This window comes from Saliphagus sp. GCM10025317, from assembly GCF_042663665.1.
Taxonomy (GTDB): domain Archaea; phylum Halobacteriota; class Halobacteria; order Halobacteriales; family Natrialbaceae; genus Natronosalvus.
Genome location: NZ_JBHTAQ010000005.1, coordinates 2,090,234 through 2,144,603 on the forward strand (window position 1 = coordinate 2,090,234; position 54,370 = coordinate 2,144,603).

The following is a 54,370-nucleotide window of genomic DNA, read 5'->3' on the forward strand; positions in this document are numbered from 1 at the left end:
ACGACGCGTGCTCCAAGGGCAAGGTCGTTACTCGCCACGACAATCACCTCCAGAATCCCGATCATTGCTGTCGGTGTTCGACTCGAAGACCCACGACACCGTCCCTTCGTATCGTGGGAGGGGGATCGCCGTCCCTGTAGGGAAGTCATCGATTCCCATTCTCAGATCGACCTCCCGACGGACGCCAGGACAATACCCGGGGGTAACCGTTTGGGGTTCGCAATCTTTCATGGCGACCTCTCGAAGTGGTCGTCGTTCGCCACATCTTCGATGATTCGACGTAGCTCGTCTTCTCGTCCTCGTCGTTTCGCCAGCCGTACGGCGGCTAAAGCACGTTCGATTGGACCGCTCCCGTGCCGAGCAACGAGCAGTAGTGCCTCGTCGTCGAGGTTACATCGAGCCATCGCTGGCAGACACCTCCTGAGCGTCGATTGTACGGATTTCCAGTTCGATCAGATCGCCGTCTTCGATTTCGAGTTCCGACCGAATCTGCGCCGGAATCGTAACTTTGCCTCGGGCGTATACCCGCTGAGTTGTTCTCATAACCGCTACGTATGGCTACGCACTGATGGATAGAGCTAAGTATCTATGAGAATAATTTAGAACTGCTTTAAATATGGTTTCCAGCGACGACTCCAATGGCGACCGAGATCCTCGAGGCCCCAAGGATGTGCATAGGTTAACGGATTACGAGCGTGAGTTCGCATTGGAAGGTTCATCCACCAGCAAGTACCACCCGGGGACGCTCCGTCGCAATATTCACACAAAGGCCGGCCTCCTCCCTACCCGAATCGAGGCGCTCTACACAGACATTAACATCCTGGCGAAAGGTGATTATCTTCGCGAGGAGTTTGGACTTGACTATTGGAAGAAACTCCTCGAAAACGTCGAGACAGTCGATTTTACGGACGAGCCGACCGGAACATCCATCGAACAGCAGCGAGCTGCGCGCGTGGCGTTGGGCCGACGGATCGGAACGATGCTCAAGCATCTGGTCCCATCTGAGCTGACGGCCGATGACGAGGTCTACCACGACGTTCTCTGGGGAATTACCGATGCCTTCTACCTGAGGGGGCCATCTGGTAGCAGCCTTTACGGCGGCCGAGCCAACCGCATGGATGACCTAATCGAACGACTTGAATATCAGAATCAGCAGGCCATCCATGAAGATCACCAAGCTGAACAGGGCATAGAGGCGACGATGAAATCACTCGACTGGGACATCACACCTCAGACGCTCCGCGTCCGAATCGAAAGAATGGTAGAGGCGGACGAACTCCAGGAGTGGACACACGATCCTCTTGCAGATCACCTACAGGCCGACAGCAGCGTTGATCCCGCTGTAATCATGGAACGAGCGGGTTGGTATCTCGTTGATTCAGTAGTTGACTCGGGCACACCTGGCTCGTTCGGACAATGGCGAGCATTTATACGAGAGTGTAACGCCGGACTCGATTTCGACGCGTACGTAACGAAGGAACGAGTCATCGAGGTCATCAAGGAGCATCGCCTCGTTGAACGGGAACAACTCCGGCAACTATTGGATCACGACGGCACCCGTCTCGAGAACCAGCGTTGGCACGACGCGCATGCAGTCGAGGTGGTCCGAGCCGTCTTCGAACACGATGGCGCTCTATCTTCACGAAAAGCAGCTGATAAGATCGGCGTACCCGACGATTCGAGTGCCGTCACGGCGCTGGCAAGGGATTTGGCTGGTGCCCGAGATCGAGAGTTCGGCGACGTGTGGGAGGATCGCCCCCTCTTCGAGGGCGATCGAAATGGATGGGAGTTGACCGCGTATGGGAAGGCGCTGAGTTATTACTTATTCGATTACGCACCGGAACATCACCCGTTCAGTACGTTCCCCGACGACCTGATTGAGGCAGCACTCAAGACACTCTGATTTTCACGTGACGGAAGAAAATGGTCGGCTACAGCTTTCACCCCACTCGTCGCTATTTTGCTTCAATGGCATCGAGGACACCCTCAATTTCCTCGTGCTGCCCCTCCAACGCCTGTACGAGACGGAGCGCCAGGGCCGTGTCCTCGTTCGTGGCTGTTTCAGCGAGATCGGTCTCCGTTTGGTCAATCTCTTTAGCCACGTCTCGGTCAAGTGCGAATCCACACCGCATACAGAACGCAGCGCTGGGTACGTTCAGCTCCTCGCACCGAGGACATTCGACGACATTGGTTTCCTCCTCGTCTTCGTCGGGTTCGTAGAGCCCGTGTAACGCGTCGTACGTGTTGTCGATGTCACGGCCACTCAGATGGACGTATCGGGCCGGTACGTCAGAGCCCTGAACCCAGCCGAACCATTCACAGAGCTGGGCTTCTGTCATCTCGTTGGCAAGATACGAAGCCCGCGAGTGACGGTAGTGGTGGGGGTTCGAGGGTTTGTCGATGCCCGCCCGCTCCATGTTCTTCCCGAGCACCTTCTGCCGAAGGTAGTTGTAGCCAAGCTGATCGTCCGGGTCGCCCTGCTGAATCTTGCACCACAGTGGGGCGTTCTTCTGCGGGTTCGGGTGCGCGTTCAGCCACTTGTTGAGATACGGGACTGACTCTACGAGTGGGAGTCGGCGGGCACCGGTTTTTCCGTTGATGGTGATTTTCTTCCCGTGCTTACGGTCCTCGATGTCTCCGATCGTCAGATCGATGAGTTCGCCAATGCGCGCCCCGGTCTCGTACAGTATCGCGATGAACGCCTTGTCGCGGGGGTTTTTCGCGGCGGCGATCTGGTCCTCGATGTCGTGCTTGGTTAAGAGATCCTGCGGCAAGGTCCCGCTGGAGGCGTCGGACGAGATAGTGAGCCAGGCGACTTCCTCGGGCGCGTCGCCATCATTCATCCATGTCCAAAACTGTCGTATGACCTTCTTGTAGGTCTCGACGGTCGCATCAGCCAGGTCCCGGTCGTGAATCCACTCAATTAGCGTTTTCACGTCCTCGGTGTCCATATCCTCGAACCGAGTTTCTCCGACGTGTTCGGCGACGATTTTCAGGTATGAGAGATTCCGCTGTTGTGTGGCCGCGCTCATCCCGTTGAGTTCCTTGTCGCGGCGGTACGCTCGGAGTAAGGCGGCGTTCTCGGGATGGATGGCGTCGGATTCGGCGACCATCTCGAACACGCTTTCGACCTTCGCTTCGTAGTCGACCGTCGGCATGGTAGTCATTCGGTTGCAGAGGCAATAAGGGTTCTGAACCCTTGGGTTAGAAAGCCCTCCCCGGGCATATTACCATTTGTACGGTGCCCACTATTAACGCCCCCGAGCTGTGCGTCTCCTCACTGGTGTACAGGGTGGTTAGCCTGATCCGACTTTCCCGGCTACTGTCGCTCTGGCAGGCGTACTGCGACGACTCTCCGCACACCGTTTAATCGTGGAAGGACGCTGATTTCACCGTTCTCGAGTCCGACAGCTACCTCGCCGAACACCTCGCATTCGAAGGTGGACGAGCCACAGGCCCCGGTGGGAACCTCGATCGGTGCGAGCGAGTATTCTCGAAGCAGTAGGAAACCCGCGACTACAACTGTCATCGAATGCAATCTTTCCGGGGAGCCCGAGTTTCGGTCAGTCCGTACGTTCTCGAAGTCGAAAAGTCGGCTCCTGCCAGGTCAGTCCTTTTTTGGCTCGAGGCCGGAGTCGAGGCATGACGACCCACGTGAGCGTCGAGCAGGTTAGGTGGTGGCTCGACGAGAACGCCATCCAGGACGTTACGCCTCACTCTCAGGAGGAAACGGAGTTCAACCTGCAGGTGACCCTCTCGCGCCTGCCGATACACCTCATCCAGGAGGATAAGCGGGGTCCGATTCGGGTCGTCGGGCGTAGCGCGTTCGACACCGAACGGGCAAAGCGACTCATCCGCGAGGAGGAGTCGCGTACGGACCTACTGACCCAGATCGGGCCGGTGCTTGCTGCGACGCCCGGGTTCTACACGTTCCTCGACGAGGAGGACCGTGCGTGTGAGCTTCGGAACGCCGAGGTGCTCCAGTTAGAGCACCGGATCTATCCTGGTGAGGCGACTCAGCAATCGTTGATGGACAGCGTGATGGGAATCGCCACCGGGATGCGCTACGTTCAGAACGTGCTGGCGGCGACGCATCCCGGGTCATCGGTGGAATCCGATGAATCCACCGACGAAAGTACCTCAGAATCGGCTACTCTCTCCACCGACGAAACGGACGCGGTCTGATTCCCTTCGTTTTGCCAGAAATGCCATCGGTCTATGAACCTCTTTCGTACCGCGGCCGGCAAAGATAACGGCTCGAGCAGGCACTCCGTCGCCCGATACTCACGCGTCGCCGCCCGCTGCCGGAAGCGTAACCGAAAACGTCGAGCCCTCCCCAGGCTCGGAATCGACCCGGATGTCGCCGTCGTGGCGCTCCGCGATTCGCTTACAGACCGCGAGGCCGATCCCGGTTCCCGAGACCTCGTCTTCGCTGTGAAGCCGCTGGAAAATTTCGAAGATACGTTCCGTCTCGTCCGGATCGATCCCGACCCCCTCGTCACGAACCGAGACGAGCCAGCGGTCGCCGTTCCGTTTGGCCGTCACGTCGACGACCGGCGGTTCGTCGCCGCTGTATTCGATCGCGTTCGAGACGAGGTTCTGGAAGAGCTGACGAAGCTGGCTCGGATCGCCCTCGACGCGGGGGAGGTCGTCTACCTCGAGATCGGCGTCGCGCTCTCGAAGCTTGAGCTCGAGGTTTTTGCGAACGTCAGCGAAGACGTCGTCCAGGTCGACCGGTTCGAACGGTTCCCGCTGCGTCTCGACGCGCGAGTACTCGAGGAGGCCGTCGATCATCGCTCGCATTCGCTCGGCGCCGTCGACGGCGTACTCGATGAACTCCTCGCCATCCTCGTCGAGTTCGTCGGCGTAGCGACGCTCGATCAACTGAAGGTAACTGGTGACCATTCGAAGCGGTTCCTGGAGGTCGTGTGAGGCGACGTACGCGAACTGCTCGAGTCGCTCGTTCGATCGCTCGAGCTGTTCGTTCGTCTCTTCGAGTTGGTCCTGGACTCGCTCGAGGGCCCGATTCCGTCGCTCGAGTTCGAGGGCGCTGGTTTTGGCCCGGGCGGCGTAGGTTCCGACGCCGAACCCGGCGACGCAACTCAACGCGGTGAGAACGGCGAGCGACCGCTGAGGGTCTTCGAGCGCCATGTCTGGTTGTGCGTGATAGACCCCCAGAATACCGATCATTCCACCGATTCCGAGAAGCGACCAGCGCGCGACGGACGAGTAGAATCGACGGTCGACGGACGACGTCGGGAGGCGATACCCGCCGACGAAGACGACGAGGCCCGACCCGGCGATAAACGAGAAGACGACGAACGCGGACCCGAGCGACATTCCTTCGGACACCACCGTGACGAAGTACGCGGCGCCGACCAGGACGTACAGAAGACCGAGTCCCATCACCGTGTATCGTCCGATTACTTCTCCACGTAGACGAGATGAAGTCGACATCGTAATGCGCTGGCGTTGGGCACGGTATCAGTTAACGATGTATGTTGTACGTTCGACCGGTCCGTCGTGAACGCCCGGCGCGGAGGCGGTAAAACGGAGTAACTTATCTTCGAACGGGATAGTCCCCGAACGATGGTAGCGGGAACACCTACCGCTAACAGAAGCCGTCTATATGCGGTTGTGGTGAATGTCGATGATGACGACAGTCGCCGAACTCGAGGTCCCCGCCGGCTACTTCGCTGCAGCGACCGCGTTCGAGCGTATCCCGTCGCTCGAGTTCCAGTTCGCAGGGGTGGTCGGGGAGGGCCCGCCACTCGTGTGGGTGTCGGGGGCGAGTCGCAACGAGATTCAGGAGGCGCTCGAGGCGGATCCGACGCTGTCGGTACTCGCCAGCCTGACCGACGCCAGCCGCGAACGCTGGCTCTTTCGCCTCGAGTTCGACGCGCCGATCACGCAGTTCCAGGAAGTGATCGCCGACCACGGCGGAGCCATCCTCGAAACGACCGGCGAGGACCACCACTGGACGATCGAACTGCTCTTTTACGATCGACAGTCGCTATCGGCCGCGCACGACGAACTGTTGGACCAGGAGTTCTCCGTCTCGGTGCGTCGCATGACGGAACTGGACGGCGACCTCAGCGAGGAGACGCCGCTCACGGAGACCCAGTACGAGACGATCGTCACGGCCCACGAACTGGGCTACTTTGACGTACCGCGAAAGGTGACCCTGAAAGAGCTCGCAGACGAACTCGGTATCTCTCACCAGGCGCTGTCGGAACGATTGCGGCGAAGCCACGCGGCGCTCGTGAGTGCCAAACTAGCCGATGGAGACCAGCAGAAAGTCGATCTCTGACTGATTACTACTCGACTATCTTCGTGTGGGTCGCGCACTTCACTCGAGTGACGCGACACTCGAGATGCATGCGGTGAGTGACTACCATCGAACATCGTCGACCAATGCGGGGTTTGATCGACGGGTCGCGGATGTGAGGGTTCAGTTGTAGGTATCCTGCTTCGAGTACCGTCAGTCGTACCCTGTCTCGAGCATCGCCAATGGAACCTGTCTCGAGTACCGCCAGTGATCAACCGAATAGTTCTGCACCGACGCACCCATATTATTCTGACGTTCGTTTATTCTTTTTAGGTATTATGCATTATTCGTACCTAAAAATGCGATTATATCGCCAAATTTGCTCATTGAGACGCATTTATGATGAGATCTTCCCAATAGTAGATCGTCGACGGGATCCCCCGCCGACTGAGGAATCGACACATCAACGACCCCTGTGAGTGCAAATGGCTCACGAACGTCCCAGTTCGGGTGCCAAGTGACACTATACTGTGTCATGGTGGATCACTCATGCTCGAGTCGGCCACGCCTCGCGGCCATTCGTGGCTGTGTGGTCGCCGACGTGGCCGATTTCTGGAAAGAGTCCGCATCGGTAGCTGTCTCGAGCGTCGTTCAATGGCTGATCCAAACGAGGGACGCATTTCTAAGGAATTAACTGCTCGAAGCTCATAGATGGTGGTATGCACGATCCTGGCCCGTACAGTGGTCGCTTCATTCGCGACTCGAGCACCCGGCCCGATGCGGGAACGTCATGGAGTCGTCGATGGTAGACGTCGCCCTCTCCGTCGGTCGACTCCTCGTCGCGTTCGTCCTGGTCTTCCTGAACGGCTTTTTCGTTGCCGCGGAGTTCGCGTACGTTCGGATTCGAGCGACAGCCGTCGACGCGCTCGTCGAGGAAGGTCGGTCGGGGGCAGTCCTCTTACAGGACGCGATGGACAACCTGGACGATTACCTCGCCGTGACACAGCTCGGCATCACCATCTCCTCGCTTGGACTGGGCTGGATCGGCGAACCCGCCGTGGCGGCCCTGCTCGAGCCCGTACTGTCGCCGATCTTACCCGAGGGACTGATCCACCTCGTCGCCTTCGCCGTCGGGTTCAGTATCATCACCTTCCTGCACGTGGTCTTCGGCGAGTTGGCCCCGAAGACGATCGCGATCGCCCAGGCTGAGCGTGTGGCGCTGATCGTCGCGCGACCGATGAAGTTCTTCTACTACGTGTTTATCCCCGGACTCGTCGTCTTCAACGGGACGGCGAATTTCTTCACGCGACTCATCGGCATCCCACCGGCTTCCGAGAACGAAGAGGTACTGACGGAAGAGGAGATTCTCGCCGTGCTGTCGACGGCCGGTCGGAAAGGGAACATCGAGATGGAGGAAGTCGAACTAATCGAACGCGTGTTCGACTTCGACGATCTCTCGGTCCAGGCGGTCATGGTTCCCCGACCGGACGTGGTCACCATCTCCGCGGACGAGCCGCTTCCGGCCGTTCGGTCCAGGATCGTCGAGAAAGGCCACACCCGGTACCCGGTCATCGATCCCGACACCGACGATCAGATCGAGGGCTTCCTCGACGCCAAAGACGTCCTCCGGGCCACACACGAAAATCCCGACGCCGATGCGCTGACGGCTGGCGACATCGCCCGGGAGATGCTCATCTATCCGGAAACCGGTTCGGTCATCGACCTCCTCGAGCAGATCCAACGCGAACGAAAACAGATGGTCGCCATCGTCGACGAGTGGGGCGCGTTCGAGGGCATCGTGACCGTCGAGGACGTCGTCGAGGAACTCGTCGGCGACATTCGCGACGACTTCGACGTGGTCACGGACGAACCGTCGGTCGATCGGCGAGCCGACGGCACCTACGTCGTCGACGGCGGATTCACGGTCTCGAGGCTCAACGAGACGCTCGAGACCGCGTTCGAGGCCGACGGTGTCGAGACCGTCGGTGGGCTGATCCTGTCTCGAGCGGGCCGCGTCCCGGACGTCGGTGACGAGTTCGAGATCGACGGCTACGAGTTCATCGTTGCGGCGGTCGATGGAGCACGCATCTCACAGGTTGAGGTTCGGAACGCGGAAGATGGACCCGCCGACCCCGCAGAAGATTCGAGCCTCGAGTGACTGGGGCATGCGGTTTTGAACGAATGAGAATTCGCCCGAATCAGTCGACCGCGCGTCGATACCAGTTTCGATCGGGCGGGGCCGTCTCGAGTCGGTAGTGAGGGCGCTTATCGGGTCGCAAGGTCTCGAGTCGATATCGAACCCGTTACCGATTCGCCTCGAGCCAGTCCACGGCGAAGTCGACCATCGCTCGCTGGGGAATCAGCCGCGCGTCGGCGGCGCCGACCGATCCGCGTCGGACGCTCGAGTCGCGTTCGTCCTCGAACGCATCGCCGAGGGTCGCGAAGTCGCTGGCGTCGGTTTCGATGTCCTGGTAGGTGATTGACGCTGGCTCGTCGTCCTCGAGGACGGTGGCGACGTTGTCGGTCCTCGGCGGGTCGATGTCCGCCCGGTACTCGGCGAGGTGGAGGGAGGTGTTGGCACCGTGGTCGACTCCCAGCAGGAGGATCGAGCCGGCGCGTTCGTAGACGCTGGCCAGCGGCGAACCCTCCCCCAGACCGTTGTCAAACGCGTGGTCGGCGACGACGGAATCGGCGTCGGCGCCCCAGGCAGCGAACGAGACGGTTGGGTGCTGGCTCCGATAGACGCCGGTATACGATCGAAAACACTCTGGAACGGCGCCGACGCCGCGTGTCGGCGTAGTCGCCGGTCGGTAGGGCGGTCGCTCCCCCCGGATCGTGTCGATCCAGTCGTCGGGAACGGGTGGATTCGACCAGGCGGCCGGATCGCTGTACTGACCCGAGTGGGTTGGCATGACGAGCGTCCCCGCCTCGGTTACGGCAGCCATGAGCGCGTCGACGACGGTCTGGGCGTCCACGCAGACCCATCCGAGGGAACTGAGCGAAGAGTGGACGAGCACCGTCTCACCCGGCGTCAGCCCGAGCGCCCGGAGGTCGTCGACGAGCGACGACACTGTCACGGGTTCGTCCACAGCTTCGATCGCCTCTCGTTCAGACATAATTCGTCTCACACACAGGAATCATTTGAGTGTTCGGACACGATCCAGAGCCGAAACCACGACCCAGCAGGACTCGATAGTTCGCTATACATCCAGGAGTTTAATACTACAGATTGCGTAGCGGCTGTATGGCCGATTCAGACACCATCACGGACGCGCTCGAAACAATCCTCGACGTTCCAGCGACCGAGGCGCTCGAGTCGGCGACCGACGTGAGAGAAGTTCCCGACGGGGTAGAAACGGCAGGCGGGAAAGAAGCGATCGACGAGACGACGACGGACGATTCGCCGGCTAAACGAGACGTTCTCGCGCTCCTGGAGCGCCGACACGCGCTCTCGATTCTGCGGGCAATAACGACTGCGGGTGGGCCGAGTCGTTTCTCCGAACTCGAGGACGTGGTCCCGGCTTCCCCGAACACGCTCTCTGCACGACTCTCCGAGTTCGTCGAGGCCGGGCTGCTCGAGCGAACCGCCTATGACGAGGTTCCTCCGCGCGTGGAGTACGAACCGACCGACGCCGGGGCGACGCTCGCCCCGCTGTTCGTCTACCTCCGCCTGTGGGAGAGTCGATACGGCGACGAACTCGAGGCCTGAAGGAATCCTCGGAAACTCGAGGATTGAACGAGACCCCGGGACCGTGAAGACTGAAACCGCCGCGGGGAAAGGAACTTCTTTGAGGCGCCCGCCGGTACGGTCCCGTATGGAAGGCACGGCCGTTACCGTCGAGTCCGTCACCGAAGTGGGACCGTCGACCGTCGCACTCGAACTCGCGACGCCCGAAGATTTCGAGGCGCTCCCCGGACAGTTCGTCCTCCTTCGAGCGGCGCCCGAGGGCGAGGAGGTCGCACGCCACTACACCCTATCGTCGCCGACGGTCGAGGAGACGTTCGAGATCACCGTCGGCGTCGATCCCGACGGCGAACTCGCGCCGTGGCTCGCCTCCCTCGAGGGCGGCGAAACGGTTCACGTGGAGGGCCCGTTCGGAACGATCGCCTACGAGGGCGACGGTGACGTCGTGGCGGTCGCCGGCGGACCCGGCATCGGCCCCGCAGTCGCCATCGCCGAGGCTGCCCAGGGGGCCAGCCACGACGCGGCCGTCATCTACCAGGACGACGAACCGGCCCACACCGAGCGACTCGAGGTACTTTCTGAAGCGGGGGCGACCGTCACGGTACTCGAGGCGGACGACGACGAGGGTCTCGAAATGGCCGTCGACGCCCATCTCGAGGACGGGCAGTGCTACGTCTTCGGATTCGCGGACTTCGTCGACCGGGTCGCCGAGGCGATCGAGGCGGCAGGCGGGGACCCGGACGAGGCACGTATCGAAAACTTCGGCTAAGGTCATTTCCCGTGGCTCTCGCAGGTTTACGTGAATTCTCGACTCGAGTTACGCAGACTCGCTGATCGTCGCATTCTCCTCGAACGCGGACCGGCAGGACGGACAGCAGAAGTGATAGCGATCGTCGTCCGTGGTGATCGAGACGCCGTCGTCCGTCACCCGATTCGAACACTCGTCGCACGTGAAGGCGAGATCGGACGAGGCGATCGACGGGGACCAGTGGCGATCCTCGAGCAGGTGAACCCGGTAGCTGTCGAGGGACTCGAGGTCTATTGCATCGGCGAGCACCGCTCGTATCCGTGCCTGGGAGACGGTGGCGGTCGCGAGCACTCGGCCGTCGGCCGTCACGAAGACGTGTTCGATCGCCTCGAGCGAGGCCAGGCGGTCGGCGATTCCGTCGTCTGCGTCCGGCGAGAGCGTGCAGTCGATCAGTACCTCGGTTCCGGCAGAGACGGTCGATCGGTCGACGTCGACGGTAAAACCATCGATCACGCCCATATCGACGAGCCGGTCGACCCGGTTGGACACAGTCGGTGCGGAGACGTCGATCCGCTCGGCAATCTCGCTGTAGGGCTGGCGGGCATCCGCGACGAGGTGGTGGAGGATCTCGATGTCGATTTTATCCAGGGTTCGCATACCCATAAATTGCAGATGGCGGTATTACAATTTTTGGATTCTGCAGAAGCATCATAGATATCTATGCAAAAATGATACACCAGACTCAGGCAAAGACGGCGTCCTCTCGCGACTCGAGGACGCTCTTTCGACCGGTCGAGGAGAGGTCGTCGACGATAGAAGTGATCGCGAAGATGCGATAGACGGCGTATCTCTCCCGATCGTCAGCAGTATCGAGGAATCGGTGCAGTTCGTTAGTGTCGAGTCCGACGTCCACTCCTTCGATTCGGTCGACTTGTTGTCGAATACAGTCGATAGTGTCGGCGTCGATGTTCGACTCGGTCTCAAGGTCGTTGACGGTTTTGATGATCGGCTTGAGGACCTCCAGGACGGCGGGATGTCGCGAGAGTACGTCGTCGAGGAGGGCCGCTGCGGCGTGGCGTCTCGAACTGACCGGAGCACCGTAGACGGCGTGGGTTCGACTCGCCGCTTTCGGCGACAGCGCCTCGAGGAACGAGCGGTAGAGGTTGTACCGTCGTTTCTGTTCTGGCGGACAGTTCATCGCATAGCGGAAGAACGGAAGGGAGTAAAATGGGGTATCGCTCCAGAAAAACAGCCGGTTTCGGTCTTCGCCCTCGAAGAGGAAGTTCGCGGCTCGTTCGTAGAGCAAAAAGTGGGTGTAGAGGCCGTCGACAGTCGTTTCGGGGTAGGTGCGGACGTGGTCGCGAATGCTCTGTCTGATCGCGTCCTCAGAGATACGGGTGATTCGGGACACCTGATCTATGTCCAGGATGGAGTTTTCCTCGACGATATAATCTACGAGGGCGTCTCTGCGAACCGAACCCGTGGGAGTCAGGTCCGGGAGCACCTTGTCGCCGCCGTCGCCCGTGATGTAGGCCATCGACGCCCCGTAGTCAGCTTCGAGATGGCGCAAGAAGGTGAGGACAAAGGACGTCATGAGACCGATGTGGCCGTTTTTCGTCTTCACGAGCGTGTCGAGGTCGGCCCCTCGAGGCTGGCCGACGTCGTACGTTCGCCAGTCGACTTCGAAGTCCGCGGCTAGCTCCTGAGCGATGTCGACATCAGAGACGGGGACGTACTCGGGAGACTCCATCGTCGCCGCCTCGACCGGACAACCCGCGGCGTGGTAGCCAGCGAGTACCGACCGCGAGTCGAGGCCGCCGCTCAACGAGATGAGATCTGTGTCGAAGTTGCCTGCACGACGCTCACATGCCTGAACGAACCGGGTCGCCAGTTGAGTAGCGTTCTGTTCTCGGCTCCGGTGGGCGTGCGCCGGGTCGTCGAAGGAGAACGTGTACACTGACTGCGTGCTCGTCTCGACGGTGTCGGTTCGAACGCGAACGAGCGACCCCGGCCGGAGTCGACGCACGTTCTCGACGAGCGTTCGGTCCCCCAGGGAGTAGCCGAAGAGGAGACACTGCGCGGCCCCCAGGCGGTCGAACTCCACGTCGACGGACTCGAGGACGTATCGCAGTTCTCTCGAGAAGACCATGGACTCCTCGTCGGCATAGAAGTACGTGGGTAGTCGACCGAGAACGTCGTTGCAGAGGGCCAGTTCGCCAGTTGTGGTGTCGAGGACGGACAGCACGAACGCGCCGTCGACCGACAGCAGCCAGTCGCGAAGCGCTTTGAACCCGTCGTCAGTATCGGCGTTGGCGCTCTCGTCTTCGAACAACAACGGCGCAACCCGTTCGAGTTCCTCGCGACGTTTCTCATCGGGCACGTCGTACAGTTTCCCCTCGAATCGAATTCGATATCGTCCGCGTTCGAAGCTGTCGATGGGGTACTCGGGATACGCCGTGTGTCCCAACTGGACGACGCCCTCGTCGTAGGTAACGGTCGCCTCGAGCCGATCGGTGTGGCGGAGCGACTCGAGCGACGCCGCGAACGGTTCCTCGTCTGAGCGCCCAATTCGGCCGGTGAGCCCTACCATAGGTCAGAAATCCAGACAACCACATATGGTTATTCGTTGGATGGAGACTGGTAGGCGTTCGTTACTGTCCTCCAGCCTGTCGCGTCCCCGGCCGTCGAGCGTCGAACGCATACCGTTAAGCGCCTCCTGGCGAATGCTCGAGACATGCAGGTAGACGATGCAGGCGACGTCGTTCGGATCACGTTCGATCGACCCGACGTGCTCAACGCCTTCTCGACGGAGACGGCCGTGACGCTCGCCGAGGCAATAGCCGACGTGTCGCCAGCCGACCACCACGCCGTCGTCCTGACGGGCGAGGGAACGGCGTTTAGCGCCGGTGGTGACATTCAGGCGATGGCCGAACGGCGAGAGGGCCCACAGGAGGCGTTTGACCGGATCACCGAGACGTTCGGCCGCGTCGTCGAGGAGATGCTCGAGTGTCCGGTGCCGATCATCGCGAAGGTCAACGGCGACGCTGTCGGCGCCGGTCTGGCGATCGTCGCCCTCTCGGACTTCGCGTACGCCGTCGAGGACGCGACGTTCTCGTGTGCGTTCGTGCGGGTCGGGCTGATTCCCGACACCGGTGGAACGTTCCTCCTGCCGAAACTCGTCGGATTGCGAACGGCGAAGGAACTCGCTTTTACTGGAAAATTCTTCGACGCCGACGAGGCCGCCGACCTCGACCTGATAAACGAATCCGTCGACCCCGACGACCTCGAGGAGCGCGTCGAGGAAACGGTCGACCGACTCGGCCGCCGACCGACCGAAACCATCGCGCTGATGAAGCGGGCGATGCACGAAAACCTCGGTCGTCACTGGGGTGAGGCCCTCGAGTACGAGAACCTGTTACAGGTGCAGGCGTACACCTCCGATTCCCACGAAGAGGGCGTATCGGCGTTTCTCGAGGGGAGAGAGCCGGATTTCGACTGACTTTCTCGAGTGCCTGCAGCGGCAGGCAGCAGACCCTTTATCAATTTCGTGGACTGTTCGAATGCAATGGCACGAAACCTGACAGAGGACGACATCGGCAAGACAGTGGTCAACGCGAACGGCGAAACGATCGGCATGGTTTCCGCCATGCAACACGGCACGGCCCACGTCGAACCGGACCCGGGAATGACGGATACGATCAAGGCGAAACTCGGGTGGGGCGACACTAACGAAGACACCTACCCCCTCCAGGAGAGCGCCATCGAGCGGGTCACCGACGACAAGATCCACCTCCGATCCGACCTCGGAACCACGACCGGAACAGGAACGGACCGAACGACCGACATCTGAACCGGTTCGAGCCGGTTTTCCGTTCGTTTTTCTCGTCGCCTCTAGCGTGTCAAGAGATAGCACGCGCATGCAAGGTCCACTTGCATCCGTCTGCCGCCCGTTGATTCGAGCGCTATGTCCGCACGATTTACGCCAGAGGACGTCGGCAAGCGCGTCATCAACGAGCACGGCGACGACGTCGGTATGGTCACGGACGTCGAGGGATCCACCGCCTACGTCGAACCCGATCCGGGGATCACCGACAGCATCAAGGCTGCTCTCGGCTGGGGGTCGCCAAGCGACGAGGCGATCACGCTCGAGGAGTCCGACGTCTCCGACGTGACCCGCACGGAGGTTCACCTCCGAAGTCCGGGCGCGATGGGAGCCGGCGACGTCGATGGCTCGAGGGAGCACGAGACGGAGGTGAGGTCGGGGATGGAGGCGGAGCCGAAGACTGAGACCAGAACCGGTGCCGACGAACGAGAGCCGATCGAGGAGGGACCGGGGAGTCGAGAGACGGAACCGAACCGGTCGGAACCGGATCGAACCCGCGGTATCGACGAAGGTCACGGCAGAGTCGATGACGAGGACACGACGAAGGTATTCGAGGAGGACGAAGATCTGTTCGACGAGGGCGAAGGAGTCTTCGACGACGAGGAATCCACGGTCGAGCCCGACTCGAGGTCGAAGACGGCCGACCAGCACCACGGCGGCCTCGCGCGGGACCGCGACGACGAACCGGATCGTGAGCGAGGGGCAGACGGGCGAAGCATGAACAACGCGGACGGTGACAGCGCCAGAAAACGGAAGGCTGAGGAGATGGATGCGGTTTCAGATTCTGAGGGCGACCGCAGTGAGGAAGAGGACGAGCGGCGACGCCGTGGGAAGCGACGGAGCACCGAGGACGAGGACGACGAGCGGACCATCTGAGACCCGAGATTCGAGACCTAGACGTGAAATCAGCGGCCTGGGGCCTGGATCAGCGGCCTGAGGCTCGAGATTCAATCCCTGAAGCCAACAATGACCGAATGGGCCAGAACCGGCGCATTCCCCGGGTTACTCTCGCCCGGAAAACGCCGCCAGACTCGACTGCACGCCGGCCGCGAGTTCCGACTTGCGCCGTAGCCGGTCGAGGGAGACCGGCAACTGCTGAGCGACCGTTGCGACGGCGTCGTGGAACGTCTCGGCAGTCCCGTACTCCCCGGCGAGGCCCGCGCGGTTACCGTCCTCGAGACCGTTTGCGGCCCCCGGTGCGCTCTCGAACGCGTTCCGGACGCTCTCTCTGACTTGCCAGACCCCCACTGGCGCCCAGTAATCGTCGCTCACCTCCCGAAGCACGAGGCACTTGGCCTGACGACCGATCGACTCGAGGTGCTCGAGGACGCCGAGTCGGGCGGCGTAGTAGGCCCCTGCCGTCTCCTCGACGTAACTCGAGCGGCCCTGGTAGCCCTCCGAGGCGCTGGCCATCCAGATTCCGGCGCCCGGATCAGGGTTCCAGATGCTGCCCGGTGCCTTCATTTCGACGAGTTCGTACTCCCAGGTGCCGGGGGCGAGGATCACCCAGTAGCGGTTGCCGACGTACTCGTTGGCCCAGACCTGCACCTCGTCGATGCTCGGGGCGTTCCGGATACGGCCACGGAGGTACTGGCCGACGGTGTCGTCGACGGCGGTGATCGACCACCGGGTCGGGACGAGTCGGCGCTGGGCAGCCTCCCCGAGGGCCCCCGCCGAGAGGATCGAGTTGATCTCGTAGACGTCGAACCCGCGCCGGTAGAGGTAGGTCATCGCCCCCTGGGCCTGCCAGTCGTCGTCCTCGAGAGTCTTCTTGACGGGTCGGGGAACGTGCGGGTTCTCGGTCAGGTCTGCGGAGCGGGCCGCCGCCCTGGGACCCCGGGGGGTCGCCACGTCGGTGCCCGCGTCGAGGCCCAGGTCGGGCTTGCCCTCGAGACCGATCTCGAGGTCCACGGGACGGTCGGCGATTGCCACCTCACGCTGGACGCCGACGAAGCCGTCCCAGACGTCCTGGACGGAAGGGGCGAGTCGGCTGGCAATGCCTGGAGCGTCGACGTTGGCGCGCTTGTTCGAGTTCAGGAGGCCGGTCCGGCGCTGGAGGACATCGTCGATTCCGTATCCCTGCTGGTACCAGTTCCCGTCCGTGACGTAGGATTCGGCGTCGTCCTCGTCGCCGACCGGCGAGAGCACGCCGACGGGGATGTCCGGGTAGTTAGACCGCCCGACGAAGATTGAGGGGGCCGTCGAGCCGACGAGGGTGTCACCCGAGAGCGCCCGCTCGAAGTTGCGCTCGAAGTCCTGGAGGTGGTCCGTGATGGCGTAGGACTTCTTCTTCGCGAGGCGCCGGCGCTCGGCCTCCTCGTCGGGCTCTAATTCCTCGATGTAGTCGTCGAGGCGCATTCACTCGAGGTAGGGGCGGCGAGGGTTTGAATGTTCGTCTCGAGGTCCCGAATGGCGTGGTCTCTCGACGAACGGTCGTCGAACTCCCACGCGGGATTGATTTATCAGGTGGAATCACATACGTCGTCGTAGTGTCGTCGATCCTCCCCGTCATCGTTGGCATCCTCGTCCTCGGGCTGGCCGCACAGTTGCTGGCCAATCGACTGCGCATTCCGAGCGTCCTCTTTCTCATCCTCCTCGGCTTGCTGGTCGGTCCCGAAGGGCTCGGGTTCGTCTCGATCGATACCTTTGGCGCCGGCCTCTCGACCGTCGTCGGCCTGAGCGTCGCCATCATCATCTTCGACGGGGCCTTTCACCTCCGCCGGGAAAAGCTCGAGTTGGCCCCTCGAGCGATCATCCGGTTGACGACGCTCGGTGCAGCCGTCGCCCTCGGCGGGACCGCCCTCGCCGTCCGGTACTTCCTCCACACCGACTGGGGAATCGCCTTCCTCATCAGCGCACTGCTGGTGGCGACCGGCCCAACTGTGGTGACGCCCATCCTCGAAGTGATCACCGTCCGCGAGCACGTCGAGGCCGCGCTCGAGGCCGAGGGCATCGTCAACGACGTGACGGCCGCGCTCCTGGCCATCGTCATCTTCGAGACGGTCGTCGTCGGGGACGAGCGCTCGCACGTGCCGGTGTACTTCCTCCAGCGCTACGCGGTCGGCATCGGCGTGGGAATCGTCGTCGCCATCGTCGTCTACGCCCTGCTGACGCGGGTCAGACAGCCCGCGGGCGACGCCCCACAGACCGCTCGTCTCGTCGTGTTGACCGGCGCGCTGGCCGCCTATGGCCTCGCGGATTCGATCTTCCCCGAGACGGGCGTAGCTGCGGCCGGGACGGCGGGGTTTGTCCTGGGCAACTTGGACCTACCCCACCGCGAGGAAATCGAGGGATTCAACCGCGACCTGACGTTGCTCGTGCTCTCGTTCGTGTTCATCTCGCTGGCCGCGCTCATCGACGTGCAGGCGCTCCTCGGCCTCGGGTTCGGCGGCATCGCGGTCGTCGTCGCCGTCACGCTGATCGTTCGACCGCTGATCGTCGCCGCGGCGACCACCCACTGGCGATTTAGCGCGGGCGAACGGTACTTCCTGAGCCTCGTCGGCCCGCGAGGAATCATCCCCGCCTCCATCGCCACGCTGTTCGCCATCGAACTCGAGACGGCCGGCAACTCCGTGGCCGCACAGACCCTCGCGGGCACCGTCTTTCTCGTCATCTTCATCACGGTCGTGCTGCAGGCGGGGCTCGCCCGCCAGCTCGCGGAATACTTCGAAATCGAACCAATGCGCACCATCATCGTCGGCGGCGGTCGGGTCGGCCGGACGCTCGCCACGCGACTGGAGAACCGTGGAGAGAACGTCATCCTCGTCGACAACGACTCGGCGACCGTCGAACGACTCCGTCAGGAAGGGTTCTCGGCCCACCACGGCGACGGAACCTCAACCGAGACGCTCCAGGAGGTCGGCATCGACAACGCGAAACTGGTCGTTGCCACGACCGCCGACGACGACACCAACCTGCTGGTCTCTCAACTCGCCTCCACGCGCTTCGACGTCGACCGCGTCCTCGCCCGGGTGAACACGCCGGAGAACGTCGACGCCTTTGAGACGCTCGACGTCGACGCCATCGACGTCTCGAGCGCGACGGCCTGGACTATCGACAACGAGATCGAACGCCCGGCGCTCGCCCACTGGATGAACGAACTCGGTGAGGGCCACGACGCCCAGGAGATCGTCGTCACTGCGGCCGAACTGGTCGGGGCGACCATTCGCGACCTCGATTCGGAGATTCCCGACGGCTGTATCGTCGCCGTGATCGCCAGTAACGGAGAGACGCACGTCCCCGAGGCCGACACCGTCCTCGAAGAGGGCGATCGGGTCACGTTCATCGGTCGCGAAGACGCCGTTCGAACGGCCGTCAAGCGGTTTCACCCGCGCGACTGACGGTTCGATGGCACGCTCGAGCGGCTGGTCCGAGTCAGAACGCTCTCGAGCGGATGTTCTGAGCCAGAAAAACCGGGGCGCTTTTGATAGCTGTGTGGGAACGACGTATCAAACGTGAGTGAGGACGCCGATCCCCCCGAACTACTGGCTCTCCTCGACGACGAGTACGCCCGCGCGATCCTCACCGAAACGAGCGCCGAACCCATGTCCGCCAGCACCCTGAGCGACCGCTGTGACGCGTCGCTCCCGACGATCTACCGTCGCCTCGAGCGACTTCGGGAGTGTGACCTGATCAGCGAACAGACCGAACTCGCACCGGACGGCAACCACTACAGCGTCTACGCGGCCCGCCTCGAGCGACTCGAGGTGACCCTCGAGGACGGCGAACTGTCCCTCGAAATCACCCGGAAAGACGAAGACGTCGCCGACAAGTTCACCCGAATGTGGGAGGGATTGCGATGACCGGGAGCGTCGTCCGCCTCGACCAGGCGTCGATGTTCGAGTTGTTGACGGTCGCAAGTCTGCTCCTCGTCGCGCTCGTTGGGACGATTCTGGCCGTCCAGGCCTACCGCGGCTATCGGCGAAACGACAGCCGGGCGATGAAGTATCTCGCCATCGGCTTACTGTTGCTGACGCTCGGCCCGTTCGTGATCAACGTCTCGGTGACGACGCTCACCGCCGCCGACCAGGCGACGACGGTCTTCCTCGAGAACGTGAGTCGACTGCTCGGGCTGTTGGCGATCACGTACTCGCTGTACGGCACGAAGTAGGGATAGGGGTAGGGGTATGGGGCCGCGGGGGAGGGTGACGTAGATAGTAACGAGAGAGTCCATAGAACGACGTTCGGGCGGCGCTAGTGACCGATTCGACCTATACGACATCTCGAGGGTACAGAACCGATTTTGCGAAAACCTGGGATATATTCCCCGAATATATTACTCAGTGGTGGCCAAACCGTACATCAAGGACGCGATGGTTCTTAAAGAGTCCACGGTCTTTTCTCTGCGTGAAGTTGCTCGTCCGAATTGATATTACATCGGTCTCAACGGATAGTTGCAGGCCGTAACCGGCGTGCTGGGCGGAGTCGGCCCTCCACTGCATCCATCAAGCCGAGCGTGCCTCTGACACCACGTTCGTCACGTCGATCCGACCCATCCACGCCCGAGGTGTACGCACACACTCGACGGCTCAACTGCATCCACCCCCATTGATATTTTCCCCGACATGGAAATGCTTAGATAAGAGTGTAAGCGTACGAATGCGTATGGGGTGGACTCACGACGGACTGGTTCTCGTAGCGATCACACTCGTGGTCGTCTGTGCCGGGTGCACGGTAGCAATTTCCGGAGAGGCGCAACCGGATGGGGAAACGCTTCTCGAGGAGGCGGTGACGGCGGACGACGTACCGCCGCTGACCGGGGAACGAACGGTCACGTTCGCGGACAGTGCAGGAACGTACGAGACGACAGAACGCGTCTGGGAACGCCCGCCGTCGAAGATGCGATCGGAAGTGATCGACTCGAGCGGTTTCGAGGAGAGGCACGAAGGCGGGATCGCCGTTCGAAACGGCTCGACGCTCTGGATGACCGACGGTGAGACTGACAACGTGACTACGTACGATCTCGAAACCGAGTCCGAGAGCGAGAGCGAAGCCGATGACGAGGCACGATTGCTGGAGGAACGCCTCGATCGGTACGACGTGACCTACGAGGGGACCGAGACGGTCGCGAATCGGACGACCCACGTCGTCTCGGTCGAGCCGAAGGAGACAACAGTCGACCGTGGCGTTGGCGTGCTCGTCGGCGACACCCGCTACGTCTATCCGCTCGAGACGAGTGCGTATGAGGAGACTGACTTCGAGGGCGGGACGTTCTGGATCGACGAGGAATACGGGTATCCACTCGCAATGCAGGGAACGTACACGGACGTCGACGGTACCGAACTCGAGGTCACCACCACGTTCGAGACCGTCACGTTCGAAGCGGACCTCAAGGCCGAGTTGTTCGACCCGCCAGTGGAGAACGACACTGACGACGAACAGTCGGTCGAGGAGGCGGAGTTCGAACAACACGAGTTCGAGGACCGCTCGGAGGCGAACGAGTACCTGCGATTCGAGGTTCCGAACGCGACGTTCCCCGCCGAGTACGAACGACAGTCCGTGTCCGCCGACCAGTGGAACGGCATCCAGACCTACCACGAGGAGTATCGCGTTGGCGAGGACCTCCTCTGGTTTAGCGTCTCGGAGGGCGGCCTCCGCGGCGACGACCCCGACCGCGAGAACGTCGGCGAACTCGAGGCGACCGTCTCGACCTACAACGGGACGACCCTCGTCACGTGGGACTGTGGCGAGTTGACCTACCAGTTGAGCAGTCCGATCGGCGAAGCGGCGTTGCTCGAGCGAGCCGAGGAAATCGGCTGTCAGTGACGCGACTCGGGACTAGTTTTCTGGGCGGCTCGAGTGCTCCGAATGGTCCGGGTGATACGGTTGGCCCGGGCGCTCCGGACGGTCCAGGGACTCTCGAGCCTTCTTTCTGCTGAAAACGAACGGCTAACCGACGTTAGCCGTGGATGCCCATCGCTTCGATCTGCTCTTGGTACCGGTTCCGGATGGTCACTTCGGTCACCTGCGCGACGTCGGCGACCTCTCGCTGGGTCTTCTTTTCGTTACAGAGCAGCGAGGCCGCGTAGATCGCCGCGGCGGCGTACCCGGTCGGTGATTTGCCGGAGAGGAGCCCTTCTTCGGCCGTTTTCTCGATAATTTCGTTGGCCTTGGTCTGGACCTCTTCGGAGAGTTCGAGTTCGGAGCAGAAACGAGGGACGTACTTTTTCGGGTCGACCGGTTTCATCTCGAGGCCGAGTTCCTGCGAGATGTACCGGTACGTGCGACCGATTTCTTTGCGTTCGACGCGGGATACCTCGGAGATTTCTTCGAGGCTGCGCGGAATGCCTTCCTTTCGGCAGGCGGCGTACAGTGCGGACGTGGCGACGCCCTCGATCGATCGTCCGCGGATCAGGTCCTCCTTGAGCGCGCGTCGGTAGATGACCGACGCGACCTCGCGAACCGATCGCGGAACGCCGAGTGCCGAGGCCATGCGATCGATCTCGGAGAGGGCGAACTGCAAGTTGCGTTCGCCGGCGTCTTTCGTCCGGATGCGTTCTTGCCACTTGCGCAGTCGGTGCATCTGACTGCGCTTTTTCGAGGAGATGGATCGACCGTAGGCGTCTTTGTCCTTCCAGTCGATCGTCGTCGTGAGCCCCTTGTCGTGCATCGTCTGCGTGGTCGGCGCGCCGACGCGGGACTTGTTCTGTCGTTCCTGGTGGTTGAACGCCCGCCATTCCGGGCCGGGGTCGATCTGTTCTTCCTCCACGACGAGCCCACAGTCTTCACAGATGAGCTCACCCCGGTCGGAGTCCTTGACGAGATTGTCCGAGTTGCACTCGGGGCACGCACGTACCCCCTCTTGATCCTCGGTCTCGTCCGTCTCGCGCATTCGCTCCCGCTGGCGGGTGGACCGTGTCATCGCACTTTTATAGTAGTAGCACGGTATTATATAAATCTTTGGTCCCAATATTCGTTGCAGGGATCGGATCAGCCGAATTCGATGGACTCGGACCGGTTTACGCCCCATTTTCGGATCGAAACCACAACAGTTTTAGCCGGAGTACGCCGACAATTCGGCGAATGCCGGTCATCGAGTGCGACGTCGAAGACGCCCGCGAACGTCTCCAGGATGCGGGAGTGATGGTCGAGTCGGGAAACACCGATCACGAGCGCTGGCGGGTGTCTCACGGGGGTGCGACGGCCGTCGCCTACGAGAACAAGGTGGTCATACAGGGAGGTAGGCCCCGTGACCTCGAGGCTCTCCTGCGCGAGGGCGGCGGTCGCGCGCACGTCTACTTCGACGGCGGTGCGCGCGGCAACCCCGGGCCCGCCGGAATCGGCTGGGTGATCGTCACGAGCGAGGGCATCGTCGCGGAAGGGAGCGAGACCATCGGTCGCGCGACGAACAACCAGGCCGAGTACGAGGCCCTGATCGCAGCGCTCGAGGCGGCCCGTGACTACGGCTACGACGAGCTCCACGTACGCGGTGATTCGGAGTTGATCGTCAAGCAGGTCCGCGGCGAGTACAACACCAACAATCCCGAACTGCGCGAAAAGCGGGTGACCGTCCACGAACTCCTTCGTGAGTTCGACGAGTGGACGCTCGAGCACGTTCCCCGGGAAGTGAACGACCGAGCGGACGCGCTGGCGAACGAGGCGATGGACCAGTCTCAGTGAGAGGGCCGCGAAATCTGTTCGGCTTCCGGCTCTCGCCGGCCGGGAACGTCGACCGTCTCTCGTCACAGGATGTCGACGTTCACCCCGTTCTCACCCGTACCGACGTCGATGGCGCCGTTTCGGTAGATGACGATGCGACGTCCCAGAAGATCGAGTGAGAAAATGGCGTCGTCTGCTCCACCGTCTGTCCTGACCGAAGCGTCGACGGCGAACACGATCGACTCGAGCGACGGGGAGCCGTCGGTGATGGGGTCGAACGACTCCGTCGGCACGTCTACTATCGCTCCTTCGACGGAGAACGCGATCGCTCCAGGCGACGCGTCGGTCGACCCGGTGCCGTCGCCTGACGAAGCGGAGACCGTGTCCATCCCTGGCGAGAGATCGTCAGTATCAGGCGTTTCGACGCCGACGTCCACCGTTTCGAGCCGAAGCGAGGCCTCCTCCTCGAGATCGGTCCTGATGGTGCGTGACTCGTCGACCGAAATATCGACGCGTACCGGTTTCAGGGAGGCGCCTTCGAATTCGCCCAGCAACTCACTGGTCACCGTAATCACCCCCTCGGCCGCGAACGCGATCCGATTCGGCGGTCGGCACTCGATGCGTTCGTCGGTCAATCGAACGTTTCGGTTTTCGCCGATGTCAACGTGAACACTCATTGTCGTACCCGTTCATTCGTACATTCGCTGAGCGCATGTGAAACGGTGTCGTATAGATTCGAGACAGGTTCACTACCGAGTAATACGCACCGAAAAGACCGTCCACAGATAGCGACTGATCCGGGTACTCGAACGCACGTCGGCAGGGAACAGCTCCCGCCAGTGCGGTGTTGGTGCGCCATCCGTTCCTCATCCGTGCCCAACTCGAGCCGAACACGTATCGACTCCAGACGATCGTAGCGCCGACGCGAGCAGAAACAGCACGCACAATAGCCTCGAGCCCCTCAATTCGGGACGAATGACCGGCCACGACGCATTCGAGTCCGAACCGCGCGAGAACGACGCCGACGGTGCGTCCGACGCAGCACACGACCTGCCCGCCGAGGTCGTCGACGAGGCCGAACGCCTCCGATGTCTCGAGCGAAACGCCATCGACGAGGGGGAACGCGAGGCCTACGCCGACCGCCGGGAACGCTTGCTCGAAGAACACGACTACACGGACCACGTCCGCTCGGACGACGGCGACGAGGTACTCGTCTTACATCCCGAGGAGTGGCACGACGAGGAAGCCGGGGTCATCAGAACTGACCGGATCGAGGACCTCACGCGCGCGGTCGAAATTCCGCTCGACGGGCCGGGCGACCCCGAGGACTGGGACACTGTCGACGAGCAAAACCGGGCGCTCGCGGCCGAGGTTCGCACCGTCCACGGCGACGTCCACGGCGACACCGCCGAAGCACTCGCGGATTTTATGGGGAACCACTACGCGAAACCGATCACATCCGCCTCGAGCGACGAACTCGCGGAGTTTCGGTCGGAGTACTTCGTTCGCAATGCCTGGCCCTCCGAGGAACAGCGCGACGCTATAGACGACTCTCTCGAGCGTATCTACGAGACGGCCGAAAAACCGGTGCCCGAGTTCCGGTCGGAACCGTCTCAGTGATGTCAGAACGGGTTTTCAGTAGCTGTTCTCGATGATCTCGCCGATCTCGTCGGCGCGGTCGTCGCCCGTGACGACCTTCGAAAGCGACCACTCGAGACCGTCGAGGACGGCCTCGTAGCCGTCGTCGGTCAGTTCGTACTGGTTCGTCCGCTTGTCGAGTTCGCTCTTTTCGACCAGACCGAGGTCGACGAGTTCGTCGAGGTTGGGGTAGAGTCGACCGTGGTTGACTTCCGTCCCGTAGTAGTCCTCAAGCTCGCGCTTGATGGCCAGGCCGTACATTGGCTCCTTCGCCAGGATGACCAGAATGTTGCGCTGAAACGCGGTAAGTTCACGTGCGATACTCTGCTCGCCGGTGATTGCTTGTGCCTCTGACATGGATGTGCAAATGTCACCAAGATATTTAAGAGTTACCAACTATTCAATTTGCGCCAGTGCGCAATAACAGGTGCTACGCGGGGCAGAAGGCCCGTATGCGGGCGAATTTCGGTTCGTTCGGCTGCCACGTGAAACACCAGCACGTCGTGGCTCCACGGGATTACGAAAGTACTTTTTGATCGACCGCGGACCTGCCTGTATGGTCAATCTCTGGGAAGACCTCGAGACCGGACCGAACGCACCGGAAACGATCTACGCTGTCGTCGAGTGTCTCAAGGGCGAGCGAAACAAGTACGAGTACGACAAGGACGTGCCGGGTGTCGTCCTGGACCGAGTACTCCACTCGAACGTCCACTACCCCTCGGACTACGGGTTCATCCCGCAGAGTTACTACGACGACGAGGACCCCTTCGACGTGCTCGTGCTCGTCGAGGACCAGACGTTCCCCGGCTGTATCATCGAGGCCCGCCCCGTCGCGCTCATGAAGATGGACGACGACGGCGAACAGGACGACAAAGTCGTCGCCGTCCCCGAGGAGGACCCCCGGTACGATCACATCCAGGACCTCGAGGACATCCCGCAACAGCAGCGCGACGAGATCGACGAGTTCTTCTCGACGTACAAGAACCTCGAGGAGGGTAAGGAAGTCGAGACGCAGGGCTGGGAGGACAAGCAGGCTGCCTACGACGCAATCGAGCACGCCCAGGACCTCTACGAGGAGCACTTCGGGTAGCCCACCCCCGTTTTGCGGCCGTTCGTCGAGTGATACTCGAGAGTTATCTCCACCGTCCGAACGATGCATTATGAGCATGGGTAATTTTATGGGTGTCGTTGGCGTAGCTAGAGTCGAGATGGCGACCAACCAGCACCCGACTCACGACGCGGCGTCGGCGGACGACTCGACGGATGGAGCCGGAATGGCCCACCTGACGGTCGTGCCAACGAACTTCGACCCCGACGCGCCGAATCAGCGTCGAGATTGAATCGGCTGCAGTGGCGTCGATCGCTTTCGGCGGGATGCGAGGGCTCTATCGTTCTCGAAAACAGTGTCTCGAGAAGAACCTTCTTGTAGCCGGTCGAACTACGGACCCCCATGGGTCTGTTCGACCGATTGCGCGGCGATGAGAACCCGCGCGTCGCGTTTATCGGTATCGACGGTGTGCCGTACAGTCTGTTGACGAACAACCGCGATCGATTCCCCAACTTCGCCGCGCTCGCGGACGAGGGGACCGCGAGCGAGATCTCGAGCATCGTCCCTCCCGAATCGAGCGCCTGCTGGCCGGCACTCACGACCGGCGTCAACCCCGGCGAGACCGGCGTCTACGGCTTCCAGGACCGCGAGGTCGGCACCTACGAGACGTACGTGCCGATGGGACGGGAGGTACAGGCGACTCGCCTCTGGGACCGCGTAACGGAGGCGGGGCGCAAGGCAACCGTGTTCAACGTTCCCGTCACATTCCCGCCACAGCGGGATGTCCAGCGGATGGTTTCGGGCTTTCTCTCCCCCGACCTCGAGAAGGCGGCCTTTCCCGACGACGTACGCGAGTACCTCGAATCGATCGACTACCGCATCGACGTCAACCCGAAACTCGGCCACGAGGCGGACAAGACCGACTTTATCCAGGACGCACACGAGACGCTCGACGCTCGCTTCGAGGCGTTCCGACACTACCTCGAGGCGGACGACTGGGACCTCTTCTTCGGCGTCTTCATGACGACCGACCGGGTGAACCACTTCCTGTTCAAGGACTACGAGCGCGACGGTGAGTACAGGGAGGAGTTCCTCGAGTTCTACGAGAAGCTCGACGACTACATCGGGCGCATTCGCGGGATGTTGCCCGATGACGTGACGCTGATCGTCGCCTCCGATCACGGCTTCACTAGCCTCGACTACGAGGTTCACTTCAACGAGTGGCTCCGCGAGGAGGGGTGGCTCTCCTTCGATACCGACAACCCGGACGAACTCGGTGACATCGCCGACGAGACGCGCGCGTACTCGTTCATCCCCGGCCGGTTCTACCTCAACCTCGAGGGCCGAGAACCGCGCGGATCGGTCCCGCAGGAGGACTACGACGCGGTTCGGGACGAACTGAAGGCCATGCTCGAGGACCTCGAGGGTCCCGACGGTCGGAAGGTGGTCGACCGCGTCGTCGAGAAGGAGACGGCGTTCCGCGGCGACCACGACGACATCGCACCGGACCTCGTGGCGATTCCGGCCAAGGGCTTCGACCTCAAGTCGGGGTTCAAAGCCGACAGCGACATCTTCACTACGGGCCCGCGTAACGGGATGCACAGCTTCGACGATACCAGCCTCTTCATCGACGACCCCGAGGCCACCATCGAGGACGCCGACCTCTACGACGTCGCCCCGACGATTCTCGACCTGCTCGAGGTCGACGTCAAACGGTCGGCCTTCGACGGCGCGAGCCTGGTATAGAGGGGCAACAGCTCTCGTTACTGCGGATACCGACTATCGAACGGCATCACCGATCGACGAGCCACCGGTATCCATTTCGGAGTAGTTGCCCGATACCCACGACCGTCGCCAGAACGGCACCGACGAAAACGGTCGAGGCGACGAGATCGAACGACGGGAGGGGCGTGAATCGACCGAGTACGAGGAGAACGACCGCCACGGCCCAAACGGTCCACAGCCCGACGCCGATCCAGACGAGAATCCGAACGAGCGTCGATTGCACGGTCATCCGACGTGTCGCCGCGAGTATCGGTCTTGCGATTTGCTCGCGGTTGGACGATTGTGACTGTCACCTCGTGGAGCGTTTTCGATCGCTAGCACGTTTCCGAATCCGTTTTGACAGTCCCGATGCTGGCTCGAGTATGCGCGACGCCACCGACGTAGAAGGCGACGGCCATGAGGAAGCGGAAGGCGACGCCGACGTTAGTGACGACTCGAGCACCCTGACGGAGGTCGTCCACGCCCGCGGCCACAAGCACGTCTCCGCCCGGCACGCGAGCACCTTCGAGATTACGACAGACGACTACCTCACGCCGGCCGGCGACTGCATCCTCGCCATCGACGCCGACCGCGCCCCTGCCGACTTCGATCCGGACTTCGTCGAGGCCTGTCGAGACGCCAATGCGCTAATCACCGTCACCATTGAGGTCGACGGACTCACCGAGAGCATGACGGGGCGTGGTGATCCCGACCTCGAGTTCGCCAGCGCGCGCAGTGCCGTCGGGCGAACCAGCGAGTACGTCGACGAGCGGACGGTCCTGCTCGAGGCCGACTTCGCCGCCGAGGGGTTCGACCGCGACCTGGTGGCGGCGCTCGCCGACGGCGCTGACGCGCGGGTGACGTTTACCGTGTCACCGGAGTGATTGACGAGCCGGGGGAGTCAGTCTCGACCCGATTGCCGTCCATCGACCGACGCGTCCTGGAACGATGGCCGTTCCTCGCTCGAGCACGCGGTTTCGGGGATCGGGGACCGAAGGGCTATCAGCGGGAGTGCGAACGCGAGAAAGCCCCCACCGAGGAGTGCCAGCAACGTGATCGGCGAGGTCAGGTCCGCGACGAATCCCGCGAGCGGTTTCAACGGGACGCGCACGAGCGCGTACCCCATCGACGCGGCGCTGAGGACCGTGGCGCGACCGACCGACGCTGACCGGTCGTTGAGGTACTGATTGACCAGCGGTTCGTACAGGGCTCGAGCCCCCTTCATTCCGAAGAAGACGGGAATGGCGAGCACCGGAACGACGGTAGGGACGAGCACGGCCGCGGCGGTCACCACCGGAACTGTCAGCAGCGCCGTCCGGAGGCCCACCAGCGATCGAACGGTTTCCGCATGATAACTCGCGATAGCCGCGAGGACGGCGAATCCGGCGTAGAGGAATCCGAGCGCAGCTTCCTCCGGCAGGGATCCGGCGAAGATCGACAGCGGCGGAGCGTCGTTCAACACCTCAACGGTGATTGGCTGAATGTAGGTGTCTGCCACGTTGACCAGCGCGAAAAACAGGGCGACGAGTGGGACGAAGACGCGAAACGATGGACCCGCGAACAGCCGTCGAAGCATCGAGAGCATCTCGAGCACGCCAGGAGAGTCCGCCACGCTCGTCTCACTGGTGCCATCGAACTGGGCGTTCTTCGGCATGGTGAGCACCGCGGCCACGCCAGCGCCGTTGAGTGCCGCCGAAGCGAGAAACGGATAGGTCGGCTCAATCGCGTAGAGGAGGCCGCCACCGATCATCGTCACCGCGGAGACCCACTGGTGGACCGACCCGCCTCGGCCGCGGATGCGAGTAAAATCCGCCTCGTTTCCTTCGCCGTCTCCCGCTCGAAGCGTCTCGTAGAGCCAGGCGTCCGCGGTTCCGGACTGAAACGCGAGCGAGACCGACCAGACGGCGTAGAGAACCAGAAACGAGCGGAACGAATCGGCGACGACGAACCCGGCAATAGACAGCGTCATCGCCGCCATCCCAATCGCGAGCGCGTTTCGACGACCGAGTCGGTCCGCGACGTAGCCCGTCGGTACCTCGAGGACGACGACGAGCAGTGCCGAAACGGCCCCGAGCGTCCCGATCTGAGCGAAGGTGAGATCCTTCCAGAGCAAGAACAGGGTGAACACCGGCCAGATGAAGCCGACCGAGTCGGTGGCCTGGAAGAGATAGTACCTGCCGATTGGCGCGGAAATCCCGGTTCGACTCATCTACGTCGTGGGATGGACGTACCGATGGTACTTAGGGGATTGCGGTTACGAATTTTTGTAAGATTTCTGAATTTTCTGGTACGCGGCCGCGACCGTTCGACCGTGTACTGCTCGAGCGGATTAGACATGCGTCACGCGCCACCCTCGAGCGAATTAGACATATGTCACGCACGGTCCTCGAACAGAGTCGTGGCTGACGGCACCAGCGAGACGACAGCACGTCTTCACGCGTGCTCGGCCGGTCTCACCGCATCCCGTCGGGGAGGTCCTGCGTCGGCGGCCGACGGACAGTGCGACAAATTCCATCCAGAAGCAACAGCAGACTCTCTTTGTGACGAGGCTTGTTGTAGTGAATCGACGTCGGAGCGACCCCGTACCCATCGTACTCCTCGAACGCGTCTGGCGGCATCGTCTCGTGTTCGGTTACGTCTTTGCGAAGTTCGACTGCGAGAGCGTGTAAATGGATGAGTTCCTGTTTACGCATTCCATCGATTCCTCTCACGCAGATTCGTTCTGCTGGCCGATCTGTGGGTCTCCCTCGTAAATTCGAACGGTTCCGTCGGAACCGATGGTGATGGTGTAGCCCTCGTGTTCGAATTCGACATTGACCGTCGAATCGTGCGCGCTCGCGTGACGCAGCAGCGTCACGACCGATTCCAGCTCGACGGATTCGTACAACGGTCCGACGTCGGTCTCGGGCACTTCCTCGAGGGCCGCGATTGCCTGGACGAGTTCTCCCGTCAACGCGTCCGTTTCGTCCTCCGTCGAGTCGAGTCCTATCTCTCCTTGGGGTGCGTTATCGAGTTGGCTGCTCATGTCTCCGGATAGCGGGCCAACGAACACCTATGAAAGCGGTGTCCCTAAATGTCGAGGTATATCCGTCGTTATCGTTTCGCGAAACAATTTTACCAGCAGAAACTGAAATTATAGTCGCTGTAAACGGGACGGGGAACGCTTCTCGAGCACGAACTGGGTTTTTGGCCGGAAAACGCGATCCGCCTATCGATCCTTGGCCGACGTGGCGAGCGCACCCTCGCCGATCTCCTCCAGGACGTGCTCGTGAAACGCTTGCAAGACGGCGCTCTCGTCTTCAGCCAGCACCACGTCGCTCGCCGAGAGCGTCGCCAGCCCGAACGCGCGCGGCGTCGGCGAGTCGACGAGTCGTCTCGAGACCTCGAGTTCGCCCGATTCGAGGCGGGAGACGATGCCTTCGATCTCCGCGACGTTCAACTTGTCTTCGAGGAGTTCGCGGTAGGTTTCCTCGATGACGGCGAAGTCCTCGAGGCCCTCGGCGAACCCGAGCAGCATCTCGCTCGAGACCTGTTGCTCGCTGGCGGACTTCTCGTAGCCCTTGTACCGTTTGAGGATCATCAGCGAGCGCGTGGCGTTGATCCGGAAGTACCGCTGGAGGAGGTCGGTTCCCGACAGCGCGCTTCGCAGGTCCGGGCGCACGTCCTCGACCTCGAGGTCGTCGAGAATGCCCACGAGGTCGACCTTCCGGTTCAGGGGCATCGAGAGGACGAACCCGTTGTCGGCGACGGCGACGCGGACGTCCGCTGTCGCCTCCTGGGCACATCGGTAGGCGAGCAGTCTCGAGAGGCCGTCGTTGACGCGACGGCCGTAACAAGAGTGGACGTAGTAGTGGCGCTCGTACTCGTCGCGGTCGCGTTCGACCTCGACGGCGAGTCGGTCGGGCGTGCTCACGCTCTCCGTGCCCGCGTAGCGAATCTGGTAGTCGAACAGCCGGGACATCGCGCGGACGCTCGAGTCGTCCAGCGAGAACTGACGAAGCCAGGCGCGGACGCGAGAGGAGCCGCCATCGGCGTAGTGATCGAGGAGCGTCCGCTGGAACGCGAGGATCTCGCGACCCATGTCCGAGGAGAGCGGCAGGCGCTCGGAGTACCAGGACGGCACTGTCGGCCGCGCGCTCGTCCGGTCGACGTATACCTTCGATCCGCGCCGGTAGCGGTACTCGAAGTGATCGCCGCCGAGGACGAACACGTCGCCCTTCTCGAGGGTGTCCAGATAGCCTTCGTCGAGTTGGCCGACCCACGCACTATCGGCGCGGGTGTAGACATCACAGGTAAAGGAATCCGGAATCGTACCGACGTTGGTCATGTAGATGACGCGGGCGAGCCGGCCACGTTTGCCCATCAGCACCTCACCGACGGGGTACTCGGGGTAGTGGTGCTCGCCGTCGGGCGGATCGTTCGCGTCTCGCCAGACCTTCGCGTAGACGTTTCGGTCCTCCATACCGGCGTACTCAGCCGTGAGGTACGCGAGGAGTTGCTCCCAGTCGTCGTCGCCGTAGCGTCGGTAGGGATACGCCCGCCGCAAGATCTCGAGCACCTCCCGTTCTGGCCGAATCTCGGCGATCGCCATCCCGTAGACCTGCTGGGCGGCGACATCCTGGGCGTTCTCGGGGATCGACACGGCGTCGACGAAGCCCTCCTGGGCCTTCTTGAGCATTACGGCGCACTCGAGCAACTCGTCTCGGTCGAGGGCGATCACTCGACCCGTGACGGTCTGGCCGACCCGGTGGCCCGCCCGGCCGACGCGCTGGAGCAACGCGGCGACGGACTTCGGCGAGCCGACCTGCACGACGAGGTCGACGTAGGGCATGTCGATACCCAACTCGAGGCTGGTCGAGGACGTCACCACGTCGAGGTCGCCCGCTTTGAGCTTTCCTTCGACCCGGTGACGAACGTCCTTCGAGAGGCTGCCGTGGTGACACCCCGAGTTGTCCTCGTCGTAGGTGTCGAACCGCTCGCGAAGCGTGTGCAACACGCGCTCGGCACCCGAACGGGTGTTCGTGAAGACCAGTGTGTTGGTGTGGTTCTGGATGTGCTCGTGTAAGAGTCGGTAGAACCGGTCCTGGACGAGGTCTCGCGAGGTGTTGATCAGGTCATCGGCAGGGCACTCGAGGCGGAGGTCGAACTCGCGGGCGAAGCGGGCGTCGACGATGTCGTAGTCTCGAGGGGTGCGTTCACCCTCCGGTTCCAGATCGATCTCCGAATTGACTGCAGAATTGGCGCCGGATCCCGGCTCGTTCGACGGTTCACACCCGACCAGAAACTCTGCAACCTGTGAGAGGGGTTCGATCGTCGCCGAACAGCCGATTCGCGTAACGTCGTGATCGACCAGTGCCTCGAGTCGCTCGAGGCTCACCGACAGGTGCGTGCCGCGTTTGTTCGCCGCCAGCGAGTGGATCTCGTCGACGATGACGTACTCCACGCTACGCAGTTTCTCGCGGAACTTGGGTGCGTTGAGCAGGATAGCCAGCGTCTCCGGCGTCGTGTTGAGGACGTGGGGCGTCGTCTCGAGCATCGCCTGGCGCTCGCTCGAACTGGTGTCGCCGTGACGAATCGCGTGGCGAATCTCGCCCATCGAGTCTCCCCGCTCTTCGACAATCGATTCGATCCCCTCGAGCGGGACCTCGAGGTTCCGGTGAATGTCGTTGGCCAGCGACTTCAGCGGCGAGACGTACAGACAGTACACCGCGTTCTCGAGTCCGTCGCCGTCCCGGTCGCGCTTGAAGAGTTCGTCGATAATCGCCGTAAACGACGCCAGCGTCTTCCCGGAGCCCGTCGGCGCACAGATCAGGGTGTTCGTTCCCGCGTGAATCTTTGGGATGGCGCCGCGTTGCGGTGGGGTGAAGAAGCCGCCGTTCTCGGGGACGTACTCGCCGAAGGCCTCGAGCCACCACGCCTGGACTGCCGGCTCGAGTAACTCGAAGACGTCCCAGTCAGCGACGTCGGACGACTCGAGTGCGGGCGGCAACGACGGGCTCGTCGAGTGCGACGACTCGTCCCCATCCATCGTCAGTCACTGGGGCCCCGTCGCCTAAGAGGGTTTGGTCAGCGGGGTGAAAGTGAACGGCTACAGTTCGAGCCACTCACTCTGGACGTTGTAGTCACGGAGGTGCCACCGTTGCTCGACGCGGTCGTCGCGGCGTCGGACCTCGACGACCGCGTCGAACAGCGGTTCGAACAGGTTGACCGCGTCGTGATCGCGCGCCAGCGGGAGGTGAAAGTGGCCCATTCCCGTCGTACTTTTGACGGTCGTCGTCGTGATGTGGAGCAGTTTGAACACGTCCTCGGGGTCGTACTCGCTCAGCAACGGGACGATCGAGTCGACGCAGACGCGCAGTTCGGCAGGATCGAGTCCGTCTTCCGTCGACTCGATTTCTCGAATCGCGTCGATGACGTCCGTTCCGAGGGTGGCGAGCGGCCGACCGGCCGTATCGATGGTCGGTTCCTGTGCTGGTTGGACGGTGTGTTCGATGTGACGCGTCCGTGCGTCCGTGGACTCACAGACACAGCCGTGGCCGCGGTACGTCGCGTCTCGAGCCGTCACGGCGAGCCGATGGCGTTCGCTATCGGTGTGCGTCCCGAGCAAGCGCTGACACGCGACTTCGTGCGCTGCTTGCTCGCTGCTCCCGACGACCAGTACAGTACTTCCGTTCCGTTTGAGTCGGTCGAGCGCCTGCGCGAAGGTGACGCCGTCTGACACACCGGTACCTGACTCAGTCTGCATCCATTTACAGCCTCACCGCCGACCGCAATAAACATTGTGGTCGTTATTCATCTAAGTAAGTTCATCTCGAACAAAATCCGTTCCACGAGCCCAGCGTATAATTCGCCAGGAGAGATCCAATCGGCCATTTTTTCACGAATGGCCACGCAGTGGTCGCATGGACGATCGCGACGACCGCAACGACCGCGACGACCTCGCCGAAGCGCTTCGGGAGTTGAGCGCGACGCTGAACGCGCTCCGCGACGAACTCGAGGACGACGCTCGATCCCGGAACCACCGTCGACGGCAATTCCCGTTGCGGCCGCCGACGCCGGGCGAACTCGCACGGTTCGGTGACGAAGTCGCAATTCCAGCCCTGATCGCCACCCTCGAGGCGAATATCCGTGCGCTCGAGGCCCTCAGGCGCGGACTCAAGCTCGCTCGAGGCCAGCGAGCGGTTCGCGACGCCGCGACGGACGCCGCCGATCGGACGGTCGACCGCTCGAGCGAACTCCGCGACACCACGCTCACGCACCTCGACCGCGCGCTTCGAGAGTTGCAGAACGCCGTTTCGGGCGATGCCGACGAAGTCGGGATAGAGGTCGACGACCGGACCCGAACGTTGCTCGAGGATGCCAGACGGCTTCGCGACGATATCGACCAGCGACTGGCAGAGCGCGTCGACCGGATGGAAGCGTCCGGGTCGGATTCGGAATCTCAACCTTATCAGATCGACATCCAGTCCGGGGACGACGACCAGCGATCCGTGGGTAACCAGCGGTCTGTGAGGGACGAGGATGGAGACCGCAACGACGGCCATCGGCTCCCAGAGGAATCCACCGACTCTGGCGTGGACGTCGACGCCGAACTCAAGACGTTGCGAGACCGGTATGGAGCCTCGAACGAGGACGAAACGGACGAAACGGTTGAAACGGACGAATCCTCGCCGCCAGGGAAGGACGGCGAGTCGGCGGACGATGGGGAGTCAGTTGGTAATGACCCAGGTGGGATGCGCGACTCGAGTACCGGCGAAACGGGGGCGGACGACGGCTCGAGTGACGGTTCGAATGACGGCGAACGAAACGGCAACGAAAACGAAAACAATGGAGACGACAGAGACGGCAGAGACGAAGACGCCGACGACTAGGTCCGCAAGCGAGCGACCGCTCAGACCGGTTCGAACCGGTAACCGTCCCACGCCTGACTCTCGATCACTTTGATCCCCACACCTGGTTCTCGAAGTTCCTCGACGTAGACCGGCCGAACCTCGTCGCCGGTCTCGACGTCCCCGGTCGTGAGCTGACCCAGGGCGCGAACGGGCGGCTGGTCGACCTCGAGCGCGTCCTCAAGGTCGAACTCGACGATGGCCAGGTGATTCGGTTCTCGGACGCCGGGCGGGGTGGCAGTGCTCGTCGTCCAGGTGACGACCGTCGCTGTGAACTCGCTCAGGTCGACCGTGTCGACGGGTTCCTCGCCGTCCGGGCCGAGGTGGTGGCCGGGGAACCCGATCGTCCCGTCGGCGTAGCGGTAGGCCTCCATCGTCATGCTGCAGCCTCCATGATCGTCGTAATGACGCAGTTACCGAACCCGCCGACGTTGCAGCACAGGCTGACGTCGGCGTCGACCTGACGCGGGCCGGCCTCGCCGACGAGTTGCTCGTAGATTTCGACGCCCTGGGCGACGCCGCTTGCGCCGAGGGGGTGGCCCTTGGACTTGAGGCCGCCGGAGGTGTTGATCGGCAGGTCGCCGGTCTTCTCGGTCTCACCGGCCTCGACGCGCTTCCAGGCCTCGCCGTGGTCGGCGAAGCCGAGTCCCTCCATCTGCAGGAACTCGAGGATGGTAAACATGTCGTGGAGTTCGGCGACGTCGACGTCCTCGGGGCCGTACCCGCTCATCTCGTAGGCGGCCTCGCCGCTCTCGACGACGCCGTTCATCACGGTGGGATCGGGGCGCTCGTGGACGACGTGGGTGTCGGTCGCGCCTGCGACGCCCGCGACGACGGCGTACTCGTCGGCGTACTCCTTCGCTACGGATTCCGGGCAGAAGACGAGTCCGGCGCTGCCGTCGGTGATCGGACAGAAGTCGTAGAGTCGAAGGGGGTCGGCCACGATGGGCGACTCGAGGACGGTCTCTAAGTCCACTTCCTTCCGGAACTGCGCGTGGGGGTTGTCGACGCCGTTTTTGTGATTCTTGACGGCGACCTTCCCGAGGCTCTCCCGGGGCGCGTCGAATCGCTCGAGATAGTGGCGGGCGGTCATCCCGGCGAAGGAGGGCAGGGTGACGCCGTGTTTGTACTCCTCGGGGTGGGTGATCGAGGCGATGATGTCGGTCGATTCCCCCGTGGTGCGGTGGGTCATCTTCTCGCCACCCACGAGCAGGGTCATCTCGCTGGCGCCGCTGGCGACGGACTGCCAGGCGGCGTAGATGCCGGCTCCGCCGCTCGAGGATGTCTGATCGACCCGCTGGGCGTACGCCGGCAGGAGGTCGAGGTCGTGAGCGAGCATGTTCATAATGCCACCCTGGCCCTCGAACTCGCCGCTGGACATGTTCGCGACGTAGCAGTGCTCGACCTCGTCCGAGGCGACGCCGGCGTCCTCGAGGGCGGCGATGCCGGCTTCGGCGAGAAGGTCACGGATCCACGCCTCGCGCTGGCCGAACTGGGTCATCGACGCGCCGATGATCGCAACGCGTTCCATGCTCACACTGAGTCAGGTCACGCATTTATAGGGTGAGGATGTTGGCAGAATGGGTGTGAGTCGTTTCTGGATCAGCTGTCTATCTCTCCAGGTGGTGTTAGGATTGGTGTGCGAATTCGGCTATCGACTATAATTTAGGGGTTGATCTGTACGCTCCGTGTATATCCCAGCATTCTACAGACGTTCAGGAGACGATTGCGATGTCTTCTTCGCCGTCTAATCCCTTTACTGCTCTGCCACGGACGGAGTGGCGGGACGTCTTCTTTGGACTTCCGGACGAGGTACAAGAAGTCCTCGTCGTGGATATGAGTCGGTCGGAACTGGAGACCTTTATCGACCGACTCGACCCAGACGAGGTGACCGAGGTTATCAGATACACCGATGAAGAGACACGTGAGGCGCTCCTCGCTACGCTCGATAACCAGCGCCGCGAGAAAATCGATTTTTTGCTCTCGTTCGACCCAGAAAGTGCAGCTGGGCTGATGAGCCTCGATTACGTTACCGTCGACGAAACCCGCCAATTCTCCGAAGTGACCGAGCGGGTTCGTCAATTCGAAGAGCGAACGGGACGTGTTCCGACGATTTTCGTTACCGATGATGGTAGATTACAAGGTGAACTCCCCGGCGCGGCACTGTCGATAGCTGATACCGTCACCGAAACAGTTAGCGACTACGTACAGGAGACGCCACACGTCCGCTACGACCACGATGACGAAGAGGTGATCGAGATTTTCAGCCAAAACCGCGAGCACGCCGTCGCCGTACTCGACGAAGAGGACGACATTCTCGGAGTGATATACGCCGAGGACTTGTTGCAACTGCTCGAAGAGGCGCGGGGGGAAACGCTCTATGACTTCACTGGCGTCGCAGAAGAGGAGAGCGTCCTCGACGGTCCAGGAGCGAAGATACGGAGGCGGTACAAGTGGCTGATCCTCAACCTTGGAACTGCGTTTATGGCTGCAGCGGTCGTTGGACTGTTCGAGTCCACCATTGCCGCCGTCGCTATTCTGGCAGCGTACATGCCAGTCGTTGCTGGGATGGGCGGGAACGCTGGGACGCAGGCGATGGCAGTCACCGTTCGCGGAATTACGAACGCCTGAGCGAGCACGGTGTCGAGTTCACTCAGGAGCCGATGACCGCCGGGGACGTTACGATGGCCGTCTTCGACGACACGTGCGGGAACCTCATTCAAATCGTGCAGCAGTGAGCTGAACGGTGAAACCAGACCAACTGAATCCAAATGTGGACGTACGCCTGGGAAGCCTCGTGAGCGCGTATTCCGCGCTACAGCGATACGATACTGAAGGAGGATTTCGACAGGGGCAAGCGCTTCATCTCGAGCCCGTGCCAGAAGAGGATCTGTGCCGAACGCGATCAGTCAGACCTCCGCCGCCTGGAGGTCACTCGCTCGAGACCGTGCCTGGTCGATCACTGCAGGCCGGGCCAGGAACGAGATTACCACGTCGTCGTCGCCGTAGGTCACGTCGTCGACGCTGGCGTGGTCGTGGATCCAGGACACGAGGCTCATCGTGTCGTCCGTCATCGGCACCACGAGGCGCTCGCGCTCCCATTCGGGGAGCTCTTCGTCGATCCGCTCGAGCAGGGCGTCGACGTTGCTCCCTTCTTGGGCGCTGACGGCGACCGGATTCGGTGCCAGCGCCAAGAGTGTCTCGCGTTTCTCGGCGAGGTCCTCGTCGCTGACGCGATCGATCTTGTTGAGGACGGTGACGATGGGCGCCTCGTTGCGCTCGTAGAGCGTGTCGTGGCTAGTGACAAGTTTCTCGTGGATCTCCTCGACCGGTTCGCTCACGTCGACGACGAGCAAAACGAGGTCGGCCCGGTAGACCGAATCGAGGGTCGACTTGAACGACTCGACGAGCCAATGGGGCAGGTCGCTGATGAACCCGACCGTGTCGGTCACGAGCACGTTCCGGGGCTCGATGTCCGCCCGTCGAGTCGTGGTCCCCAGGGTCGTGAACAGCCTGTCCTGGGACTCTGCCGTCGCGTCGAGGTCCGGGTGGAGGCCCTCGTTCTCCTCGACCTCGAGATCGCGCGCCAGGCGTCGGAGCAGCGTCGACTTCCCGGCGTTGGTGTATCCCGCCAGCGCGACGAGGTCGAATCCGGAGTCGCGTCGGCGTTCGCGGCGCTGTTCCTCGGTCTGCTCGATCTGGGCCAGTTCGTCCCTGATCCGGCTGATCTGGTCTTTGATGTCCTGCTCGCGGCTCTCGTCGTACTCGCCGAGTCCCATGAAGCCGGGGTGTTCGTCCCGTTTGGCGAGGCTCGCCTTCGCCTCGACGCGCGGGAGTTCGTAGCGGAGTTCGGCGAGTTCGACCTGAAGCTGTGCCTTTCGGGTCTGGGCGCGCTGGCCGAATATCTCGAGGATCAGGGTGAACCGGTCCATGACCGTGACGCCCTCGGGCAGGAGCTGTCCGAGGTTGTACGTCTGGTAGGGCCCGAGCCGGTTGTCGAAGATGACCGTCCCGGCGTCGGTCCGTCGAACCGCCTCCGCCAGCTCGTTCGCCTTCCCCTCGCCTAGCTGGAGGGCGGCATCCGCCGTCCTGGTCTGAGTGACTTCGTCGACGACGGTGTACCCGGCCGCGCGGGCGAGGTCCGAAATCTCCTCGGTGTCGGGCACGCCGGAGTCGACGCGTTTGGCGACGATCGCCCGTTCGTCCGCCGCCGCGTCCGCACTCGTCCGTTCGTGTGTGCGTTCGTTCATACGAGTAGCTGATCGTGGTCGATAGAGGCGTCGACGCGATTCGAACGCTCGAGTGGGCGCTCGGACGGACGCAGGAATGAGCGCTCGGGCTGACACTCGAACGAGCAGTCGAGCGAGCGCGCAAGTAAACGCTCGCGAACGCGATCGACGAGGACGCGCCTCGAAGCGCCGTCTCTCGAATCCGCCCAGTACCTGACCACGTCAGGGATGCCGGCCGGTCACCTCGGTTAACTGGTCGCGAATCATACCTCACCTACGTCGGGAAGGGTCTTGAATGCGGTGGCGCCCGCCTGTCAGCGCGAACCGGCGCCGTTTTTACGGCCGCAAGCGGAAAGTCGGGTATGACGCTTCCGGCAGCACTCGAGGCCGCCGACGGGCCGCGAGCGATCGACACCCACGCTCACCAACCGACCAGCGAGTTCCTCCACGACGCGGGCGGGGAGATGATGCGCGACGCGGCCGACCGATTCGGGGCCGACCTCGAGACCGACACCTACGAGAACATGATCGAGGAGTACCGCGAGGCGGGCGTCGGGCGGACGGTCCTCCTCGGGTGGGACGCCGAGACCAATACCGGCAATCCGCCGGTGCCCAACGACTACGTCGCCGAGGTTCGAGACACGTACTCGGATTTCTTCGTCGGCTTCGGCTCGGTCGACCCGCTCAAGGACGACTGCGTCGAGGAGGCGATCCGCTGCGTTGAGGACCTCGACCTCTCGGGATTCAAGTTCCAGCAGATCGCCCAGGGCTTCGACCCCTCCGATCCAGAACACGAGGAGCTGTGGGCGACCATCGAGGACCTGGGCGTCCCGGTAGTCTTTCACGGTGGGAACTCGACGCTGGGGGCCTGCTCGCCCGGCGGCCGCGGCCTCAAGATCAAGTACGGCAATCCGATGCTGATCGACGACGTGGCAGCGAACTACCCCGACCTCCAGATCCTGATCGCGCATCCGGCGTTCCCCTGGGAACAGGAGCAACTGGCCATCTGCCAGCAGAAGGGCAACGTCTACATGGACCTCTCGGGGTGGATGCCCCGCTACATCGACGACCAGGTGCTCCACTACGCGAAGTCCCTGCTGAAGGACAAGGTCATGTTCGGCACCGACTACCCGATGCTCGAGCCCAAGCCCTGGCTCGAGCAGTTCGCCGAACTTGATTTCCCCGAGGACGTGCAGCGAAAACTCCTCTGGGAGAATGCCGAGTCGTTCCTGGGTCTCTAGTGGGCGGCCTGAACCTCGAGTGAGCGACCGGGGTCTCGAGTGAGCGGTTCGGGGAAGGTGGACGTACTCGACGGGCGAGAGCGTCGTGAACTGAAAACGACGATACCTCTCGAACTGAGAACGAGGACAACTGTTGTATGTGCGCCTCGAGTACGTGTGTTATGTTCGTGCCGTACTGGTCGTTCGGCCCCTCGTTCGGCCATCCATTCAGCCGCTCGCTCGAGCACGCCCCCGCCACCATCCCCGGCCCGCCGGAACTCGAGATTGCCCTCTTCGTCCTGGTCGCGATGGTCGTTATTCCGGCGATCATGCTCGGACTCGTTCTGGTGATCGTCCGGCGACGAGCCCCGGGGCTTGAGGAGATCCAGGCGTCGATGGACGCCGAAGCAGACCACTCCGAGACCGACGCTTCCGCCGATCGGGACTAGCGGGATGGGATGTCGGCGTGGTCGTCTCCAATTCGCCCCCGTCGTAGCGCCACTCGAACTGGAAGTCACACCGCCAGGACGGTGTCGACGACCAGCATCACCGAAAATCCGGCGAGAAACGCCATCGTCGCCGTGTCCGCGTAGCCGTGGCCGTGACTCGAGGGGATGAGTTCGCGGAACACGACCGCGATCATCGCGCCGGCGGCGAAGCCCGCCGCGATCGGGAAGATGCCGGTGACGACCGCCACGAGAGCGAAGCCGACCGCGGCCGCGATCGGTTCGGGAAGGCCGCCCGAGAGCGTGGTGTAAAGAATCGTCTTCGGGGTAGAGACTCCGGCTCTGATGGCCGGAATCGCCATCGCGAATCCGTCGGGGACGTTCTGGACGGCGATGGCCGTCGCGATCGCGAGTCCCAGTCCCGCCTCCCCGCTGGCGAAGGCGATGCCCACGGCGAGTCCTTCGGGGACGTTGTGGATCGTGACGGTCGCGCCGACGAGCAACGCCCGCCGGCGGTCGTCGTCCATCGCCGCCCGTTCGGCCGCGGCCTCGTCGCTCTGGAGTAGGGCGATTCCCTCCATTCCGCTGGCTTCGTCCCGGAATCCGGTGTTGATGTGGAGGTGGGGAAGCGCAGCGTTGACGACGAGCAAGAAGGCCCCGCCGGCGACGATGCCGGTGACGACCTCGAGCGGCGAGCCGAGGTTGAGACCGGGGATGATCAGCGCGAAGACGGCCGCGCCGACCATGACGCCGGCGGCGAACCCCAGCGAACTGTCGTAGACGCTGTGGCTCACCCGGTCGGTGTAGACCGTCGGCAGCGCACCGATTCCGGTCGCACAACCGGCGAGCGTCGCGATTACGAGGACCTCGGAGAGCGTCGACATAGGTGTGATCTGTCCGGAATCGGCTCGGTTTCAGTCGTTCGCCTCGGACGGTTGGTCGGAGTCGGGCTCGAAGTGCTGTGCAACGCGTTCGTCGACGACGTCGATGGAGATGCCGGCGTCCATGCCCCGATCTGCGTCGCCGAACCCGGCGCTGAGCACCCGGGTCAGGGCGTCTTCGACGTCCTCGTCGAGTTCGGTGATGCGGTCGGTTTCAACCTCGATGACGAACCCCGTCGTGATGTTCGGGGAGGTCGGCAAGAAGAGCACTTCGCGGCCGTCGTCGGCCGTTTTTCCGGTCTTGAACGCCGTCATTCGCGCCCCGTTCCAGGTCTCGATCTTGACCGGCTTCTGCAGCGATTCCTGCTCCCCGAAGGCGGTTTCGGCGGCCATCTTCGAGGCGTTGTAGACGACCCGGAGGCCAGGCACGCGGTTGGCGACGTTGTCCAGGACGCGTTCGACCAGACCGCCGATCGTCGTTCGCATCAGGTACCCCATCGAGAGCGTGAGGATGATGAGCACCGTGAGGACGATGACGACACGCAGGAACTGTGCGACCTGTTCGCGGGTTCGGGCCGCACCCTCGAACGCGCCGTCCGGAATGAGCCATCGGAGCACGTTGGCGTCGAGGATCAACTCCGGGGTGACCCCCGCGATGATCCCGTAGAGCCAGTAGAGGAGGTAGAGGGTGATGAGAATGGGACCGAGAACGACGAGGCCGCTCGCAAAGTCCCGCTTCCACGAGGTCATGTGCTGTGGGTCACACTACGGGGTTATCAGCCCTTCCCTTTACCGGTCGAGGATCGCCCGCAGGGCGAAAAACAGGTTCTCCTTGCGTTCCATGACCCGTCGGTAGAAGTACGACTTCCACCGGCCACCGTAGGGAACGTACTGCCACATCTTGTACTCCGCCGCGAGTTCCTCCTGGGCGTCCTCGCGAACGCCCATGAGCATCTGGAGTTCGAAGTCGGTCCCGTACTCCTCGTGGAGGTCGATGGCGTGCTCGATCATCGCCGGATCGTGACTGCCGACGGCGACGCCGTCCTCGAAGTGTTCGAAGGCGTACTCGAGCAACTCCCGATAGGCGCGATTGACGGCCGCTTTGTCCTTGTAAGCGATTTCGGCCGGTTCGTCGTAGGCCCCCTTGACGAATCGAACCTTTCCTGGCAGGTCGGCGAGGCGTTCGACGTCTTCGCGAGTCCGCTCGAGGTTCGCCTGCACGCAGACGCCGACGTTGCCGTCGTAGGTCGTCGTCATCGCCTCGAAGGCGTCGAGGGTGACGTCAGTCGTCGTGTGATCCTCCATGTCGATCCAGACGAACACGTCTCGATCTGTGGCCTCCGCGACAATTTCCTCGAGCAGGTCGCGAAAGACGTCCTCGCCCACGTCGAGGCCGATCTGGGAGGGTTTGACCGAGATGCAGGCCTCGAGACTCGAGTCGCCGATGTCCGCGACGAGCGATCGGTACTCGGCCGCGTCGGCCGCCGCCGGCGACCGGGAGTCGTAGTGTTCGCCGAGCAGGTTGACGATGGCGTTGATGTTCCGGTCGTTCAGGGTCCGCACGTGCTCGAGGGCCGTTGCGGGTGACTCCCCGGCGACGAACCGATTCGCGATGGGCGGGATCATAATCGAACGTGTGTCCCCCTCTTATTTGGCAGTTTGTGATTCGTCTTCGTTGAGGGATCGTCACCTGTAACCGTTATCGACGTGCCTGCGACCGTCTTCGGTCATCGATGCCTCCGGCCGGCACGCGAGAACCACCAGCGGTTAAGAGCCACCGGTGCATCGAGGGTGACATGGCAGTACTCGAGACGATCGTAGTCGCGTTCTGGGCGATGGTGCCCGCGTACGTGCCGAACAACGCGGCGGTGCTCGCCGGCGGCGGTCGGCCGATCGACGGCGGTCGAACCCTCAACAGTAAGCGACTGCTAGGCGACGGCAAGACCTGGCGGGGAACGGCGGTGGGGACGACGATCGGCCTGATCCTGGCGGCGGTGTTGACGCTAATCGCCAGTGACGCGAGTGCCGCGCTCGACTTCGAGGTGCCGACGTTCACGCCGCTCGCGGCGCTCGGACTCGCCGGCGGGGCGATGCTCGGGGACATTCTCGCGTCGTTTCTCAAGCGTCGAACGGGCCGGGACCGCGGGGCGATGTTTCCCGTCGTCGACCAGCTGGATTTCGTCATCGTCTCGCTCCCGGTGACGGCCCTGCTCGACATCGACTGGTTCCTGTCCGTATTCACATGGGAAGTCATCCTCGTCGTCGTCGTCATTACGCCGCTGTTGCACGTCTCGACGAATATGATCGCGTACAGACTCGGGTTGAAGGACGAGCCCTGGTAGCGAGTCGCGTCCAGCTCTTCGGGTCGGCCGCTCGAGTGCCGGCCTCGAGTTTCGACTTGTGAGTCAACTTGGAGTGCCGGCCTCGAGTGTTGCCCCTACGAGTCAACTCCGGACGTGCATCCGACCGCAAATACACTCCTCGACCTCCGAACGTGCATCTGACCTCGAGCCCCTTCGGCCACGAGCGCGCATCACATCGTTTATTTCGATTCGCCGCCCCACTCTCGCCAATGACGAACCAGGCACTCATCGACGCGCTCCGGGACGCCGACGCGGTTCGATACGGCGAGTTCGAACTCTCCCACGGCGGCACCAGCGACTACTACGTCGACAAGTACCTCTTCGAAACCGACCCACGCTGTCTCGAGTTGATCGCCGAGGCCTTCGCCGAGCGACTCGAGGCCGACGCGAAACTCGGCGGGGTCGCCCTCGGCGGCGTCCCGCTGGCGGCTGCGACGAGCGTCGCCGCGGACGTTCCCTACGTCATCGCCCGGAAACAGCGCAAGGACTACGGGACGGCGAACCTGATCGAGGGCCGACTCGAGGAGGGCGAGGAAGTCGTCGTCGTCGAGGACATCGTCACGACGGGGACGAGCCTGGTGGAGGCGGTCGAGGCGCTACGCGAGGCGGGTGCGACGGTCGAGCGCGCGCTCGTCGTCGTGGACCGGCAGGAAGGCGGCCGCGAGAACGTCGAAGCCGCGGGCCTCGAGATGAAGGCGCTGGTGACGGCGGAGGAGTTGCTGGCCGACCGCGACTGAGCGGTTCTCGAGCGGTGGCCTCGACAGAGCGTCGAAAACGGATCAATTGCGATAACTCCGGTAGCTCGTTATTCGGGTTTCGACGCCCGAACACACAGGAACGTCGGGTATCTCAATCGTTTCTCGTACGATTCTGGCTTTTTCTCTCTGAAGGACTCTCTCGGCTTCGGCTCGACCAGTTCGTCCAGTTGGAACCCGGTTTCGACGAGCGGGTTGACGACTTCAGAAAAGGGCCGACGATAGAAGGGGACCTCAATGTCCTCGCCGGAGGCGGACCACGTCATCCGTTCCCGTTCGACGTCGAAGTAGTTCTCGGCCTCGAACGCGATGTACTCATCGACTGGATGTTGTGCCGAAAACACGAGGAATCCACCTGGTCGGAGGATGCGAGCGAACTCCGCGAAGGGCTGTCGCCAGTCTTCGACGTAATGGAGCGAAAGGCCGCAGATGACACCGTCGAACGTCCCGTCGTCGGCGAACTCGAGAGGCGACATGATGTCGGCCCGGCGAATTTCTGCTCGGTCGCCGATTCGTCGTCTCGCCTGTTCGAGCATCTCGGTGTTCCTGTCGACAGCGAGAACGTCCGCTCCCCTCTCGGCCAACCACGCTGCGTACCGACCGTGTCCACAACCCGCATCCAGGACTCGTTTGCCTGCGACGTTTGGAACGAGTTCCGTCGTCGCAGGAAACTCCAGATCCGCACAGTACGGGTCCTCTTCTTGCGTCTCGTACGTCTCCGCCAGTTTGTCGTATGCGTCCTCCACAGTGGGACTCTGGTCGGGGGGCATGAACACGTTCGTGTGCCTCCTTCGAAGTAATCGTTGTGATTCCAATTTCGAATCACTACCTATCCGTAACGAGCAATGACAACAAGGCTGGTAGGTCAGCAGGTCGTCGAATGAAACGGCAAACTGTTATCGAACGCCCGATGCTCGCTATTGCTGGCCATAGGACTCGAACTTCGCGAGCACTGTCTCCAGTTGCTCGTCGGTAAGTCGCTGGGGCTCGAGGCCGGCCGAGCGAGCTTCCAGATAAATCCTGGCGAGGCTCTCGACGTGGGCCGTGTTCTCGAGGGCCGTCTCGAGGTCCGGCGCGGTGACGACGAGGCCGTGGTTCTCGATGAGGCTCGCGGTGGCGTCGGCCTCGCGCATTGCGGTGACGATGTTCTCGGCCAGCGCGTCGGTGCCGTAGGGGGCGTACTCGGCGACCGGCACGCGCTTGCCGACGGCGACGATCATGTAGTGAATCGGCGGCAGGGGTTCGTCGGCGATCGCCAGCGTCGTCGACCACGGCGAGTGGGTGTGGACGATGGCGCCCACGTCCTCGCGGCGGTAGATGGCGCTGTGCATCGGCACCTCGCTGCTGGGTTTCATCGCCCCGTCGCGGTGCTCGCCGTCGACGCCGACGACCGGCACGTCGTCAACGTCGAACGCGTCGTAGGGGACGCCCGTCGGCGTGATCGCGAAGGCGTCGCCGTCGCCGCCGCGGACACTCAAATTGCCGGTTCGGCCGGGGGTCAGCGACGCGAGGTCGCTCGCGTGCTCGACCACCTGCTCGCGCTGGGTCTCGAGGATCACGTTCTCAGTCACAGTAACAGGTCCGTTAGGTCGCCGAAGTGATCTATCCTGTGGTCCGGAATTCGGTCGTCGATTTCAGAGGGATCGGAATCGTCCGGCTCCTCGCCCGCAGCGTCGAACAACACCGTCTCGAGACCGATCGCGTTTCCGCCGACGACGTCCGAGTGGATCGAATCGCCGACCATCACCGCATCGCTCGGGTGACACTCGAGTCGAGCCAGCGGGTAGGTGAACATGGCCGAGGCGGGTTTTTCTTGACCAAGTTCCTCGGAGGTTACGAGCAAGTCGATGGCGTCCGCGAGGTCCAACCGCTCGATCTTGCGGAGTTGAATCCGGGTGGTGAGGTTCGTGACGATTCCCACGTCGACGCCGGCCTCGCGCAAGGTCGAGAGCGTCTCCCGGACGCCCGAATGAAGCGCCATCGCCTCGAGGTACCCCTCCCAGTAGGCGTCGCCCAGGGCCAGCGCGTCCGACGGTCGGGGCTCGCCCGTGCGGCGCTCGAGCGCGCGCTTGAAGTACAGCAGGCGGTTGTGCGACGCCGCGGTCCCCGCGAGGTCGCGTTTCACGTCGCGGCGACCGGATTGGTAGAACGCCTCGAATTCCGTGTCGTCGAAGTCGTAGCCGCGGTCCAGGGCGGCCTCGTGAGCGGCGTTTTTTCCCGCCCCGTTACACGGTTCGTAGGGGTAGAACGTGTCGTCGAAGTCGAAGAGCACGGCGTCGACGGTCATAGGTGACCTGCTCGGGCATCGGTAAAACACGTGTCGGTCCGATCGACTCGTTTCGAGTGTCGATTCTCGAGTCGTTCGCGACGACGTCGAAGCCGATCAGTCGTTCGGGAACTCCTTCTGGAACCCGCGGAACTCCGTCCGGTGGGCCTCCTCGTCCGCCAGAATCGTCACGGCGACGTCCTCCGTGACCGGGTCGTTCGCCTCGCCCGCCGCCTCGAACAGCGCGCGATAGGTCTCGATGGCGTCCTCTTCGGCCTCCAGGACGCCCTCGATGACGGACTGGACGTCGGTCGTGTCCTCGGGCGGCTGGAGGCTCGACTGGCGGGCCTCGAACTCCATCGATCCCGGCGGGGACTCGTCGAGTTGCTTCAGCCGGTTGCCGAGCATCCGCGCGTGCTCGAGTTCCTCCTCGACGTCCGCCTCGAGGCTCTCTTTGACCTCCTCGGCGTGGACGCCGTCGAGGACGATCGCGTTCGTCAGGTAGTTCATCACGGTCTCGAGTTCGTCGATGTATGCCTTCGTCAGTAGTTCGGTGACCTCGTCTGCCATAGCCGGTTCTATCACGAACGCCCGTATAAAGCTGACACCGGCATCGCTCGCGCCGGAAGCCCTGCCGGCATCGCCGTCCTTTATAGCCGTGCCGGACTGAGTTGCGGGTATGTCGAATCACGATCCTGGAACGGCGGACCCGCTCTCGGTCCACGGCGTCGTTCCCCCGACGGTCACGGCGTTTCACGAGGACGAGTCGGTCGACTACGAGACCACGGCGGCCCACGCCCGGTTCGTCGTCGACGGCGGCGCCCACGGCGTGTTTCCGCTCGGGACGAACGGCGAGTTCCCCCTGCTGACCGCCGACGAACAACGGGGCGTGGTCGAAGCGGTGGTCGAGGAGATCAACGGTGAGGTGCCCGTGATCGCGGGCGTCGGCGCACCGAGCACTCACGAGACGGTCCAGCACGCAACCCACGCCGAGCGCGTCGGCGTCGACGGCCTGGTCGTCGTGACGCCGTACTACTACCCGGTCGACCACGACGCTGCCCTCCAGCACTACCGTCGGGTGGCCGAGGCGACGGACCTCCCGATCTACATCTATCACATCCCGAGTAAAACGGGGAACGCCATCTCCCGGTCGACCCTCGACGAACTGGCGAAGATCGACGGAATCGCGGGTCTCAAGGACTCGAGCAAGGACGTCCCGTGGCTCGCCCAGTCGATCGACGCTCACCCCGAACTGACATTCCTCTCCGGATCGGACTCGCTGCTCTTCCCCGGCCTCGAGATCGGTTGTTCGGGCATGGTGAGCGCGGTCGCGAACGTCTTTCCCGAACTCGTGGTCGACCTCTACGAGGCCTACGACGCTGGCGAGGAGGACCGCGCCCGTGAACTCCAGAGTCGCGTCTACGACGTCCGGGACGCGCTCAAGACCGGCGGTGCGTACATGTCGGGCGTCAAAACCGCGCTCCGGCTTCGTGGATTCGACGCAGGACCGCTCCGGAGTCCGCTGCGGCTGAAAGACGAGGCGAGTACGGCGGAGCTCGAGACCGAACTCGAGGCGCTGGACCTGCTGTAGGAGACTCGCCGGGTTCCTCGTCGCCCGCGTTCGTCGGAGGTTGGTTCGCTGCCGATCGGCGGGAAGAGGAGAGGGGAGAAGGAAGCGAGGAACGCAAACCGGAGGCATTTTTTGCCGTTGCCACGGATCACGAGGCATGGAACTCACGGCCGAGCAGGAGGCGGTCAGGGATGTGGTGCACGAGTTCGCCCTCGAGGAGATCCGGCCGACGGCACTCGAGGCCGACGAGACGGAGACGTTCCCGGAGGACGTCTGGGACGGCCTCGCGGATATGGACCTGACGAGTCTGACGGTTCCGGAGGAATACGGCGGGTACGATGCCGATCCGATCACCTACGCCATCGTCAACGAGGAGGTCGCCTACGGGATGCTGGCGGTGGCGACGGCCCTCTCGGTCCACTGTCTGGCGACCTCGTGTATCGCCACGTTCGCCGACGACGAGCAGAAGGATCGCTGGCTACCGGAGATGGCTACCGGGCGACCGGTCGGCGCCTTCGCCCTCTCGGAGCCACACGCCGGGTCGAACCCAGCCGAGATGACGACCGAGGCCGTCAGAGACGGGGACGAGTACGTCATCAACGGCGACAAGCAGTGGATCACGAACGGCCAGCGAGCAGGCGTGATCGTCCTCTTCGCGAAGACCGATCGAAACGACCCCTCGACGGTCACGCAGTTCCTGGTTCCCGCCGACGCGGACGGACTCACCGTGGGCGAGAAGGAGGACAAACTCGGACTCAGGGCGAGCGACACGACGGGACTCCACTTCGACGACGTTCGAATCCCGGCCGAGAATCGGTTGACCGAGGAGGGGCGGGGGCTCTCTGCGGCCTTCGAAATCCTGACCGGCGGCCGCGTCGCCATCGCCGCCCAGTCGGTCGGACTCGCCCAGAGCGCCCTCGACGAGGCCATCGCCTACAGCCAGGAGCGCGAGCAGTTCGACCAACCGATCGGCGACATCCAGTCGATCAGGCACAAGCTCGCGGAGGTGTCGACCAGAATCGAGGCCTCGCGCCTGCTCACGCGGGAAGCGGCCCGCAAGCGAGCCGCGAACGAGGGCGACGCGGCGATGTTCGCGAGCATGGCAAAGTACTTCGCCAGCGAGTCGGCGATGTCCGTCACCAACGAGGCCGTCCAGATCCACGGCGGCTACGGCTACGTGACCGAAGGCGAGGTCGAGCGCCTCTACCGGGACGCCAAAATCACCGAGATCTACGAGGGGACGACCGAGATACAAAAGAAGATCATCGCCCGTCACCTGCTCGAGTAGCCTCTGACTTGGCCTCGAGGCGTTCCCCCAGCGTTCTCGAGTAGCCTTCACAGCCCTCAAGGCGTTCTCCTGGCGGTTCCGAATGGCCGTCGAGTAGCCCTCGAGCACCCCTCGAAACACCGTTCTCGATCCAGGGTGCCGGCGGCGACCGAAGCCACTATCCCCCTCTCGTTCCTCTCGTCGTTCGTGAACGCCGATGGATACGACGCGGTCGTCTACGACCTCGACGGGACGCTCGTCCACCTCATGGTCGACTGGGCCGTAGTCACCCGAGACGTACGCGAGGTGTACCTCGCGGCGGACGTCAACCCGCCGGAATCCAACCTGTGGTCGCTGTTGGCCAGTGCGCCCGACGTCGGACTCGCGGCCGAAGTCGAGTCGACGATCGCCGACCACGAACGCGAGGGTGCGCGCCGATCCACGCGACTGGCTCACGCCAACGACCTCGAGCGGCGAGCCGAGTCCGTCCCTGTCGGCGTCTGTTCGCTTAACTGCGAAGCGGCGTGTCGAATCGCTCTCGAGGAACACGGGCTCGCGTCTGCCGTCGACACTGTCGTCGGCCGAGACACCGTCGAGACGCGAAAACCCCACCCGGACCCATTGCTCACGGTGATCGACACGCTCGAGTCGGTACCCTCGCGGACGCTCTTCATTGGCGACTCTCCGCGCGACGAAGAGACGGCGAACCGAGCGGGTGCGAGATTTCAGTACGTCGACGGTCAGTAGCCCTCGAGGTCGACGGTCGGTAGCCCCCGAGGTCGACGGTTTGCGCAGAGGGAAGTCGGCAAAATACGGATGGGAAAGGTCCAGACAGCCTGCCGACCCTGCACCGACAGCCTACCGACCCTGCACTCGCTTCGCATAGACGAAGACGGCGAGCGCGGTGAAGACCCAGACGACAGCGCCGACCCGGATGGCGAACTCCGCTCGAGCGTTCCACGTCGGCAGGTCGACAGTCGTGGACGCGAGGGCGACGAGCGGGGCACCGACTACGATCGTCGTGACGAACGTGACTTGCATCACCCAGCCGTAATCGACGCCCTCCGGGGAACTCGTCTCGACGCGTTGAGGCACACGCGGACGTCTCGAGTGAGCGGGCTTAACGATACTGGCTTCGCCCTTCTTCCTCGGACGGCCAGCGGGTTCATGTGGTGGCGGTGAATCGTATCGGTATGAAGGCGACTCCGGCCGGGGCCCCGGATGAGTGAACAGCGAATCGCGTACGTGATCGCGCTTCTCGTCGCAGCGATGCTTTCGGCCGGCGTCGCATTGTACGCCCTTCGGAGCCGCTCTGAACGTAGCGACCGACTGCCGACGTTACTGGCGGCGATGATGTCGGTGATCGGCGTCTGGGCGCTCGGATCGCTAGGGGCGTACACGAGCGTGAGCGAGTCAGTGACCTGGTTCTGGATTGGCGTGAGCTACCTCTCGACGTTCGCGCTACCCCTGACCTGGTTCGCCTTCGCTGCCCAGTACGCGGGGTACGGGCGACACCTCACCCGGCGGACGATTGGCTGGCTCGCTGCTGTTCCGGCGTTCGCGTTCCTGGCGATGCTGACGAATCGATACCACGGCTGGTTCATGACTGACGTCGGTCTCGGTGAGGGACGCGTCTTCATCACCTTCACTGCCGGGTGGGCGTACGACCTCCACCTCGTCTACGCGTACGGCCTGGTTCTCGCCGGAATCGCCCTCGTTTCACACGTTGCCTACACCTCCCGTCGACTCTACCGAAAACAGGCGGCCGTCATCGTCACCGCCGTGCTCATTCCGTTCCTGGTGAACGTCTTCTACACGCAGGTAACCGGATCCGAGATGGTCAACTGGACACCCGTTGCGTTCGCCGTTACCGGCGCGGCCATCGCCGGAAGCATCTTTCGCTATCAATTGCTCGAGATCGTACCAGTCGCCCGGGAATCCGTCGTCGAGACGATGCGCGACGGCGTCATCGTGCTCGACGGACAGGGGCGCATTGTCGACGTGAACGCGACGGCCGAGCGCATGCTCGAGGGGTCCAACCCTGATGCAGACCTCATCGGCGCATCTGCCAACCGAGTCCGACTCGGCACCGAAACTGTCGAAGCGATCGTCGAAACCGGTCGTGACGAACTCGCCATCGAACGGGCGGGAACCACACAGCACGTAGCTATTCGAAGCGAACCGATCACGACCGGGTCGGACGCCACGCTGGTGATGATCCAGGACGTGACCCACCGACGGCAACACGAACGCGAACTCGAGCGGACGAACGCTCGCCTCGACGAGTTCGCGAGCGTCGTCAGTCACGACCTCCGGAACCCCCTGAACGTCGCGGCCGGGTATCTCGACATCCTCGAGTCGTCCGTCGACGAGGACGAACGGGAGACCCTCGACGTCGTTCGAACGCAACACGACCGAATGCAGGCGATCATCGACGACGCGTTGACCCTGGCACGGGAGGGATCGACCGTCGACGAAACCGAGACCGAGACGCTGTCGCTCGAGGCCGTCGCCCGCGAGGCCTGGGATGGCGTCGACACGGGTGCGGCGACGCTGACGGTCGTCGACGATCGGCCGCTCGAGGCTGATCGAGATCGATTGCTTCGGGTCCTCGAGAATCTCTTTCGGAACTGTGTAGAACACGCCGGACCGACGGTATCGGTCGCAGTCGGCTCGAGCGACGAGGGCTTCTACGTCGTCGACGACGGGCCCGGAATACCACCGGAGGAACGGGAACGCGTGTTCGATTCGGGGTATTCGACCGGGGCAGATGGAACGGGCTTCGGGCTCTCGATCGTTACCCAGATCGCCGACGCACACGGCTGGACCGTCGAGTGTAGCGAACGCGGACGAAACGGGTTCGACGGCGCCTGCTTCGAGTTCTCGGTTCGGAACTCGGTTGACCGTCTCGAGCCCGCTCTGGCCCAGAAACAGTGACGTTTACTCGCTCGAGGGCGACCGTCGTGGTATGCCAACGGTTCGTGATGTTCGCGAGAAGGCCGGAACGGAACCGATCACGATGCTCACCGCCTACGACGCGCCCACCGCCCGCATCGTCGATCGAGCCGGCGTCGACGTGATTCTCGTCGGCGACAGCGTCGGCAACACGACCCTCGGGTACGAGACGACGCTCCCGGTGAGCGTCGATCAGATGGCCAGCCACGTCGGCGCCGTCTCCCGCGCGACTGAGGACGCCCTCGTCGTCGCTGACATGCCGTTTCTCTCCTTCGGTGTCGACGAGAAAGAGAGTCTCGAGAACGCCGGACGCATGCTCAAAGAGGAAGGCGCCGAGGCAGTCAAACTCGAGTCGGGGCCACACACCGTCGACCTCACCGAGAAGATGGTCCAGCTCGGCATCCCGGTGATGGCCCACCTCGGGCTGACCCCCCAGCACGTCAACCAGTACGGTGGCTTCCCCCGCCAGGGAACCGACGAGGAGTCCGCCCGAGCGATCGTCGACCTGGCTCAGGCCCACGAGGACGCTGGCGCGTTCTCGCTCGTCCTCGAGCACGTTCCCTCGAACGTCGCCGCGCAGGTCACGGACGCGATCGACATTCCGACGATCGGTATCGGTGCGGGGCCAGACTGCGACGGACAGGTGCTCGTGTTCCACGACGCGGTGGGGATCAGCGAGTGGAGTCCCTCGTTTTCGAAGCAGTTCGGAAACGTCCGCGAGGAGATGGAATCGGCCGTCGAGGGCTACGTCGAAGCCGTTGAGGGCGAGGCGTTCCCCGCGGAGGAACACAGCTACGAGCAGTCTGACCTGGATCGGATCTACTGAGACGCGACTCGATCCCGTTCGTCACCCGTTACGACGCGGCTCCATTGCCCGGCAAAGACGGCCAGCCTTGC

58 protein-coding genes and 1 pseudogene (1 of these 59 only partly in view) are annotated in these 54,370 nt (G+C 62.9%); 31 read left to right on the top strand and 28 right to left on the bottom strand.

The window, feature by feature from the left end:
* Together ACFQS4_RS12170 and ACFQS4_RS12175 are read right to left on the bottom strand one after the other, a co-directional pair.
* Positions 1–65 carry the 5' portion of a hypothetical protein gene (locus tag ACFQS4_RS12170; RefSeq protein WP_500193467.1) on the bottom strand. Its footprint begins 292 nt before the window's first position, so only the first 65 of its 357 coding nucleotides appear in the window; the start codon lies at positions 63–65; its stop codon lies off the left edge, out of view.
* Positions 66–390: 325 nt separating this feature from the next.
* A complete protein-coding gene (locus ACFQS4_RS12175; RefSeq protein ID WP_497901771.1) occupies positions 391–543 on the bottom strand; it encodes an AbrB/MazE/SpoVT family DNA-binding domain-containing protein in 153 nt (50 codons plus the stop codon).
* Positions 544–616: 73 nt separating this feature from the next.
* On the opposite strand from ACFQS4_RS12175, the gene ACFQS4_RS12180 reads away from it, so the two are divergent.
* Positions 617–1,903, top strand: a complete 1,287-nt coding sequence (locus tag ACFQS4_RS12180) for a hypothetical protein (protein ID WP_497901772.1) — start codon at positions 617–619, stop codon at positions 1,901–1,903.
* A gap of 52 nt (positions 1,904–1,955) precedes the next feature.
* Here the strand turns inward: ACFQS4_RS12180 and ACFQS4_RS12185 are convergent, their stop codons facing one another.
* Positions 1,956–3,158, bottom strand: coding sequence for a tyrosine-type recombinase/integrase (locus ACFQS4_RS12185; RefSeq protein ID WP_497901773.1), 1,203 nt, complete (start codon positions 3,156–3,158; stop codon positions 1,956–1,958).
* 484 nt (positions 3,159–3,642) lie between these two features.
* On the opposite strand from ACFQS4_RS12185, the gene ACFQS4_RS12190 reads away from it, so the two are divergent.
* Entirely contained in the window at positions 3,643–4,185 is a 543-nt protein-coding gene (locus ACFQS4_RS12190; protein WP_497901774.1) for a type III secretion system chaperone family protein, read from the top strand.
* A 99-nt stretch (positions 4,186–4,284) separates the two neighbouring features.
* On the opposite strand, the gene ACFQS4_RS12195 is transcribed toward ACFQS4_RS12190, so the two are convergent.
* Positions 4,285–5,406, bottom strand: a complete 1,122-nt coding sequence (locus ACFQS4_RS12195; protein ID WP_497901775.1) for a sensor histidine kinase — start codon at positions 5,404–5,406, stop codon at positions 4,285–4,287.
* A 247-nt stretch (positions 5,407–5,653) separates the two neighbouring features.
* On the opposite strand from ACFQS4_RS12195, the gene ACFQS4_RS12200 reads away from it, so the two are divergent.
* Complete coding sequence (locus ACFQS4_RS12200) at positions 5,654–6,310, top strand: helix-turn-helix domain-containing protein (RefSeq protein ID WP_497903189.1); 657 nt, start codon at positions 5,654–5,656, stop codon at positions 6,308–6,310.
* Between the two features lie 760 nt (positions 6,311–7,070).
* Positions 7,071–8,426, top strand: coding sequence for a hemolysin family protein (locus tag ACFQS4_RS12205; RefSeq protein WP_497901776.1), 1,356 nt, complete (start codon positions 7,071–7,073; stop codon positions 8,424–8,426).
* Positions 8,427–8,571: 145 nt separating this feature from the next.
* Here ACFQS4_RS12205 and ACFQS4_RS12210 read toward each other — a convergent pair whose 3' ends face one another.
* On the bottom strand, positions 8,572–9,384 hold the full coding sequence (locus ACFQS4_RS12210; RefSeq protein WP_497901777.1) for an AAC(3) family N-acetyltransferase: 813 nt from the start codon (positions 9,382–9,384) through the stop codon (positions 8,572–8,574).
* 128 nt (positions 9,385–9,512) lie between these two features.
* On the opposite strand from ACFQS4_RS12210, the gene ACFQS4_RS12215 reads away from it, so the two are divergent.
* Positions 9,513–9,977: a winged helix-turn-helix transcriptional regulator gene (locus ACFQS4_RS12215; protein ID WP_497901778.1), complete on the top strand. Its 465-nt coding sequence runs from the start codon at positions 9,513–9,515 to the stop codon at positions 9,975–9,977.
* A 106-nt stretch (positions 9,978–10,083) separates the two neighbouring features.
* A complete protein-coding gene (locus ACFQS4_RS12220; protein WP_497901779.1) occupies positions 10,084–10,722 on the top strand; it encodes an FAD-dependent oxidoreductase in 639 nt (212 codons plus the stop codon).
* 48 nt (positions 10,723–10,770) lie between these two features.
* Here the strand turns inward: ACFQS4_RS12220 and ACFQS4_RS12225 are convergent, their stop codons facing one another.
* Both ACFQS4_RS12225 and ACFQS4_RS12230 read right to left on the bottom strand, forming a co-directional pair.
* Positions 10,771–11,358, bottom strand: coding sequence for an AsnC family transcriptional regulator (locus ACFQS4_RS12225; RefSeq protein ID WP_497901780.1), 588 nt, complete (start codon positions 11,356–11,358; stop codon positions 10,771–10,773).
* An 85-nt stretch (positions 11,359–11,443) separates the two neighbouring features.
* The gene (locus tag ACFQS4_RS12230) at positions 11,444–13,291 is read right to left on the bottom strand and encodes an asparagine synthase-related protein (RefSeq protein WP_497901781.1); all 1,848 of its coding nucleotides are present in this window, start codon (positions 13,289–13,291) and stop codon (positions 11,444–11,446) included.
* Between the two features lie 144 nt (positions 13,292–13,435).
* On the opposite strand from ACFQS4_RS12230, the gene ACFQS4_RS12235 reads away from it, so the two are divergent.
* From ACFQS4_RS12235 to ACFQS4_RS12245, 3 genes are all read left to right on the top strand, one after another.
* Positions 13,436–14,200: an enoyl-CoA hydratase/isomerase family protein gene (locus tag ACFQS4_RS12235; RefSeq protein ID WP_497901782.1), complete on the top strand. Its 765-nt coding sequence runs from the start codon at positions 13,436–13,438 to the stop codon at positions 14,198–14,200.
* Between the two features lie 66 nt (positions 14,201–14,266).
* Positions 14,267–14,551 (top strand): DUF8593 domain-containing protein, encoded by a 285-nt coding sequence (locus ACFQS4_RS12240; RefSeq protein ID WP_497901783.1) that lies wholly within the window; start codon positions 14,267–14,269, stop codon positions 14,549–14,551.
* A gap of 114 nt (positions 14,552–14,665) precedes the next feature.
* Entirely contained in the window at positions 14,666–15,460 is a 795-nt protein-coding gene (locus tag ACFQS4_RS12245; protein ID WP_497901784.1) for a DUF8593 domain-containing protein, read from the top strand.
* A 126-nt stretch (positions 15,461–15,586) separates the two neighbouring features.
* On the opposite strand, the gene nreA is transcribed toward ACFQS4_RS12245, so the two are convergent.
* Positions 15,587–16,942, bottom strand: coding sequence for a DNA repair protein NreA (gene nreA / locus ACFQS4_RS12250; protein WP_497901785.1), 1,356 nt, complete (start codon positions 16,940–16,942; stop codon positions 15,587–15,589).
* Positions 16,943–17,073: 131 nt separating this feature from the next.
* On the opposite strand from nreA, the gene ACFQS4_RS12255 reads away from it, so the two are divergent.
* From ACFQS4_RS12255 to ACFQS4_RS12270, 4 genes are all read left to right on the top strand, one after another.
* Positions 17,074–18,924: a cation:proton antiporter domain-containing protein gene (locus ACFQS4_RS12255; protein ID WP_500193481.1), complete on the top strand. Its 1,851-nt coding sequence runs from the start codon at positions 17,074–17,076 to the stop codon at positions 18,922–18,924.
* Between the two features lie 114 nt (positions 18,925–19,038).
* Positions 19,039–19,386, top strand: coding sequence for a winged helix-turn-helix domain-containing protein (locus ACFQS4_RS12260; RefSeq protein ID WP_254156545.1), 348 nt, complete (start codon positions 19,039–19,041; stop codon positions 19,384–19,386).
* Positions 19,383–19,694: a DUF7521 family protein gene (locus ACFQS4_RS12265; RefSeq protein ID WP_497901786.1), complete on the top strand. Its 312-nt coding sequence runs from the start codon at positions 19,383–19,385 to the stop codon at positions 19,692–19,694. Before ACFQS4_RS12260 ends, ACFQS4_RS12265 begins: the two co-directional genes overlap by 4 nt.
* 494 nt (positions 19,695–20,188) lie before the next feature.
* Positions 20,189–21,349: a LolA family protein gene (locus ACFQS4_RS12270; RefSeq protein WP_497901787.1), complete on the top strand. Its 1,161-nt coding sequence runs from the start codon at positions 20,189–20,191 to the stop codon at positions 21,347–21,349.
* Positions 21,350–21,482: 133 nt separating this feature from the next.
* Here the strand turns inward: ACFQS4_RS12270 and ACFQS4_RS12275 are convergent, their stop codons facing one another.
* Positions 21,483–22,445, bottom strand: coding sequence for a transcription initiation factor IIB (locus ACFQS4_RS12275; RefSeq protein ID WP_254156548.1), 963 nt, complete (start codon positions 22,443–22,445; stop codon positions 21,483–21,485).
* Positions 22,446–22,606: 161 nt separating this feature from the next.
* Between ACFQS4_RS12275 and rnhA the strand changes: the two genes are divergently transcribed.
* Positions 22,607–23,203 (top strand): ribonuclease HI, encoded by a 597-nt coding sequence (rnhA, locus tag ACFQS4_RS12280; RefSeq protein ID WP_497901788.1) that lies wholly within the window; start codon positions 22,607–22,609, stop codon positions 23,201–23,203.
* Positions 23,204–23,265: 62 nt separating this feature from the next.
* On the opposite strand, the gene ACFQS4_RS12285 is transcribed toward rnhA, so the two are convergent.
* Positions 23,266–23,859 carry a hypothetical protein gene (locus tag ACFQS4_RS12285; RefSeq protein ID WP_497901789.1) on the bottom strand — a complete coding sequence of 198 codons (594 nt, stop codon included), beginning with the start codon at positions 23,857–23,859 and terminating at the stop codon, positions 23,266–23,268.
* Positions 23,860–24,157: 298 nt separating this feature from the next.
* Between ACFQS4_RS12285 and ACFQS4_RS12290 the strand changes: the two genes are divergently transcribed.
* Positions 24,158–24,802 carry a DUF7108 family protein gene (locus ACFQS4_RS12290; RefSeq protein ID WP_497901790.1) on the top strand — a complete coding sequence of 215 codons (645 nt, stop codon included), beginning with the start codon at positions 24,158–24,160 and terminating at the stop codon, positions 24,800–24,802.
* 15 nt (positions 24,803–24,817) lie between these two features.
* On the opposite strand, the gene ACFQS4_RS12295 is transcribed toward ACFQS4_RS12290, so the two are convergent.
* A complete protein-coding gene (locus ACFQS4_RS12295; RefSeq protein ID WP_254156554.1) occupies positions 24,818–25,177 on the bottom strand; it encodes a PadR family transcriptional regulator in 360 nt (119 codons plus the stop codon).
* Positions 25,178–25,376: 199 nt separating this feature from the next.
* On the opposite strand from ACFQS4_RS12295, the gene ACFQS4_RS12300 reads away from it, so the two are divergent.
* The 3 genes from ACFQS4_RS12300 (at position 25,377) to ACFQS4_RS12310 (ending at position 27,614) form a co-directional block, all read left to right on the top strand.
* Positions 25,377–25,910 (top strand): inorganic diphosphatase, encoded by a 534-nt coding sequence (locus tag ACFQS4_RS12300; protein ID WP_254156555.1) that lies wholly within the window; start codon positions 25,377–25,379, stop codon positions 25,908–25,910.
* A 118-nt stretch (positions 25,911–26,028) separates the two neighbouring features.
* Positions 26,029–26,160: a hypothetical protein gene (locus tag ACFQS4_RS12305; protein ID WP_256548162.1), complete on the top strand. Its 132-nt coding sequence runs from the start codon at positions 26,029–26,031 to the stop codon at positions 26,158–26,160.
* A 110-nt stretch (positions 26,161–26,270) separates the two neighbouring features.
* On the top strand, positions 26,271–27,614 hold the full coding sequence (locus ACFQS4_RS12310) for an alkaline phosphatase family protein (RefSeq protein ID WP_497901791.1): 1,344 nt from the start codon (positions 26,271–26,273) through the stop codon (positions 27,612–27,614).
* 46 nt (positions 27,615–27,660) lie between these two features.
* Here the strand turns inward: ACFQS4_RS12310 and ACFQS4_RS12315 are convergent, their stop codons facing one another.
* A complete protein-coding gene (locus tag ACFQS4_RS12315) occupies positions 27,661–27,882 on the bottom strand; it encodes a hypothetical protein (RefSeq protein WP_497901792.1) in 222 nt (73 codons plus the stop codon).
* 214 nt (positions 27,883–28,096) lie between these two features.
* Here ACFQS4_RS12315 and ACFQS4_RS12320 point away from each other — a divergent pair, with 214 nt between their 5' ends.
* Positions 28,097–28,516 (top strand): DUF371 domain-containing protein, encoded by a 420-nt coding sequence (locus ACFQS4_RS12320; RefSeq protein WP_497903191.1) that lies wholly within the window; start codon positions 28,097–28,099, stop codon positions 28,514–28,516.
* A gap of 17 nt (positions 28,517–28,533) precedes the next feature.
* Here ACFQS4_RS12320 and ACFQS4_RS12325 read toward each other — a convergent pair whose 3' ends face one another.
* From ACFQS4_RS12325 to ACFQS4_RS12345, 5 genes are all read right to left on the bottom strand, one after another.
* Entirely contained in the window at positions 28,534–29,841 is a 1,308-nt protein-coding gene (locus ACFQS4_RS12325) for an MFS transporter (RefSeq protein ID WP_497901793.1), read from the bottom strand.
* 244 nt (positions 29,842–30,085) lie between these two features.
* Positions 30,086–30,325, bottom strand: coding sequence for a UPF0058 family protein (locus ACFQS4_RS12330; RefSeq protein WP_497901794.1), 240 nt, complete (start codon positions 30,323–30,325; stop codon positions 30,086–30,088).
* A 14-nt stretch (positions 30,326–30,339) separates the two neighbouring features.
* Positions 30,340–30,657 carry a HalOD1 output domain-containing protein gene (locus ACFQS4_RS12335; RefSeq protein ID WP_497901795.1) on the bottom strand — a complete coding sequence of 106 codons (318 nt, stop codon included), beginning with the start codon at positions 30,655–30,657 and terminating at the stop codon, positions 30,340–30,342.
* Between the two features lie 183 nt (positions 30,658–30,840).
* Positions 30,841–33,660, bottom strand: a complete 2,820-nt coding sequence (locus ACFQS4_RS12340; RefSeq protein ID WP_497901796.1) for an ATP-dependent helicase — start codon at positions 33,658–33,660, stop codon at positions 30,841–30,843.
* Positions 33,661–33,720: 60 nt separating this feature from the next.
* Positions 33,721–34,377 (bottom strand): DUF7504 family protein, encoded by a 657-nt coding sequence (locus ACFQS4_RS12345; protein WP_497901797.1) that lies wholly within the window; start codon positions 34,375–34,377, stop codon positions 33,721–33,723.
* Positions 34,378–34,534: 157 nt separating this feature from the next.
* On the opposite strand from ACFQS4_RS12345, the gene ACFQS4_RS12350 reads away from it, so the two are divergent.
* Positions 34,535–35,503 carry a DUF7547 family protein gene (locus tag ACFQS4_RS12350; RefSeq protein WP_497901798.1) on the top strand — a complete coding sequence of 323 codons (969 nt, stop codon included), beginning with the start codon at positions 34,535–34,537 and terminating at the stop codon, positions 35,501–35,503.
* 20 nt (positions 35,504–35,523) lie between these two features.
* On the opposite strand, the gene ACFQS4_RS12355 is transcribed toward ACFQS4_RS12350, so the two are convergent.
* The gene (locus ACFQS4_RS12355) at positions 35,524–35,901 is read right to left on the bottom strand and encodes a nucleic acid-binding protein (RefSeq protein ID WP_497901799.1); all 378 of its coding nucleotides are present in this window, start codon (positions 35,899–35,901) and stop codon (positions 35,524–35,526) included.
* On the bottom strand, positions 35,898–37,052 hold the full coding sequence (locus ACFQS4_RS12360) for a thiolase family protein (RefSeq protein WP_497901800.1): 1,155 nt from the start codon (positions 37,050–37,052) through the stop codon (positions 35,898–35,900). The genes ACFQS4_RS12355 and ACFQS4_RS12360 overlap by 4 nt, the downstream gene beginning before the upstream one ends.
* Positions 37,053–37,252: 200 nt before the next feature.
* Here ACFQS4_RS12360 and ACFQS4_RS12365 point away from each other — a divergent pair.
* Positions 37,253–38,143: pseudogene (locus tag ACFQS4_RS12365) on the top strand (magnesium transporter); the annotation flags it as partial.
* A 41-nt stretch (positions 38,144–38,184) separates the two neighbouring features.
* Entirely contained in the window at positions 38,185–38,259 is a 75-nt protein-coding gene (locus tag ACFQS4_RS12370; RefSeq protein ID WP_497903192.1) for a hypothetical protein, read from the top strand.
* A gap of 171 nt (positions 38,260–38,430) precedes the next feature.
* Here the strand turns inward: ACFQS4_RS12370 and hflX are convergent, their stop codons facing one another.
* On the bottom strand, positions 38,431–39,771 hold the full coding sequence (hflX, locus tag ACFQS4_RS12375) for a GTPase HflX (protein ID WP_497901801.1): 1,341 nt from the start codon (positions 39,769–39,771) through the stop codon (positions 38,431–38,433).
* Positions 39,772–40,112: 341 nt separating this feature from the next.
* Between hflX and ACFQS4_RS12380 the strand changes: the two genes are divergently transcribed.
* Both ACFQS4_RS12380 and ACFQS4_RS12385 read left to right on the top strand, forming a co-directional pair.
* Entirely contained in the window at positions 40,113–40,991 is an 879-nt protein-coding gene (locus tag ACFQS4_RS12380) for an amidohydrolase family protein (RefSeq protein ID WP_497901802.1), read from the top strand.
* A 161-nt stretch (positions 40,992–41,152) separates the two neighbouring features.
* Complete coding sequence (locus tag ACFQS4_RS12385) at positions 41,153–41,419, top strand: hypothetical protein (protein WP_497901803.1); 267 nt, start codon at positions 41,153–41,155, stop codon at positions 41,417–41,419.
* 65 nt (positions 41,420–41,484) lie between these two features.
* Here the strand turns inward: ACFQS4_RS12385 and ACFQS4_RS12390 are convergent, their stop codons facing one another.
* From ACFQS4_RS12390 to ACFQS4_RS12400, 3 genes are read right to left on the bottom strand one after another with little or no spacing between them, the layout of a single operon-like run.
* Complete coding sequence (locus ACFQS4_RS12390) at positions 41,485–42,300, bottom strand: ZIP family metal transporter (RefSeq protein WP_497901804.1); 816 nt, start codon at positions 42,298–42,300, stop codon at positions 41,485–41,487.
* A gap of 30 nt (positions 42,301–42,330) precedes the next feature.
* A complete protein-coding gene (locus ACFQS4_RS12395) occupies positions 42,331–43,047 on the bottom strand; it encodes a DUF502 domain-containing protein (RefSeq protein ID WP_312908138.1) in 717 nt (238 codons plus the stop codon).
* 39 nt (positions 43,048–43,086) lie between these two features.
* On the bottom strand, positions 43,087–43,923 hold the full coding sequence (locus ACFQS4_RS12400) for a proline dehydrogenase family protein (RefSeq protein WP_497901805.1): 837 nt from the start codon (positions 43,921–43,923) through the stop codon (positions 43,087–43,089).
* Between the two features lie 170 nt (positions 43,924–44,093).
* Between ACFQS4_RS12400 and ACFQS4_RS12405 the strand changes: the two genes are divergently transcribed.
* The gene (locus ACFQS4_RS12405; RefSeq protein WP_497901806.1) at positions 44,094–44,639 is read left to right on the top strand and encodes a CDP-2,3-bis-(O-geranylgeranyl)-sn-glycerol synthase; all 546 of its coding nucleotides are present in this window, start codon (positions 44,094–44,096) and stop codon (positions 44,637–44,639) included.
* 230 nt (positions 44,640–44,869) lie between these two features.
* Positions 44,870–45,397 (top strand): orotate phosphoribosyltransferase, encoded by a 528-nt coding sequence (pyrE, locus tag ACFQS4_RS12410; protein ID WP_497901807.1) that lies wholly within the window; start codon positions 44,870–44,872, stop codon positions 45,395–45,397.
* Between the two features lie 68 nt (positions 45,398–45,465).
* On the opposite strand, the gene ACFQS4_RS12415 is transcribed toward pyrE, so the two are convergent.
* The 4 genes from ACFQS4_RS12415 to ACFQS4_RS12430 form a co-directional block, all read right to left on the bottom strand.
* Positions 45,466–46,185 carry a class I SAM-dependent methyltransferase gene (locus ACFQS4_RS12415; protein WP_497901808.1) on the bottom strand — a complete coding sequence of 240 codons (720 nt, stop codon included), beginning with the start codon at positions 46,183–46,185 and terminating at the stop codon, positions 45,466–45,468.
* Positions 46,186–46,332: 147 nt separating this feature from the next.
* A complete protein-coding gene (locus ACFQS4_RS12420) occupies positions 46,333–46,974 on the bottom strand; it encodes a ribulose-1-phosphate aldolase (RefSeq protein ID WP_497903193.1) in 642 nt (213 codons plus the stop codon).
* An 8-nt stretch (positions 46,975–46,982) separates the two neighbouring features.
* On the bottom strand, positions 46,983–47,702 hold the full coding sequence (locus tag ACFQS4_RS12425) for a ribulose-1,5-bisphosphate 5-phosphatase (RefSeq protein WP_497901809.1): 720 nt from the start codon (positions 47,700–47,702) through the stop codon (positions 46,983–46,985).
* A 96-nt stretch (positions 47,703–47,798) separates the two neighbouring features.
* Positions 47,799–48,251: a ferritin-like domain-containing protein gene (locus tag ACFQS4_RS12430; protein WP_254156588.1), complete on the bottom strand. Its 453-nt coding sequence runs from the start codon at positions 48,249–48,251 to the stop codon at positions 47,799–47,801.
* 109 nt (positions 48,252–48,360) lie between these two features.
* Between ACFQS4_RS12430 and ACFQS4_RS12435 the strand changes: the two genes are divergently transcribed.
* The 3 genes from ACFQS4_RS12435 to ACFQS4_RS12445 all read left to right on the top strand — a co-directional run bounded on the left by ACFQS4_RS12435 (position 48,361) and on the right by ACFQS4_RS12445 (position 51,265).
* Positions 48,361–49,272 carry a dihydrodipicolinate synthase family protein gene (locus ACFQS4_RS12435; RefSeq protein ID WP_497901810.1) on the top strand — a complete coding sequence of 304 codons (912 nt, stop codon included), beginning with the start codon at positions 48,361–48,363 and terminating at the stop codon, positions 49,270–49,272.
* A gap of 136 nt (positions 49,273–49,408) precedes the next feature.
* On the top strand, positions 49,409–50,539 hold the full coding sequence (locus ACFQS4_RS12440) for an acyl-CoA dehydrogenase family protein (protein WP_497901811.1): 1,131 nt from the start codon (positions 49,409–49,411) through the stop codon (positions 50,537–50,539).
* 186 nt (positions 50,540–50,725) lie between these two features.
* The gene (locus tag ACFQS4_RS12445) at positions 50,726–51,265 is read left to right on the top strand and encodes an HAD family hydrolase (RefSeq protein ID WP_500193505.1); all 540 of its coding nucleotides are present in this window, start codon (positions 50,726–50,728) and stop codon (positions 51,263–51,265) included.
* Between the two features lie 111 nt (positions 51,266–51,376).
* Here the strand turns inward: ACFQS4_RS12445 and ACFQS4_RS12450 are convergent, their stop codons facing one another.
* Complete coding sequence (locus ACFQS4_RS12450; protein ID WP_497901812.1) at positions 51,377–51,613, bottom strand: DUF5822 domain-containing protein; 237 nt, start codon at positions 51,611–51,613, stop codon at positions 51,377–51,379.
* Positions 51,614–51,739: 126 nt separating this feature from the next.
* Here ACFQS4_RS12450 and ACFQS4_RS12455 point away from each other — a divergent pair, with 126 nt between their 5' ends.
* Complete coding sequence (locus ACFQS4_RS12455; RefSeq protein WP_497901813.1) at positions 51,740–53,455, top strand: sensor histidine kinase; 1,716 nt, start codon at positions 51,740–51,742, stop codon at positions 53,453–53,455.
* Between the two features lie 31 nt (positions 53,456–53,486).
* On the top strand, positions 53,487–54,299 hold the full coding sequence (panB, locus tag ACFQS4_RS12460) for a 3-methyl-2-oxobutanoate hydroxymethyltransferase (protein WP_497901814.1): 813 nt from the start codon (positions 53,487–53,489) through the stop codon (positions 54,297–54,299).
* Positions 54,300–54,370 lie beyond the last annotated feature (71 nt).

Coding starts and splice junctions, on each gene's coding strand:
- ACFQS4_RS12325 (WP_497901793.1), bottom strand. CDS start 29,841: ATGAGTCGAACCGGGATTTCCGCGCCAATCGGCAGGTACTATCTCTTC.
- ACFQS4_RS12285 (WP_497901789.1), bottom strand. CDS start 23,859: ATGAGTGTTCACGTTGACATCGGCGAAAACCGAAACGTTCGATTGACC.
- ACFQS4_RS12310 (WP_497901791.1), top strand. CDS start 26,271: ATGGGTCTGTTCGACCGATTGCGCGGCGATGAGAACCCGCGCGTCGCG.
- ACFQS4_RS12215 (WP_497901778.1), top strand. CDS start 9,513: ATGGCCGATTCAGACACCATCACGGACGCGCTCGAAACAATCCTCGAC.
- ACFQS4_RS12240 (WP_497901783.1), top strand. CDS start 14,267: ATGGCACGAAACCTGACAGAGGACGACATCGGCAAGACAGTGGTCAAC.
- ACFQS4_RS12295 (WP_254156554.1), bottom strand. CDS start 25,177: ATGTCAGAGGCACAAGCAATCACCGGCGAGCAGAGTATCGCACGTGAA.
- ACFQS4_RS12405 (WP_497901806.1), top strand. CDS start 44,094: ATGGCAGTACTCGAGACGATCGTAGTCGCGTTCTGGGCGATGGTGCCC.
- ACFQS4_RS12300 (WP_254156555.1), top strand. CDS start 25,377: ATGGTCAATCTCTGGGAAGACCTCGAGACCGGACCGAACGCACCGGAA.
- ACFQS4_RS12185 (WP_497901773.1), bottom strand. CDS start 3,158: ATGCCGACGGTCGACTACGAAGCGAAGGTCGAAAGCGTGTTCGAGATG.
- ACFQS4_RS12425 (WP_497901809.1), bottom strand. CDS start 47,702: ATGACCGTCGACGCCGTGCTCTTCGACTTCGACGACACGTTCTACCCC.
- ACFQS4_RS12245 (WP_497901784.1), top strand. CDS start 14,666: ATGTCCGCACGATTTACGCCAGAGGACGTCGGCAAGCGCGTCATCAAC.
- ACFQS4_RS12330 (WP_497901794.1), bottom strand. CDS start 30,325: ATGCGTAAACAGGAACTCATCCATTTACACGCTCTCGCAGTCGAACTT.
- ACFQS4_RS12335 (WP_497901795.1), bottom strand. CDS start 30,657: ATGAGCAGCCAACTCGATAACGCACCCCAAGGAGAGATAGGACTCGAC.
- ACFQS4_RS12225 (WP_497901780.1), bottom strand. CDS start 11,358: ATGCGAACCCTGGATAAAATCGACATCGAGATCCTCCACCACCTCGTC.
- rnhA (WP_497901788.1), top strand. CDS start 22,607: ATGCCGGTCATCGAGTGCGACGTCGAAGACGCCCGCGAACGTCTCCAG.
- ACFQS4_RS12350 (WP_497901798.1), top strand. CDS start 34,535: ATGGACGATCGCGACGACCGCAACGACCGCGACGACCTCGCCGAAGCG.
- ACFQS4_RS12275 (WP_254156548.1), bottom strand. CDS start 22,445: ATGACACGGTCCACCCGCCAGCGGGAGCGAATGCGCGAGACGGACGAG.
- ACFQS4_RS12175 (WP_497901771.1), bottom strand. CDS start 543: ATGAGAACAACTCAGCGGGTATACGCCCGAGGCAAAGTTACGATTCCG.
- ACFQS4_RS12290 (WP_497901790.1), top strand. CDS start 24,158: ATGACCGGCCACGACGCATTCGAGTCCGAACCGCGCGAGAACGACGCC.
- ACFQS4_RS12455 (WP_497901813.1), top strand. CDS start 51,740: ATGAGTGAACAGCGAATCGCGTACGTGATCGCGCTTCTCGTCGCAGCG.
- ACFQS4_RS12315 (WP_497901792.1), bottom strand. CDS start 27,882: ATGACCGTGCAATCGACGCTCGTTCGGATTCTCGTCTGGATCGGCGTC.
- ACFQS4_RS12305 (WP_256548162.1), top strand. CDS start 26,029: ATGGCGACCAACCAGCACCCGACTCACGACGCGGCGTCGGCGGACGAC.
- ACFQS4_RS12210 (WP_497901777.1), bottom strand. CDS start 9,384: ATGTCTGAACGAGAGGCGATCGAAGCTGTGGACGAACCCGTGACAGTG.
- ACFQS4_RS12345 (WP_497901797.1), bottom strand. CDS start 34,377: ATGCAGACTGAGTCAGGTACCGGTGTGTCAGACGGCGTCACCTTCGCG.
- ACFQS4_RS12235 (WP_497901782.1), top strand. CDS start 13,436: ATGCAGGTAGACGATGCAGGCGACGTCGTTCGGATCACGTTCGATCGA.
- ACFQS4_RS12180 (WP_497901772.1), top strand. CDS start 617: ATGGTTTCCAGCGACGACTCCAATGGCGACCGAGATCCTCGAGGCCCC.
- ACFQS4_RS12270 (WP_497901787.1), top strand. CDS start 20,189: ATGGGGTGGACTCACGACGGACTGGTTCTCGTAGCGATCACACTCGTG.
- panB (WP_497901814.1), top strand. CDS start 53,487: ATGCCAACGGTTCGTGATGTTCGCGAGAAGGCCGGAACGGAACCGATC.
- ACFQS4_RS12415 (WP_497901808.1), bottom strand. CDS start 46,185: ATGCCCCCCGACCAGAGTCCCACTGTGGAGGACGCATACGACAAACTG.
- ACFQS4_RS12390 (WP_497901804.1), bottom strand. CDS start 42,300: ATGTCGACGCTCTCCGAGGTCCTCGTAATCGCGACGCTCGCCGGTTGT.
- ACFQS4_RS12355 (WP_497901799.1), bottom strand. CDS start 35,901: ATGACGATGGAGGCCTACCGCTACGCCGACGGGACGATCGGGTTCCCC.
- ACFQS4_RS12220 (WP_497901779.1), top strand. CDS start 10,084: ATGGAAGGCACGGCCGTTACCGTCGAGTCCGTCACCGAAGTGGGACCG.
- ACFQS4_RS12230 (WP_497901781.1), bottom strand. CDS start 13,291: ATGGTAGGGCTCACCGGCCGAATTGGGCGCTCAGACGAGGAACCGTTC.
- ACFQS4_RS12265 (WP_497901786.1), top strand. CDS start 19,383: ATGACCGGGAGCGTCGTCCGCCTCGACCAGGCGTCGATGTTCGAGTTG.
- ACFQS4_RS12380 (WP_497901802.1), top strand. CDS start 40,113: ATGACGCTTCCGGCAGCACTCGAGGCCGCCGACGGGCCGCGAGCGATC.
- ACFQS4_RS12430 (WP_254156588.1), bottom strand. CDS start 48,251: ATGGCAGACGAGGTCACCGAACTACTGACGAAGGCATACATCGACGAA.
- ACFQS4_RS12195 (WP_497901775.1), bottom strand. CDS start 5,406: ATGGGACTCGGTCTTCTGTACGTCCTGGTCGGCGCCGCGTACTTCGTC.
- ACFQS4_RS12385 (WP_497901803.1), top strand. CDS start 41,153: ATGTTCGTGCCGTACTGGTCGTTCGGCCCCTCGTTCGGCCATCCATTC.
- ACFQS4_RS12400 (WP_497901805.1), bottom strand. CDS start 43,923: ATGATCCCGCCCATCGCGAATCGGTTCGTCGCCGGGGAGTCACCCGCA.
- ACFQS4_RS12440 (WP_497901811.1), top strand. CDS start 49,409: ATGGAACTCACGGCCGAGCAGGAGGCGGTCAGGGATGTGGTGCACGAG.
- ACFQS4_RS12435 (WP_497901810.1), top strand. CDS start 48,361: ATGTCGAATCACGATCCTGGAACGGCGGACCCGCTCTCGGTCCACGGC.
- ACFQS4_RS12340 (WP_497901796.1), bottom strand. CDS start 33,660: ATGGATGGGGACGAGTCGTCGCACTCGACGAGCCCGTCGTTGCCGCCC.
- ACFQS4_RS12200 (WP_497903189.1), top strand. CDS start 5,654: ATGACGACAGTCGCCGAACTCGAGGTCCCCGCCGGCTACTTCGCTGCA.
- ACFQS4_RS12205 (WP_497901776.1), top strand. CDS start 7,071: ATGGTAGACGTCGCCCTCTCCGTCGGTCGACTCCTCGTCGCGTTCGTC.
- ACFQS4_RS12395 (WP_312908138.1), bottom strand. CDS start 43,047: ATGACCTCGTGGAAGCGGGACTTTGCGAGCGGCCTCGTCGTTCTCGGT.
- ACFQS4_RS12360 (WP_497901800.1), bottom strand. CDS start 37,052: ATGGAACGCGTTGCGATCATCGGCGCGTCGATGACCCAGTTCGGCCAG.
- hflX (WP_497901801.1), bottom strand. CDS start 39,771: ATGAACGAACGCACACACGAACGGACGAGTGCGGACGCGGCGGCGGAC.
- ACFQS4_RS12190 (WP_497901774.1), top strand. CDS start 3,643: ATGACGACCCACGTGAGCGTCGAGCAGGTTAGGTGGTGGCTCGACGAG.
- nreA (WP_497901785.1), bottom strand. CDS start 16,942: ATGCGCCTCGACGACTACATCGAGGAATTAGAGCCCGACGAGGAGGCC.
- pyrE (WP_497901807.1), top strand. CDS start 44,870: ATGACGAACCAGGCACTCATCGACGCGCTCCGGGACGCCGACGCGGTT.